Source organism: Nocardioides sp. NPDC023903 (genome assembly GCF_040639295.1).
GTDB lineage: Bacteria > Actinomycetota > Actinomycetes > Propionibacteriales > Nocardioidaceae > Nocardioides.
The window spans coordinates 51844-109514 of the sequence record NZ_JBEZZS010000014.1; the positions used below are offsets into that span (position 1 = coordinate 51844).

At 67.8% G+C, this 57671-nt stretch carries 51 protein-coding genes and 1 pseudogene (2 of these 52 only partly in view); 22 read left to right on the forward strand and 30 right to left on the reverse strand.

The genetic code is table 11. The features are described 5' to 3' along the window. From AB0F44_RS16250 to AB0F44_RS16270, 5 genes are all read right to left on the reverse strand, one after another. Positions 1-575, reverse strand: partial view of a single-stranded DNA-binding protein gene (locus AB0F44_RS16250; protein WP_357357091.1) — the 5' portion only. 25 nt of this gene lie to the left of the window's left edge; only the first 575 of its 600 coding nucleotides appear in the window; the start codon lies at positions 573-575; its stop codon lies beyond the left edge, outside the window. A gap of 124 nt (positions 576-699) precedes the next feature. After that, on the reverse strand, positions 700-987 hold the full coding sequence (rpsF, locus tag AB0F44_RS16255; RefSeq protein WP_091044123.1) for a 30S ribosomal protein S6: 288 nt from the start codon (positions 985-987) through the stop codon (positions 700-702). A 103-nt stretch (positions 988-1090) separates the two neighbouring features. Beyond that, entirely contained in the window at positions 1091-4267 is a 3177-nt protein-coding gene (locus AB0F44_RS16260; RefSeq protein WP_357357092.1) for a heavy metal translocating P-type ATPase, read from the reverse strand. A 5-nt stretch (positions 4268-4272) separates the two neighbouring features. Beyond that, positions 4273-4476 (reverse strand): heavy-metal-associated domain-containing protein, encoded by a 204-nt coding sequence (locus AB0F44_RS16265; RefSeq protein WP_141801970.1) that lies wholly within the window; start codon positions 4474-4476, stop codon positions 4273-4275. Positions 4477-4509: 33 nt separating this feature from the next. Next, complete coding sequence (locus AB0F44_RS16270) at positions 4510-4830, reverse strand: metal-sensitive transcriptional regulator (RefSeq protein WP_008355454.1); 321 nt, start codon at positions 4828-4830, stop codon at positions 4510-4512. Between the two features lie 71 nt (positions 4831-4901). Between AB0F44_RS16270 and AB0F44_RS16275 the strand changes: the two genes are divergently transcribed. From AB0F44_RS16275 to AB0F44_RS16285, 3 genes are all read left to right on the forward strand, one after another. Further along, positions 4902-5696 carry a deoxyribonuclease IV gene (locus AB0F44_RS16275; RefSeq protein WP_355020408.1) on the forward strand — a complete coding sequence of 265 codons (795 nt, stop codon included), beginning with the start codon at positions 4902-4904 and terminating at the stop codon, positions 5694-5696. A gap of 203 nt (positions 5697-5899) precedes the next feature. Then, positions 5900-7957 carry an acyltransferase family protein gene (locus AB0F44_RS16280; protein ID WP_357357095.1) on the forward strand — a complete coding sequence of 686 codons (2058 nt, stop codon included), beginning with the start codon at positions 5900-5902 and terminating at the stop codon, positions 7955-7957. Between the two features lie 394 nt (positions 7958-8351). After that, positions 8352-8969: a DUF5317 family protein gene (locus AB0F44_RS16285; RefSeq protein WP_357357097.1), complete on the forward strand. Its 618-nt coding sequence runs from the start codon at positions 8352-8354 to the stop codon at positions 8967-8969. Between the two features lie 410 nt (positions 8970-9379). On the opposite strand, the gene AB0F44_RS16290 is transcribed toward AB0F44_RS16285, so the two are convergent. The 5 genes from AB0F44_RS16290 to AB0F44_RS16310 all read right to left on the reverse strand — a co-directional run bounded on the left by AB0F44_RS16290 (position 9380) and on the right by AB0F44_RS16310 (position 14464). Continuing rightward, positions 9380-11272: a CHAT domain-containing protein gene (locus AB0F44_RS16290; RefSeq protein WP_357357099.1), complete on the reverse strand. Its 1893-nt coding sequence runs from the start codon at positions 11270-11272 to the stop codon at positions 9380-9382. 5 nt (positions 11273-11277) lie between these two features. Next, positions 11278-11811, reverse strand: coding sequence for a tetratricopeptide repeat protein (locus tag AB0F44_RS16295; protein WP_357357101.1), 534 nt, complete (start codon positions 11809-11811; stop codon positions 11278-11280). Position 11812: 1 nt separating this feature from the next. Beyond that, positions 11813-13285 (reverse strand): S8/S53 family peptidase, encoded by a 1473-nt coding sequence (locus AB0F44_RS16300; protein ID WP_357357102.1) that lies wholly within the window; start codon positions 13283-13285, stop codon positions 11813-11815. 70 nt (positions 13286-13355) lie between these two features. Beyond that, the gene (locus AB0F44_RS16305) at positions 13356-13865 is read right to left on the reverse strand and encodes a hypothetical protein (RefSeq protein WP_160158716.1); all 510 of its coding nucleotides are present in this window, start codon (positions 13863-13865) and stop codon (positions 13356-13358) included. Continuing rightward, positions 13865-14464: a sigma-70 family RNA polymerase sigma factor gene (locus AB0F44_RS16310; protein ID WP_357357104.1), complete on the reverse strand. Its 600-nt coding sequence runs from the start codon at positions 14462-14464 to the stop codon at positions 13865-13867. The genes AB0F44_RS16305 and AB0F44_RS16310 overlap by 1 nt, the downstream gene beginning before the upstream one ends. 291 nt (positions 14465-14755) lie before the next feature. On the opposite strand from AB0F44_RS16310, the gene AB0F44_RS16315 reads away from it, so the two are divergent. Next, positions 14756-15919, forward strand: coding sequence for a peptidoglycan bridge formation glycyltransferase FemA/FemB family protein (locus tag AB0F44_RS16315; protein WP_357357106.1), 1164 nt, complete (start codon positions 14756-14758; stop codon positions 15917-15919). A gap of 7 nt (positions 15920-15926) precedes the next feature. Continuing rightward, the gene (locus tag AB0F44_RS16320; RefSeq protein WP_357357108.1) at positions 15927-16979 is read left to right on the forward strand and encodes an alanine racemase; all 1053 of its coding nucleotides are present in this window, start codon (positions 15927-15929) and stop codon (positions 16977-16979) included. Here the strand turns inward: AB0F44_RS16320 and AB0F44_RS16325 are convergent. Beyond that, positions 16937-18364 carry a glycosyltransferase 87 family protein gene (locus AB0F44_RS16325; protein ID WP_357357110.1) on the reverse strand — a complete coding sequence of 476 codons (1428 nt, stop codon included), beginning with the start codon at positions 18362-18364 and terminating at the stop codon, positions 16937-16939. The two genes, AB0F44_RS16320 and AB0F44_RS16325, sit on opposite strands and share 43 nt — an antisense overlap. An 11-nt stretch (positions 18365-18375) precedes the next feature. Then, on the reverse strand, positions 18376-20940 hold the full coding sequence (locus AB0F44_RS16330) for a transglycosylase domain-containing protein (protein ID WP_357357112.1): 2565 nt from the start codon (positions 20938-20940) through the stop codon (positions 18376-18378). A 560-nt stretch (positions 20941-21500) separates the two neighbouring features. Here AB0F44_RS16330 and AB0F44_RS16335 point away from each other — a divergent pair. Together AB0F44_RS16335 and AB0F44_RS16340 are read left to right on the forward strand one after the other, a co-directional pair. Continuing rightward, the gene (locus tag AB0F44_RS16335; RefSeq protein WP_350665392.1) at positions 21501-22151 is read left to right on the forward strand and encodes a PadR family transcriptional regulator; all 651 of its coding nucleotides are present in this window, start codon (positions 21501-21503) and stop codon (positions 22149-22151) included. Positions 22152-22196: 45 nt separating this feature from the next. After that, on the forward strand, positions 22197-23279 hold the full coding sequence (locus tag AB0F44_RS16340; RefSeq protein ID WP_350665391.1) for an inositol-3-phosphate synthase: 1083 nt from the start codon (positions 22197-22199) through the stop codon (positions 23277-23279). A gap of 63 nt (positions 23280-23342) precedes the next feature. Here AB0F44_RS16340 and AB0F44_RS16345 read toward each other — a convergent pair whose 3' ends face one another. The 3 genes from AB0F44_RS16345 to AB0F44_RS16355 are packed head-to-tail and all read right to left on the reverse strand — an operon-like array spanning position 23343 to position 26388. After that, on the reverse strand, positions 23343-24566 hold the full coding sequence (locus AB0F44_RS16345) for an ABC transporter permease (protein ID WP_357357114.1): 1224 nt from the start codon (positions 24564-24566) through the stop codon (positions 23343-23345). Next, a complete protein-coding gene (locus AB0F44_RS16350; RefSeq protein WP_357357116.1) occupies positions 24563-25270 on the reverse strand; it encodes an ABC transporter ATP-binding protein in 708 nt (235 codons plus the stop codon). Before AB0F44_RS16350 ends, AB0F44_RS16345 begins: the two co-directional genes overlap by 4 nt. Beyond that, positions 25267-26388, reverse strand: a complete 1122-nt coding sequence (locus AB0F44_RS16355; RefSeq protein WP_357357118.1) for a hypothetical protein — start codon at positions 26386-26388, stop codon at positions 25267-25269. The genes AB0F44_RS16350 and AB0F44_RS16355 overlap by 4 nt, the downstream gene beginning before the upstream one ends. Positions 26389-26540: 152 nt before the next feature. Here AB0F44_RS16355 and AB0F44_RS16360 point away from each other — a divergent pair, with 152 nt between their 5' ends. Then, on the forward strand, positions 26541-27806 hold the full coding sequence (locus AB0F44_RS16360; protein ID WP_357357120.1) for a hypothetical protein: 1266 nt from the start codon (positions 26541-26543) through the stop codon (positions 27804-27806). A gap of 39 nt (positions 27807-27845) precedes the next feature. Here AB0F44_RS16360 and AB0F44_RS16365 read toward each other — a convergent pair whose 3' ends face one another. From AB0F44_RS16365 to AB0F44_RS16380, 4 genes and pseudogenes are all read right to left on the reverse strand, one after another. Beyond that, on the reverse strand, positions 27846-28301 hold the full coding sequence (locus AB0F44_RS16365) for an SRPBCC family protein (RefSeq protein ID WP_357357122.1): 456 nt from the start codon (positions 28299-28301) through the stop codon (positions 27846-27848). A 74-nt stretch (positions 28302-28375) separates the two neighbouring features. Further along, complete coding sequence (locus AB0F44_RS16370) at positions 28376-30382, reverse strand: calcium-binding protein (RefSeq protein WP_357357189.1); 2007 nt, start codon at positions 30380-30382, stop codon at positions 28376-28378. A 288-nt stretch (positions 30383-30670) separates the two neighbouring features. After that, positions 30671-31039, reverse strand: a pseudogene (locus tag AB0F44_RS16375) (hypothetical protein); the annotation flags it as partial. 110 nt (positions 31040-31149) lie between these two features. Continuing rightward, complete coding sequence (locus AB0F44_RS16380; RefSeq protein WP_357357191.1) at positions 31150-32577, reverse strand: CCA tRNA nucleotidyltransferase; 1428 nt, start codon at positions 32575-32577, stop codon at positions 31150-31152. 74 nt (positions 32578-32651) lie between these two features. Between AB0F44_RS16380 and AB0F44_RS16385 the strand changes: the two genes are divergently transcribed. The 5 genes from AB0F44_RS16385 to trxA all read left to right on the forward strand — a co-directional run bounded on the left by AB0F44_RS16385 (position 32652) and on the right by trxA (position 39808). After that, positions 32652-34841 (forward strand): DUF6049 family protein, encoded by a 2190-nt coding sequence (locus AB0F44_RS16385; protein ID WP_357357124.1) that lies wholly within the window; start codon positions 32652-32654, stop codon positions 34839-34841. Then, positions 34838-36475 carry a murein biosynthesis integral membrane protein MurJ gene (gene murJ, locus AB0F44_RS16390; RefSeq protein ID WP_357357126.1) on the forward strand — a complete coding sequence of 546 codons (1638 nt, stop codon included), beginning with the start codon at positions 34838-34840 and terminating at the stop codon, positions 36473-36475. The genes AB0F44_RS16385 and murJ overlap by 4 nt, the downstream gene beginning before the upstream one ends. 69 nt (positions 36476-36544) lie before the next feature. Next, positions 36545-38284: a protein kinase family protein gene (locus AB0F44_RS16395; RefSeq protein WP_357357128.1), complete on the forward strand. Its 1740-nt coding sequence runs from the start codon at positions 36545-36547 to the stop codon at positions 38282-38284. 94 nt (positions 38285-38378) lie between these two features. Next, the gene (trxB, locus tag AB0F44_RS16400) at positions 38379-39353 is read left to right on the forward strand and encodes a thioredoxin-disulfide reductase (protein WP_350665375.1); all 975 of its coding nucleotides are present in this window, start codon (positions 38379-38381) and stop codon (positions 39351-39353) included. 137 nt (positions 39354-39490) lie between these two features. Beyond that, entirely contained in the window at positions 39491-39808 is a 318-nt protein-coding gene (gene trxA, locus AB0F44_RS16405; protein ID WP_176883721.1) for a thioredoxin, read from the forward strand. Positions 39809-40024: 216 nt separating this feature from the next. Here trxA and AB0F44_RS16410 read toward each other — a convergent pair whose 3' ends face one another. Then, positions 40025-40681, reverse strand: coding sequence for a GNAT family N-acetyltransferase (locus tag AB0F44_RS16410; protein ID WP_350665373.1), 657 nt, complete (start codon positions 40679-40681; stop codon positions 40025-40027). A 67-nt stretch (positions 40682-40748) separates the two neighbouring features. Between AB0F44_RS16410 and AB0F44_RS16415 the strand changes: the two genes are divergently transcribed. Continuing rightward, the gene (locus tag AB0F44_RS16415) at positions 40749-42065 is read left to right on the forward strand and encodes a PLP-dependent aminotransferase family protein (RefSeq protein ID WP_357357130.1); all 1317 of its coding nucleotides are present in this window, start codon (positions 40749-40751) and stop codon (positions 42063-42065) included. 349 nt (positions 42066-42414) lie between these two features. Here AB0F44_RS16415 and AB0F44_RS16420 read toward each other — a convergent pair whose 3' ends face one another. The 3 genes from AB0F44_RS16420 to rsmG all read right to left on the reverse strand — a co-directional run bounded on the left by AB0F44_RS16420 (position 42415) and on the right by rsmG (position 45340). Next, positions 42415-43455 (reverse strand): ParB/RepB/Spo0J family partition protein, encoded by a 1041-nt coding sequence (locus AB0F44_RS16420; RefSeq protein ID WP_357357132.1) that lies wholly within the window; start codon positions 43453-43455, stop codon positions 42415-42417. A gap of 62 nt (positions 43456-43517) precedes the next feature. Then, complete coding sequence (locus AB0F44_RS16425) at positions 43518-44510, reverse strand: ParA family protein (RefSeq protein WP_357357134.1); 993 nt, start codon at positions 44508-44510, stop codon at positions 43518-43520. Between the two features lie 89 nt (positions 44511-44599). Continuing rightward, positions 44600-45340, reverse strand: a complete 741-nt coding sequence (gene rsmG, locus AB0F44_RS16430) for a 16S rRNA (guanine(527)-N(7))-methyltransferase RsmG (protein ID WP_357357136.1) — start codon at positions 45338-45340, stop codon at positions 44600-44602. Between the two features lie 256 nt (positions 45341-45596). On the opposite strand from rsmG, the gene AB0F44_RS16435 reads away from it, so the two are divergent. Then, positions 45597-45887 carry a GIY-YIG nuclease family protein gene (locus AB0F44_RS16435; RefSeq protein WP_357357138.1) on the forward strand — a complete coding sequence of 97 codons (291 nt, stop codon included), beginning with the start codon at positions 45597-45599 and terminating at the stop codon, positions 45885-45887. A gap of 534 nt (positions 45888-46421) precedes the next feature. Further along, complete coding sequence (locus AB0F44_RS16440; RefSeq protein WP_357357140.1) at positions 46422-47177, forward strand: L,D-transpeptidase family protein; 756 nt, start codon at positions 46422-46424, stop codon at positions 47175-47177. 82 nt (positions 47178-47259) lie between these two features. Here the strand turns inward: AB0F44_RS16440 and AB0F44_RS16445 are convergent, their stop codons facing one another. From AB0F44_RS16445 to rpmH, 5 genes are read right to left on the reverse strand one after another with little or no spacing between them, the layout of a single operon-like run. Then, complete coding sequence (locus AB0F44_RS16445) at positions 47260-47766, reverse strand: R3H domain-containing nucleic acid-binding protein (protein ID WP_357357193.1); 507 nt, start codon at positions 47764-47766, stop codon at positions 47260-47262. 11 nt (positions 47767-47777) lie between these two features. Beyond that, on the reverse strand, positions 47778-48767 hold the full coding sequence (yidC, locus tag AB0F44_RS16450; RefSeq protein WP_357357141.1) for a membrane protein insertase YidC: 990 nt from the start codon (positions 48765-48767) through the stop codon (positions 47778-47780). Between the two features lie 4 nt (positions 48768-48771). Then, positions 48772-49092 carry a membrane protein insertion efficiency factor YidD gene (gene yidD, locus AB0F44_RS16455; RefSeq protein WP_350665353.1) on the reverse strand — a complete coding sequence of 107 codons (321 nt, stop codon included), beginning with the start codon at positions 49090-49092 and terminating at the stop codon, positions 48772-48774. Next, positions 49089-49442, reverse strand: a complete 354-nt coding sequence (rnpA, locus tag AB0F44_RS16460; RefSeq protein ID WP_350665350.1) for a ribonuclease P protein component — start codon at positions 49440-49442, stop codon at positions 49089-49091. Before rnpA ends, yidD begins: the two co-directional genes overlap by 4 nt. Positions 49443-49467: 25 nt before the next feature. Beyond that, the gene (gene rpmH / locus AB0F44_RS16465) at positions 49468-49605 is read right to left on the reverse strand and encodes a 50S ribosomal protein L34 (RefSeq protein ID WP_091044043.1); all 138 of its coding nucleotides are present in this window, start codon (positions 49603-49605) and stop codon (positions 49468-49470) included. A 547-nt stretch (positions 49606-50152) separates the two neighbouring features. Between rpmH and dnaA the strand changes: the two genes are divergently transcribed. The 3 genes from dnaA to gnd all read left to right on the forward strand — a co-directional run bounded on the left by dnaA (position 50153) and on the right by gnd (position 54609). Beyond that, entirely contained in the window at positions 50153-51883 is a 1731-nt protein-coding gene (gene dnaA / locus AB0F44_RS16470; RefSeq protein WP_357357144.1) for a chromosomal replication initiator protein DnaA, read from the forward strand. Between the two features lie 624 nt (positions 51884-52507). Then, positions 52508-53647: a DNA polymerase III subunit beta gene (dnaN, locus tag AB0F44_RS16475; RefSeq protein WP_357357146.1), complete on the forward strand. Its 1140-nt coding sequence runs from the start codon at positions 52508-52510 to the stop codon at positions 53645-53647. A gap of 29 nt (positions 53648-53676) precedes the next feature. Continuing rightward, positions 53677-54609, forward strand: a complete 933-nt coding sequence (gene gnd / locus AB0F44_RS16480; RefSeq protein WP_350665344.1) for a phosphogluconate dehydrogenase (NAD(+)-dependent, decarboxylating) — start codon at positions 53677-53679, stop codon at positions 54607-54609. A gap of 43 nt (positions 54610-54652) precedes the next feature. On the opposite strand, the gene AB0F44_RS16485 is transcribed toward gnd, so the two are convergent. Both AB0F44_RS16485 and AB0F44_RS16490 read right to left on the reverse strand, forming a co-directional pair. After that, positions 54653-55051 (reverse strand): DUF2752 domain-containing protein, encoded by a 399-nt coding sequence (locus tag AB0F44_RS16485; protein ID WP_357357148.1) that lies wholly within the window; start codon positions 55049-55051, stop codon positions 54653-54655. Between the two features lie 22 nt (positions 55052-55073). After that, positions 55074-55496 (reverse strand): NINE protein, encoded by a 423-nt coding sequence (locus tag AB0F44_RS16490; RefSeq protein ID WP_350665339.1) that lies wholly within the window; start codon positions 55494-55496, stop codon positions 55074-55076. A gap of 29 nt (positions 55497-55525) precedes the next feature. On the opposite strand from AB0F44_RS16490, the gene recF reads away from it, so the two are divergent. From recF to gyrB, 3 genes are all read left to right on the forward strand, one after another. Then, positions 55526-56689, forward strand: a complete 1164-nt coding sequence (gene recF / locus AB0F44_RS16495) for a DNA replication/repair protein RecF (protein ID WP_357357150.1) — start codon at positions 55526-55528, stop codon at positions 56687-56689. Beyond that, a complete protein-coding gene (locus AB0F44_RS16500; RefSeq protein ID WP_357357152.1) occupies positions 56682-57257 on the forward strand; it encodes a DciA family protein in 576 nt (191 codons plus the stop codon). The genes recF and AB0F44_RS16500 overlap by 8 nt, the downstream gene beginning before the upstream one ends. Positions 57258-57613: 356 nt before the next feature. After that, positions 57614-57671 carry the beginning of a DNA topoisomerase (ATP-hydrolyzing) subunit B gene (gene gyrB, locus AB0F44_RS16505; RefSeq protein ID WP_357357195.1) on the forward strand. 2006 nt of this gene lie beyond the right edge of the window, so 58 of the gene's 2064 nt are visible here — the first part of the coding sequence; the start codon lies at positions 57614-57616; its stop codon lies beyond the right edge, outside the window.

Genomic DNA, 57671 nt, shown 5'->3' on the forward strand with positions numbered 1-57671 from the left:
ACGCCCGGGGTCGCCCACGGGTCGTTGGCCGGCGCGCCGCCGCCCGCGTTGGCGGGCTGCTGCGGAGCCGGCGAGGCCCACGGGTCGTTGCCACCGGCCGGAGCCTGCTGGCCACCGCCCTGGGGACCGCCGTAGCCGCCGCCCTGGTTGTAGCCACCGCTGCCGCCACCTTGGTTGTAACCGCCGCCACCACCCTGGCCGCCGGACTGGCGGCTGGCCTTGGTGACCTTGGCGGTCGCGTAGCGGAGCGAGGGACCGATCTCGTCGCACTCGAGCTCGAAGACAGTGCGCTTCTCGCCCTCACGCGTCTCGTAGGACCTCGACTTCAGGCGACCTTGAGCGACGACACGCATGCCGCGCTGCAGGGACTCGGCGACGTTCTCAGCAGCCTGGCGCCAGATCGAGCAGCGCAGGAAGAGGGTCTCCCCGTCCTCCCACGCGTTGGTCTGCCGGTTGAAGCTGCTGGGCGTCGAAGCAATCGTGAAGTTGGCAACGGCTGCACCGGACGGTGTGAAGCGAAGCTCCGGGTCGTCGGTGAGGTTGCCGATCACGGTGATGACGGTGTCGCCTGCCATGAGATCTCCCTTGAGTCTGATCTGGGTGTCGGTGTCGGTTCAGGAGTTCCAAATAAATGTGAACTGGCCGTGTGGGTCCAAACATAGGACCCGGCACCGACAATTACCGACGGTGACATCCGCGTCACTTGGACGGACGGATGACCTTCGTACGCAGGATCTGCTCGTTGAGGCCAAGCTGGCGGTCGAGCTCCAGAACGGTCTTGGGCTCGGCGGTCAGGTTGACGACGGCGTAGATGCCCTCGGCGTTCTTGTTGACCTCATAGGCCAGACGACGGCGTCCCCAGACGTCAACGTTCTCGACGGTGCCACCATCAGTGGTGACGACCTTCAGGAACTTGTCAAGGGTCGGGGCGACGGTGCGCTCATCGAGGCTGGGCTCGAGGATCACCATTACTTCATAGGCGCGCATAGCGTTCTCCACCTCCTACGGACTCGGCGGCCATGGTCTCTCCATGGCAGGAGGGCTGATGCGATGTCCCATCTCCATCTGTGGAGAGGGACGAGTCAGGGTATCAACCAGCGGTTTGCGTGGCCGAATCCACGGCCTCGACCGTGAACGGCACCGTGATCACCTCGCCGTTGCCGAGCCGGAACTGGGCCCAGAGGCGGTAGAGACCAGCCTTCGGTACGTCCAGGTGCAACCCGAGCTCGGGCCCGAACGAGGCGCCGGGGACCGCCAGCTCGTCGCCTTCGGCGTGACCGTGCACGAACGTCTCGCCGTCCGCGCTCATGACCACGACGTGGCCGGCCGCGCCGAGGTAGGGCTGTAGATCGTCGACGACCTTCCCGGTGCTGTCCTCGAACCTGAGGTGCAGGTCGCTCTGCTGGTCGGCGACCGGCGTGCCCTCGAGCGTGACGGTGAGATTGTCGACAGTCGACGATCTCGGGCTCGCCTCCAGCGGAACAGCCGGGGGCTGCGTACCTGCGATGGTGAGCTGCTGCCGGTCGAGCACGTCGGCCATGTCGGCCCGGCGCCGGAACTCGGTGTCGACGCGGTAGGTGCCTCCGGCAGGGAAGGTCACGTCGGTCTCGAGCTCGCCCGGACGTCCGGTCGGCTCGGCGTGGAGGTGGCGGAACCAGGAGAGGTCCTGGCTGGTCACGATGACGTGCATCCAGGCCTGGTGGGTGCGACCGAGGTCGGTCACCGGGTCGCCGGTCGTCGCGTCCGTGACGAGGAACCGGAGCCCACCCTCACGCTGGGTGATCGCGACGTCGATGCCCGACTCGTCGGAGGCGACTGGGGCGATGTCGACCTCGTGCATCTCCGTCATCGACGGCCGCATCGGGCTCATCCCCTGCGCCCACTCCAGGATGCCGTTCATCCCGCGCTGCGCGGGCTCGGTGCGCGAGAGGTAGGTCAGACCGGCCCCGATCGAGATCGCGATCATGGCCGTGCCCAGGAGATATCCACCGTCGCGGACGCGGGTGACGAAGCCCCGGCCGGCGTACGCCTCGGGGGTCTCCGGGCGGCGGAAGCCGCGCAGACGCAGCGCGTTGGTGACCACGCTGACCGAGCTCATCGCCATCGCGGCGCCGGCGAGGACCGGGTCGAGAAGGGCGAGCGCGGCAACGGGGATGAGGAGCACGTTGTAGGCGAACGCCCAGAACAGGCCCTGCTTGATCGTCGCGACGGTGCGCCGGGAGAGCGCCAGCGCGGTGACCACACCGCGGAGGTCGCCGCCGACCAGGGTGATGTCGGAGGCCGCCAGGGCGACGTCGGTGCCGGTGCCGATCGCGATCCCGACGTCGGCCTGGGCCAGCGCCGGGGCGTCGTTGATCCCGTCGCCGACCATCGCGACGACCTTGCCCTCGTCCTGGAGCTGCTGGATCCGGGCGAGCTTCTGCTCGGGCAGCAGGCCGCCGGCGGCGTGGCGTACGCCGACCTCGTCGGCCACCTTCGCCACCGTCGCGGCAGCGTCGCCGCTGAGGATGTGCACCTCGACGCCCGACTCCTCGAGCAGGCGCACGGTCTCCTTGGCCTCGTCGCGGACCTGGTCCGCGACCCGGATCGAGCCGGCGTACGCACCGTCGACCGCGATCAGGACCGAGCCGTTGTCGGTGGCGTCGATGCCCTCATCGGCGAGCATCGCCGAGTTGCCGACGACGACCCGGCGCCCGTCGACGTCCGCGCTGATCCCACGGCCCGGGTGGGCCTCGAACGCCGAGACCGCCACGTCCACGGTGTCGGCCGATGCCTCGGCACGAGCCCGGAGGGCGGTGGCCAGGGGGTGGTCGCTGCCGGTCTCGGCGGCGGCGGCGATCCGGACCAGCTCGTCGCGCGTCCAGCCCGGAGCCGGGGTGATGTCGGAGACCTCGGGCTTGCCGTGGGTGATCGTGCCGGTCTTGTCGAAGACGATGGCGGTGACGGAGCGGGCGCGCTCCAGGGTCTCGCCCGAGCCGACGAGTACGCCGAGCTCGGCCGCCCGGCCGGCGCCGACCATGACGGCTGCCGGCGTGGCCAGGCCCAAGGCGCAGGGGCAGGCGATGATGAGGACCGCGATGGCCGCGGTGACGGCGCTGGTCAGACGCTCGGCGTCGGGGCCGAGGACCAGCCAGCCGATGAAGGTCAGCGCCGCGACGACGAGGACGGCGGGCACGAACACCGCCGAGACCCGGTCGGCCAGGCGCTGCAGCTTGGTGCCGGAGCCCTGGGCCGACTCGACCATCGCGATGATCTGCGCCAGCGTGGTCTCGGAGCCGACCGCGGTCGCCTCGAACTCGAACGAGCCGGTCTGGTTGATCGTCGCGCCGATGACGATGTCGCCCTCGGCCTTCCGCACCGGGTCGCTCTCGCCGGTGAGCATCGACTCGTCGACGTAGGACGCACCGGCGACGATGCGGCCGTCGACCGGGACCTTCTCCCCGGCGCGTACGCGGATCCTGTCGTTGACCTGCAGGTTCGCGACCGGGACCGTGACGTCACGACCGTTGCGGATGACCGTGGCCGTCTCCGGCATCAGGCCGACGAGAGCCTTGACCGCGTCGGCCGTACGCGACTTGGCCCGTGCCTCGAGCCAGCGGCCCATCAGCACCAGCGCGACGATGACCAGGGCGGTCTCGAAGTAGAGGTGGAGCGGCAGGCCCCATGCCTCGGCCTGCCCCATCCACAGGGTCACGAAGGCGCTGTAGGCGAAGGCGATGCCGGTACCGAGCGTGACCAGGGTGTTCATGTCGACCGATCCGTGGCGTGCGCCTCGAACCGCCGCGACGTAGATGTCACGACCCGCCCACCACTGGGTGACCGCGGCGACCACGAGCACGATCGACATCACCGGCTCCATGGCGTCGACAGGAAGCGGGATGTACATCAAGGCCATCAGGCCGAGCCCCACCGCCAGGGCCGTGACCCACCGCCGCTTGAGCTGGACGAGCTCTTCCGCGCGGCGTACGTCACGACCCGACTCAGACGTCGCAGTCTCGTCTGCCTGAGGCTCCTGCGGATTGTCGACAGTCGACGATCGCAGGACGGCCTGATAGCCCGCCTTCTCGATGGCGGCGCTGATCTCGGCGAGGTCGGTGCGGGCGGGGTCGAAGTGCACGAGGGCGGACTCGGTGGCGAGGTTGACGTTGGCGTCCTCGACACCCTCGACACGGCTGATGGCCTTGGTGACACGGCGTACGCAGCTCGCGCAGGTCATGCCCTCGATCTCGAGCTGTTGCTCGGTCGGATTCGCGGCGGTGGGGGTCATCATGATCAGGCCAGCGAGTAGCCGGCCTCCTCGACGGCCGCGCGAATGGCGTCGTCCGAGATCGGCTCAGCGGCGGTGACGGTGACGTTGCCGGAGGCCAGGTCGACGTCGACGTTGCTCACGCCAGCGATCTCGGTGACCTCTTCGGTGACGGAGGAGGCGCAGTGTCCGCAGGTCATACCGACGACAGTGAAGTTCTGGGTGCTCATGAGAATCTCTCTAGGTTGTTGGATTGTTGACAATCAGGACCGGACGAGGCGAGCGATCGCGGCAGAAGCCTCGGCGAGCTTCTCGTCGGCCTCGGCGCCACCGTTCTGGACCGCGCCGGCGACGCAGTGACCAAGGTGCTCGTCGAGCAGCCCGAGAGCGACCGCCTGGAGCGCCTTGGTCGAAGCGGAGACCTGGGTGAGGATGTCGATGCAGTAGGCCTCGTCCTCGACCATCCGCTGCAGCCCGCGCACCTGACCTTCGATGCGCTTGAGGCGCTTGAGATAGGCCTCTTTGTTCTTGTTGTGGAGGTATCCGTGATCCGCGTGGCCTTCGGGCCCGGTGTGCTCGTCCATGCCGCCTACCATACCCCCGTAAGGTATGAAGTCAAGCCGCGGATGTCGGTGCCGCGTCCTAGACTGGGCCCATGGCTGTTGCGATCGGTGCCCACGTAGACCAGACCGACCCCGTCGCCGAGGCGACCGCGCGCGGCGCGAGCCTGGTGCAGTTCTTCCTGGGTGATCCGCAGTCCTACAAGGGCCCGGTGGTGACGTACGCCGACGGCGCAGCCGCACTCAAGGCCCGCGCGGAGGAGCAGGGTGTCGATCTCTACGTCCACGCGCCCTACATCATCAACGTCGCCACGACGAACAACCGGATCCGGATCCCGAGCCGCAAGCTCCTCCAGCAGCACATGGACACCGCGGCCGAGGTCGGCGCCAAGGGCCTGATCGTCCACGGCGGTCACGTCAACAAGGACGACGACCCGGCGAAGGGCTTCGACAACTGGCGCAAGGCGATCGAGGCGACCGACATCAAGGTCCCGCTCCTGATCGAGAACACCGCTGGCGGCGACAACGCGATGGCGCGCTACCTCGACCGGATCGCCGGCGTCTGGGAAGCCATCTCCACCGCCGAAGGCGCCGAGAACGTCGGCTTCTGCCTCGACACCTGCCACGCGCACGCCGGCGGCAACCCGCTCGAGACGGTGGTCGAGGACGTACGCAAGATCACCGGCCGCATCGATCTGGTCCACTGCAACGACTCCCGCGACGAGTTCGACTCGGGCGCCGACCGCCATGCCAACTTCGGTGCCGGCCGCATCGACCCTGACCTCCTCGCCGGCGTGGTTCGCGACGCCGGCGCCCCGGTGATCTGCGAGACCCCGGGCGGTGCCGCCGAGCACGCCAGCGACTTCGCCTGGCTCCGCGACCGACTCTGACCGATTCTCACCGAATCTTCACTTCTGTCAGCCGAGTCTTGAGTTCTGACGGACGAAATCGCACATGGGTCCGCCACGACCGAAGATTCGTTCGCCACAGCTGCGGTCTCGCCCACCAGAGGTGAAGATTCGGCTGAGAATCGGACCGCCCAGCGGGACTGTCGACTATGACCCAACAGGGCCATTGACATATCGTCCTCCGAATGAGTTCGAACTGGCGCGCCGATATTCAAGGTCTCCGTGCCGTCGCTGTCGGTCTGGTGATCGCAGGACATGCGGGGCTCTCCGGGTTCGAGGGTGGATTCGTCGGAGTCGACGTCTTCTTCGTCCTCTCCGGGTTCCTGATCACCACCCTGCTGCTGCGTGAGACCGACCGCAGCGGCACGGTCAGCATCAGCCAGTTCTACGCCCGCCGCGCCCGCCGGATCCTGCCGGCGGCGACCGCGACGATGCTGGTCGTACTCACCTACAGCGCGATCGTCCTGCCCCAGACCCGCACCGACCAGATCGCGGGAGACGCAGGCTGGGCGGCGGTCTTCCTGGCCAACGTGCACTTCGCCAAGGAAGCCGTCGACTACTTCAACAACGCCGCGCCGTCGCCGTTCCAGCACTACTGGTCGCTCTCGGTCGAGGAGCAGTTCTACGTCGTCTGGCCGCTGCTGGTGCTCGCCGTCGCCCTCTGGATCCCGAAGCACCACCGCCGCCGGGCGATCACCGCGCTCGCCGCGCTCGTGGCGGTGGTCAGCTTCGCCTGGTCGCTGCACGCCACCGCCGCAGACCCGACAACGGCCTACTTCTCCACGCCCGCCCGGGCTTTCGAGCTCGCCGCCGGCGCCCTGCTCGCCTGCCTCGCGGGACGTCTGCAGGTCGCCACGAGCGCGACGCGGACCGGTCGTCTCGCCGCGACAGCCCTCGGCATCGTCGGCGTCGGCACCCTCGTCTACGCCACCGCCAACTTCAGCGAAGCGACCCACTTCCCGGGCTGGCACGCCCTGGTACCGGTGCTCGCCACGGTCGCGCTCCTGGTCGCCGGCCCCGCCACCCCGACCGGCTGGCTGCTCTCGAAGCAGCCCTTCCGCTACCTCGGCGACATCTCGTTCAGCCTCTACCTGTGGCACTGGCCGATCCTGATCCTCGCCCCCGAGGCGATCCCCGGCGGCGGCATCCGCCAGTTGCTGATCATGCTGGCGCTCATCCTGGCCGCCTCCGCAGCGAGCTACCACTGGATCGAGATGCCGTTCCAGCGCCACAAGATCCCGCATCTCACCAAGGGCCGCCGCGCGCTCGCCCTCTGGCCCGCTGCCGCCGCCCTCGCCCTGGTCGCGGGCACGAGCTCGCAGGCGTACGCGGGCTATCAGGTCAACGTCGCCAAGGCCAACGCCGAGGAATGGTTCCAGGAGAACCCGGACGTCCTCGAGACCGACGACAAGCCGGTCACCGGCGTGCTGAAGAAGACGATCAAGGCCGCCGAGGAAGGTGCACCGCTGCCCCCGGAGGTCGAGTTCGACGCCACCGACTCGTGGGCCGAGCGCGGCGGCTACTGCTACGCGGGCTACGGCGAGACCAAGCTCGACGGCGACTGCGTCTACGGCGACGGCAAGGCGGACCGCACCGTGGCCGTCGTCGGCGACTCCCACATCGGGATGTGGCTGCCGGCGCTCGACACCCTCGCCGAGCGCCAGAACGTGAAGCTGGTCCCGTTCGTGAAGCTCGGTTGCGCCGCGTACGGGGTGAAGCAGAAGTCCTCGAAGATGACCGTCGCCGAGTGCGAGGACTTCCGGAAGTGGACCAACGAGCAGATCGCCGAGCTCGCCCCGGACACGATCGTCGTCGGCGCCCGCGGCATGCTCGACATGGAGGAGCGCGACGGCGTCTCGACCGAGGAGCAGTGGCGCGAGGGCGTACGCGACGGCGTCGCCGACTTCGAGAAGATCACCCCGGACGTACGCGTCTTCGCCGATGTCCCCTCCGTCGACAACGACCCCGGCGAGTGCCTCTCCGACGCCCGCAACCTCCTCGAGGACTGCGTCGTGAAGGCCGACGGCACCGAGGTCGACTCCAACGAGGTGACCCAGGACGCGCTCAAGGGGACCGAGGCGGCGTACGTCGACATCGTCGACCTCGTCTGCACCGAGCGCTGCCCGCTCGTCGTCGGCGACGTCGTCACCTACTACGACGACTCCCACATCACCGCGACCTGGGTCGACCGGGTCACCCCGGCGCTCGGGCATCGGCTCGGACGCCTGGACCGTTCCGCCTAGAACACATTTCAGTTCTGGACCGGCGGAGCCATTGCCGTAGCGGTTCCGGAGCGGGAGAATCGAAAGTTGCCGGGCGGGGCAGTCAGTCCCCTCACCGCCCCGCCCGGCCCACGTCTCGGACCGACGCAGGTTGGGCATCCCCCTCTTGCCCAACCCACGCTGCGGCCCCGAAACCGCCTGCCTCCCCCAAGGCGGCGGCGCCAGCGTCCGAACCGAATTCCCCCGAATCTCGGTCCGGACAGTCCCAAGGAGTACGCGGCAGACCCGCTGATACAAGGTCTTCAAGAATTTTCTTCCCGCCGTGCTCAAGCCGCCCGTCAGCACCTCCAGCGGCCCAACGCGAGTTGCCTCGTTCCCCTCCCGGGTGCTGCACGACGCCACTAGCCTGCTACGCATGCCCGGCCCAGGAATGCTCACGCTGATGGTGCTGCCAGCAGTCATCGGCCTCATCATCGTCGCCCGCCCCAACGTCGCAGCGTCGCTGACGAACCTCCGAGGCAAATGGCTGATTGTTCTGGCCGCAGCCCTCCAGTTCGTACAAGTCGAGGGATGGTGGCCCGAGCAGGTTCCAGCGGCCCTTGAGCGGCGTGCATACGCCGTCTTCGTCGTGCTCATCGCAGTTGGATTCTGCTGGCTGAATCGCTCACTTTGGTCCCGGCGCTCTGGCCGATGGGCGCTCTCGCTTATCCCGCTCGGAACCGCATCCAACTCCATACCCATCGCTGCCCTTGGAGCGATGCCTTACAGCCTCCCAGGCGCACGGGTCGCGGGCTACTCCGACGCGGAGTTGGTGACTGATGCACCTGGATACATACGGTTGGATGACGTGTCCCAGCTCTGGATCCCGCTGGCTGACATCATCCCAGTTCCGGTGCTGATGAAGGTTCTCAGCGTCGGCGATCTTCTCCTCATCGCCGGACTGGTTCTGCTGATCGTCGCTTGCTATAGATCCGACACCTCGGTATCCGAACCCGTCGCTGCCCCGGAGGCGCCCACCGAATCGTCGGTGTAATCGCACCGATTCGCCTCTACCCAAGAGAGGAGGAAACCGCTGATGTCGATGAACGGCCTCAAGTCCCGCGCTTACCTCGCGGCCACCACCGCCGTCACGACGGCCCTGGCCGTCTACGCCCTCGCCGCCCCGCATAACAAGCCGAACTAGGCCCGAACTTCGCCGCCTCGACTACATCCGACGCGATGTGCTCTTCAGTTGGCCACCGCGTCGAGAAGCCGACGCTCGAGAGGAGGAGCAGATGAGCACGAACGAACTCAAGGCACGCGCATACCTTGCGGCAACGACCGCCGTCACTACGGCACTGGCGATCTACGCTTTCGCGGCGCCACACAACAGGCCTACCTAAGCCCCGATTGGATGGGTGAGGGCCGGGCCGGTCCTCACCCATCTACGTTGATCGCGGCGTCCTACGAGAAGCAGACGAACGGGGCAGGCGCGGAGTCAGCGTCTGCTGCTGGAACGGCACCAGCGAGTGCCTCCGCAGGGACCAGGCCCTTGGCGAGCCCAGCGTGGAGGTCACTGAAGACCTTGTGTGCGACCTCGTCCGCCACAACCGCCGGTGAGGCGATCACCACCCGAGTGCCCGCGTGGAGCCAGGCACCGACGAGGCCAATCAGTTCCTCGCCCCACCGGACGTTCGACCGCCCGACCTCGCACGCCGACAGCAGTACGACGTCAGGAACTGCGGCAAGAAGATCGATGTCGTAACCGTGCCAAGCGCCGTCGGTCAGCTCGACGCCTGAGAAGAGCGGGTTCTCGGCCGAGTGACGCCCGTGGGCAGCGATGTGCAGTACGTCGACCTCCTGGGCGAGGCTCGCCACCGCGTCGGCTGAGGCCTCATCGCCGGTAAGGCACCGCGCACCGGGCCAGGAGGCAGCGCTCCCTGTGACTTCATCCGGCGCCCTCATCACGCGGGGTCCGGCAACGAATCCGGCTGAGTCCAGCCGTACTGGAGTGGCTCCGCGGGCCAACCAGGTTGTGGCGCTCTGTGCCACGGTGACCGGCCTGCCAACGAATCCCGTCAGCAGAGTCCAAGGGACGGGCGCCAAGACCGCAGACGGTGTGAGAACGACCGGCCTATCGCCGATGTAGTCGATCAGTGGAGCGACCAACATGTTCGAGAGCCGAACCATGCGGTCTACGAGGTCGCCGCGCACAGCAGCGCCAAGAGGACCCGGCAGGTGCGTAGCCGCTACGTCGAGATCGGGCAGAAGGCCGCCCAGCATTCCACGGAGGGACCCGCTGTCGCCGAGGTCGACACGCTTCACAGCATCGGCGGTCACCACGAGAGCGACGACGCGCTCCGCTGCGACGACATAAGCCACCAGGGCACACTCGTCGAGGCGCTCTTGCAGGTCGCTCAAGGAGATCGGATCAGCCACCTGACCCGAACCTTTGACCTGCCAAGCGCGCTCCCGAATCTCTTGCCTGAGTTGTGCTTCCCGTTCAGCAGCGACGCCGCCACGCAGCTCGGCAAGCATCTCGGCCAACGCCGGGTCTGACGGCGGGCGCACCGATTGGACCCTTGACGCCAACATCCGAGCACGCTCCGACCATTCGAAGAGCACATCCGCATCGCCTGAGTCGACGGCCAGCTCCAAACCCCGGCGAGCGAGGGTGCGGCCGTGTCCGGCAACGTTGGTCTGCAGGTCCAGGCTTCCGAACGAACTCTGCCACCGATGAAACTCGTCGAGCCCCGCCCGAATCTCGCGGAGCCCAGCCACAGCTCGGTCCGCGGCCACCGCCAGCTCGGCTCTGAGCTCTCGCTCCAGAAGACGGATGTCGATGGGCGCCTCGGGCGGGACCGGGCCGATGACCCTGCCGCTCGCTGGTCTCGTCGGCAGGCCGGCGTTCTCTGCCGAACGGATGCGCGCGAGCCGAGCCTGCAAGCGCACTCGGAGCGCCGGCCAGTTCAGGCCTTGTTCCTCGAGCGGACTGGCCAGCGACTCGCCGTCCTCGCTCGCACCTTGGCCCGCCGTCACGGCCGCCTCGAACGCCACCGCCCGCGCTCGCAACGCCAGTCCCGGCGCTCGCGCCTCCTCGAACCAGCCCAGCGCCGAGCGTGCCACCCGCTCCGCCTCGACCGGATCGGTCGCGACCAGATGAGATGCCAGCACCAACTCAGCCTCTCCCTGCCGCTGCCGCTGGCCCTTCGATCCGTAGGCCTCTGCCGCCTGCCGGAGCATCTCGCCACCCTGCCGCGTCAGCCCCGCCGCCATCAGCACCTCGGCCCGATCCGCGTCACACACTGCCTTCACCAGCGGCCCGGCTGCAGCCTGGAGGTCGTACGACGACTCCATCAGCGCTAGGGCGCCAACCAAGTCGCCGGAGAGGAAGAGCGCGTACGCGCGGTTATGGTCGGCCTTGGCAGCCGAAACGTCCTCTCCCGACTCACGAAGTAGGCAGCTGCGGTCTCGAAGTCCGCCGCGGCGGAAATGGTGGCGTGGCGGTCGAGATGAACAGTGCCGCGGTTAAGGTACGCCCTGGCTAGCTCCAACCGATCGTCGAGCGCATCGATCGACTGGTCGAATGCCTCAAGCGCTTCCTGTGCACGACCAGCGCGCCGGAGCAATGTCGCACGCTGTTGCAGCAGAGCGCCGCGCGTGGCTCGGGCCAGATCCTCAAAGCGCAGTGCTCGATCGCACAACGCAAGGGCGTGATCTAGATTTGAACGGTCGGCCGCGATGTACGCCAACGTTGACTCGACCCGCGCCACCAGGGCCGGGTCCGCGGCCGCCCTCAACGCCTCTTCAAGCAGATCCTTGGCATCATCGAGCCTGCCTGCGTTAACCGCAGACACGCCACGTTGATGCAGCTCGTCAGGGCTGGCCGTCCCCATGTCAGCGCGCTTCTGAGCCTTGTCTCAATGACGTCAGACCCTCCAGGGCTGCCCAAAGCCGCGCAGTGTCCTGCTTCAGGTCACCGGATGGCCCAGCGTCGAGGAGCCGTTGCGCGATACGTCCAGCAAGCAAGGGCGCTGCGAAGGACGTGCCGCTCCAGGTGCCGAAGCCCCCGCCGAAATCATCCGGATCAATCGATGCGCGAGGCCTTCCCTGGAACTCGGTGGCGATGGCCGCTTGGTAGCCCCCCTGGAAGGTCACCGGGAATGTGCTGACCAAGCCCGCTCCCCGGTCGTAGGCACGTACCCACGGCCCTGAGTTGCTGAACAGCGCATCGGTCGTGCCGTTAGGATTCAGGGCTCCGACCGAAACGATCGGAAGCATGTTTGGGCGAAGCTGGACGGGGCTGTTTCCGTCGCTCCACGGAGCGAAGGCTGCTGGAAACAGAGGGCGCGACGTGGCGTCGTTGCCGGCCGAGCAGACGACGAGTGTCCCGTTAGCCGACAGGTCTGCAAGGATGTCATAGAGCGTCCCGTCGAAGAGCTCATCCTCTGGCGTCTCGTGGTAATAACCCATCGACAGCGTCAACACGTCGATGCGCCGACCGTGCGGATCACCCTTCCGATAGAGATGCACCAACTCTGCGATCTGGGCGAGAGCAGTGATCCAGCCCGTTTCCGCGATCGGGCCGTCCGGCGGCACGATCCGCCAAGAGAGGATCTCAGCGTCGGGGCAGGCTTGGTGCACCAGGCCGGCGATGAATGTCCCGTGTCCCGCCAACGGGTCGATCAAGCCATCTAGGGGACCGACCTGATCGGCGTCCAGCTCCGAATTGGGGACGCTAGACGGCCACCCGATCGCCTGGCCGTCGAGTTGCACGTCACGCTCGACGAACTCCAACCACGGGTGTGGGCCACAGCCGGTGTCGAGAACGGCGACGACAGGTCGCTCGTCGATCTCGTCGTCTTTCCGCCTCCAGGGCCCCGCTCCGACGAAGGCAACGGGTTGACGTCCTCCCGTTCCCAGCGGGTCATATCCACTCTCGTTATTGGCCTCGTTATGCGGGTTCGACTCGTTATGCGGGTTCGACTCGTTATGCGGGTTGGACTCGTTGTGGGGATTCGACTCGTTGTGCGGAACTGGCACCAGCACATGTTCGAGGCTCACACCGCGAACGTTCTCGGGACCGTCCGCTCGCAGGTACTGGAGAACCGTCCACGCGTCAGGAGCCTGCGATGCCCGACCCGGCCGCACCGCCAGCCGCACACGTCGGACGCCGAAACGCAACTCCGTCGCACACTCCGGCTCATCCTCGGCGATCGCTCGCCAGCCCAGACCCTTGGCAGCCTTCTCAATCCGCTTGAAGGTGTCTTCGAAGTCGACCGACTTGGATACGAGCAGGACAGCCGAGGAGTAGATGGTCGAGCGGGCAGAGACGCCGTCGACGGCGACCGCGTTGGTCGGGTCGAGCACACGTGCCTCGGTCGATCCGTATGCCACTGACAACCGTGGCTCACGCTTGGAATGCACTGTTACTCCTGGGTCAGATCTCGAACGTGGGGGTGAGGAAGGCTGACGAACCGTCGGCGGGTTCGAAGCGGAGCCGGATGAGGCCGGCGGGCAACGAGGTGAGCTCGAAGCGACCCGAGGCTCCGAGGGTGACGGCGACGATCGGCGTACGGACGTCGTCGGCGCGGACGGCGCGGACAGTCATGGGTGAGCCGGGGACGACCCAGCCGTCGAGGCGGGCGGTGGTGTCGGTGTCGGAGGCGACGCGCACGAGTACGTCGACGCCGGACTGCGCGAAGCGCAGGGTGTAGGCAGAGCGGGCGGAGGCAGGGGCGGCGGAGCGTACTCCGGCCGCCTCGGCACCCGAGGACTCCACCAGGAGCATCAGCTCGAGGTCGAGCCCGAGTCCGGACTCCTCGGCGGCGCCGGCGGCGGCCGCCTGCATCCGGGAGATCAGGCCTCCGGGGACGGGGTCACCAGCAACATAAGCCTGTCGAACCAGCCCCAACAGCTCTTCGCGAGTGGGCTCCTCCGAGCGACCCATCACGACACCCCCTCTTCGCGCAGTGCGTCCCGCAGCTTCCCGAGACAGCGGCCGCGGGTGGGGCCGATGCTGCCGATGGGCATCTGGAGCTCTTCGGCCAGGCCGGCGTAGTCGGGCCGGTCGGAGAAGGCGACCACGCGCAGCAGCCGTCGGCACCGCTCCGGCAACGACTCAACAGCCGCCCAGATGAGCGAGTTGCGGTCGCCCTCGACGACCAGGGACTCCGCCGAGCGCTGTGTCGGGACGCGCGACTCGAGCGCCTCGTCCTCCACAGGTACGTCCCGCCCGGACCGCTTCGCGACCCGCCACGCCTCGCGGCGCGTGGTCAGAGTGAGCCAGGCGCCGACGGCCGCGGTGTCGAGGATCGAGGAGTGCTTGCGTACGAAGGTGAGCCAGGTGGTCTGGACGACGTCCTCGGCCTGCTCCTGGGTGAGCCGGTAGGAGCGCGCGACCTGCCACAGGACCGGGGTCATCGTCGCGACCAGCTCGTCGAGGGCGGCGGAGTCGCCGCTGAGCCAACGGTCGAAGTCGGCCGTGGCCCGGGACCATACGGTCACGGGTGCGTCGGCATGACCGATCCCCCGTGGTACCCGTGTCACAGTCCCCTCCTCGACCGGCGGCCTCCGGATCGGCGGCGAGCCGTTGGGGGGCCAGATGGCGCGCGGGCGCGCCATCGTGGTGGTCATAGTTGCTGTCACGACTATAAGGAGGCCCAGGCCCCAGCCGTGATACATCTGGTCGCAGACAATAGCGTCTCAGCGGCCCTGACTCACTAGGGAGCGGCGCAATTGTCCCCACATTGGGGGCGGTGGGACGCTTACGGACGGTGATCTCGACCGGCTCGACGACCGGGATTCGGCCCTACCGCCTGAGCGGGTAGCCTTCTGCGGGTGAGTCTCACCGTGCGCCCCATCACCGCTGCGGAGCATCTCGCCTTCATCGAGAAGCAACGCAGCGTGAGCTTCCTCCAGACCCCCTCGTGGGCACGGGTCAAGACCGAGTGGCGCTCGGAGTCGATCGGGTGGTTCGACAGCCTCCAGGGTGGTGCCCTCGTCGGCGCCGCGCTGGTGCTGCACCGGCCGGTCCCGAAGCTGGAGCGGTTCACCCTCGCCTACCTGCCGGAAGGCCCGAGCATCGACTGGTCGGGCGATCTCGCTCCGTGGCTGGAGCCCCTGGCGACGTACCTGAAGAAGAACCACGCCTTCGGCATCCGGATCGGCCCGCCGGTCACGACGGCGACCTGGAGCGCGGCGCAGGTCAAGGACGGCATCGCCGACGACACCGTCCAGCGGCTCAACCAGCTCACCCCGACCCACCGCGACGCCACCGGCGCGCGCGTGGTCTCGCAGCTCAGGGCAGCCGGCTGGAAGCTCCAGTCCCCCGAGGACGGCTTCGGCGCGGGACAGCCGCAGTACAACTTCGTCATCCCGCTGGCCCACGAGGACGGCACCCCGAAGACCGAGGACGAGGTCCTCAAGGGGATGAACCAGCTCTGGCGCCGCAACATCAAGAAGGCCGCCAAGATGGGCGTCGAGGTCACCGTCAGCTCGCCCGTCAAGCCGGCCGACGGAGACTTCGAGGGCGACCTGAGCGCGTTCCACGACCTCTACGTCCACACCGCCGAGCGCGACCACTTCACCCCGCGCCGCCGTGACTACTTCAAGACGATGTTCGCGGCGATGTCGGCGGAGGACCCGGAGCGGATCAAGCTCTTCATCGCCCGTCACGAGGGCGACGTGGTGGCGTCCACGATCATGGTCCGCGTCGGGCAGTACGCCTGGTACTCCTACGGTGCCTCCTCGACCGAGAAGCGAGACGTACGTGGCTCAAACGCCCTCCAGTGGGCGATGATCCAGGACGCCATGGCCGCCGGCGCGACCAGCTACGACCTGCGCGGCATCACTCCGACGCTCTCCACCGACGACTCCCACGTGGGGCTGATCCAGTTCAAGGTCGGCACCGGTGGCCAGGCGGTGGAGTACGCCGGGGAGTGGGACCTGCCGCTGAACAAGCCGATCTACACGGCCTTCGATGTCTACATGAAGAGGCGCTGATCTCCGTATGCCGCTGAAACTGACCGTTGACGCCGATCGCTGGCGCAAGCACGTCCAGACCTTCGCCGAGGCGACCCCTGGCCTGGTCCCGGTGGCGAAGGGCAACGGCTACGGCCTCACCCTGCGCAAGCTCGCCCACCAGACCGAGTGGCTCAACAGCCTCGGCACCGGCGTCGACACGCTCGCGGTGGGCACCTACAACGAGGTGTGGGAGGTAGCGACCCGGTTCAGCGGATCGATCTACGTCCTCACCCCGTGGCGGCCCTACTCGCCCGAGATCAACCCGGAGATCGCCGACCGGATCATCCACACGATCAGCCGCCCCGAGGACCTGCCGCTGCTCCTTGAGCGCCAGCCCGGCGCGCGGGTCATCCTCGAGCTGGTCACCTCGATGCGCCGCCACGGGATGACCCCGAGCGATCTGTGGCCGACCGCCGCCGTCGCCCGCGAGCACGCCCGCTTCGAGGGCATTACCATGCACTTCGGCCTCGACGGCGGTTCGCTGGCCGAGGTACGCGCCCAGATGGACGCCGTCGTCGGCGCCGAGGCGAAGACGGTGTGGGTCTCGCACCTGAGCGCCAACGAGCTGGCCCAGCTTCGCGCCGCCTACGGCGACATCACCTTCCGGCCCCGCGTCGGCACCGCGCTCTGGCTCGGTGACCGCGGCGCGCTCACCGTGACCGCCACCGTCGAGGACGTACACCCGCTCGAGCGGGGCTACTCCTACGGCTACCGCGGTCGCACCGCGATGCGCGCCGGTCACCTGGTCGTCGCCTCCGGCGGCACCGCCCACGGGATCGGGCTCGAGGCGCCGCTGGGCGACACCCATCTGCGCTCCCGTGCCCTCGCGGTCGCACGTGGTGGGCTCGACGCCATGGGGCAGTCGCGCTCGCCGTACACGCTCGATGGCAAGGCGCTCTGGTTCTCCGAGCCGCCACACATGCAGGAGTCGATGCTCACGCTTCCCGCGGGCGCGCGCGTGCCCGAGGTCGGCGAGGAGCTCGAGGTGCGGGTGCGTTACACCGCGACCTCGTTCGACGAGATCATCCTGGATTCCTGAGCCTCGGCCTCCACGGTCGCCTCGGTCCACCGGACCGGGTCGCGCCACGGCTCGTAGATCTCCCGGACCACGACGACGATCAGATAGATCTCGGCGGCTACCCGGGCGATGATCGCGAACCAGTACACCGGCTGGTCACCGCCGCTGCCGGCCAGCAGATCCGCGAGATACCACCAGACCGCGACGAAGTAGAAGAGCTCACCGGCCTGCCAGATCAGCTGGTCACGCCAGCGCGGCACGGCGAGGACGGCCAGCGGCAGCAGCCACAGGACGTACTGCGGTGAATACACCTTGTTGACCAGCAGGAACCCGGCGACGATCAGGAAGCCGAGCTGCGCCAGCCGCGGTGTCTCCCGGGCCGTCAGACCGATGATGAGTACGCCGCTGCACCAGGCGATGAAGAAGGCCCAGGAGACGAGGTTGACCGTGTGCGCCGAGATCGCCGCGTCGCTGGTCTGCTGGAACACGAGCCACAGCGAGCCGAGGTCGGGACCGCGCTCGGAGTTGAAGCTCCAGAAGACCTTCCACTCCTCGAGCCCGGTGGCCATCGCGGGGAGGTTGGCGAGCACCCAGGCGAGGACCGTCGCCAGGGCGGCGACCGCCAGGTCGTAGTAGCGGCGGCGCCGGATGCAGATCACCACTAGTCCGCCGAGCAGGAAGAGCGGATAGAGCTTGGTCGCGCAGCCGAGCCCGATCAGGATGCCCGTCAGCAGCGGCCGATCGCGCGACCACGCCCACAGCGCACCGGCGACGAAGACCACCGCCAGCATGTCCCAGTTGATGATCCCCGTCGCCGCCAGCACCGGGGCGAGCGCGAAGGCGGCCGCGTCCCAGGGCCGTCGGCGATGCGTACGCGCCAGGAACCAGGCGGAGAGCAGCGCCGCGACCGCGAAGCCGATCACATTGACGATGATGAAGACCCGGATCTCATGGTGCATGCCGGGCAGACCCCAGAAGCTCGAGGTCTCAACGAGATGGCGCTCGTCCTCGTCGGGGGTGTCGGTCAGCCAGTCGGTGACGTGGGACGTCGCCCAGGCGTAGTAGGAGATGCCGACCGGATACTCCATCACCTGCTGGTAGCGCGCCCGGACCTCAGGATCGGCGGAGTAGGGCCACTCGTGCTCGGCCAGGCCGCGGTCGACGTAGAGGTAGGGCAGGTCGGAGTAGCAGAAGTGGGTGTATCTGGTGTCGCCGTTGGTCCAGGTGGCGTTGTAGCAGGTCTGCTTGGAGACCATCCCGATCGCGAAGGTGAGCGCGGTCAGGAGCAGCACCAGGCCGACCGCGCTGAACCAGCGCCGTCGGCCGTGTGCGAGCCCGCCGAGAGGACCGCCCACCGCGGTGGAGGCGGTCCTGACGACCGGATCCTCCGCCGCCGGGGCGGTCACTGGACCATCTGTCACTGAGTAGTGCCCTCTTCGGTGCCTGAGCCATTGCCTCCGCCATTATTGCCGTCGGCGGGCGGCGAGGACGACTCACAGTCGCCGAACCAGTCACATGCTGTCTCGGTGACCTCCGGTTCGGTCGACTCCGACTCGTCGGGGGTCGTGCCCTCGCCGGGCAAGCCGTCGGTTGCGCCGTCCGAGGGACTCTGGCTCTCCTCCGGCTCCTCGATCGGGATGCAGAGACCCTTGCGCTCGTCCTTCCTGGAGCAGTCCTCAGACGGCGTCGGAGTCGGCTTCGGGGTGGCGATCAGCGACGGGTCGTGACCGTCCTCCGGGGCCTCGCCGTCCATCCATGCGGGCTCGGGGAACTCCTCGAGATCCATGTCATCGGTCAGTTCGCCCATGATGGCTGCCCAAGTCTCGGCCGGGTAGCTGGCGCCATAGTAGGAGTCGAGCCAACCGTCCAACCGGCCGTTGCCGGTGCCGCGGACGTACATCACAGCGGTGGAGAGCTGCGGCGTGTAACCGGCGAACCATGCCGAGGAGACGTACGACTCGTCGCCAGAACCCATGGTTGCAGTACCAGTCTTACCGGCAGCCGGCTGGGCGATGACGCCTGCCGACTGGCCGGTGCCGTCCTTGACCACTTGCTGGAGAGCGTAGGACGTGTCGTCGGCGGCATCCTCGGACATCGCCCGCTCTTCGCCGTCGCGTTGGTTCCACTCGTATTTGACGTTGCCCTCCGCGTCGACGACCTTCGAGACGATGTGCACCGTGTTTCGCACGCCTCCGTTGGCGATGGTCGCGAAGGAGTTGGCCATGTTGATCGGGCTGACCTGCGCCTTACCGAGCGTGACAAGGTAGTCGGTCGGATCCATGTCGGGTGAGAACGCCGGCATCGAGCGGTAATCCGCAGGTGCGTCCTTCGCCGATTGCTCCATCGGCGGGATGCCCGCCTTGACGGCCTGCTCCCAGACGTCGCGGTGGTTGTTGGGCAAGGCCTGCGACATCTCGACAAAGGAGGTGTTAATCGACTCCTCCATGGCCTTGATCCCGGTCACGTACTTTCCATACGAGTGACCGGTCGGGTCGGCATCAGACTGACCAGAGTTTCGGACGACCAGGTCGGTCCCGGGAATCTCCATACCGCCCTCGCCGGTCCAGGTGTCCTTCAACGAGTAGCCCGCGTCGAGCGCGGCCGCCAAAGTGAACGGCTTCATCGTCGAGCCCGCCATGCCACCGTTCGCCGCCCAGTTGATCTGGGACTGAAGGTAGTCCTGGCCACCGTAGAAGCCCTTCAAGGCTCCAGTCTTCACATCAACGGTCGCGGCCCCAACGTGAAGGGCGTTCTTCTCGTTCTTCTCGTTGTACGCCTTCTTGTCCTCCGGACGTACGTCGTTGACAGCGTCCTCCGCCGTCTTCATCGCCTTCGCGCTGAGCGTGGTGGTGACCTTCAGCCCCTTGCTGTCGATCTCCTCCTCGGTGAAGAGGGGCTCGCCGTTCTCGTTCTTGAGGGACTTCAGCTCGTTCTTCACCAGAGTGAGCGCGTGACCCTTCTGGCCACCGAGACGGCTGTCGGCCTTCGGCTTGGGGAACTTGGGCAGGGCAGCCTTCGACTTCTCGAGAGTGGCCTCGTCGTAGTCGCTGAGCGCCTTGCCCTGGGCCTTGAGCTCGGCCATGCCGTTGAGGACGTACTGATAGCGGCCGAGCAGCTCGGTGCCGCCGGCGTCGGCGCCGGACTTCTCCGGGTCGAACCCGTTCGGGTTGTTGAGGATCGCGGTGAGGGCCGCGGCCTCCTTGATGTCGAGGTCCTGGGCCGACTTGCGGAAGTAGGTCTTCGCCGCGGCCTGGACGCCGTAGGCGCCGCGGCCGAAGTAGACGGTGTTGAGGTAGCCGGTGAGGATCTGGTCCTTCGACTTCTGCCGGCTGATCTTCAGCGAGATGACCGCTTCCTTGACTTTGCGGGAGTAGGTGCGCTCCTGGGTCAGGTAGAGGTTCTTGACGTACTGCTGGGTGATCGTCGAGGCGCCGCCCTGGCTGCCGGTGGTGGCGTTGGAGAAGAGCGTGCGCGCGATGCCCTTGAGGTCGATGCCGTTGTTCTCGTAGAAGCTGCGGTCCTCGGCTGCCACGGCCGCGTCCTTCACGAGCGCCGGCATCTCGTCCTCGCTCAGCGCGTCACGGTTCTGGTCGCCCGCCTGGAAGCGGCCGACTTCCTTCTTGCCGCCGGCGTAGTAGACGAAGCTCGACTCGGCCTCGAACGCCGCGTTGGCGCTGGGGATCGAGATCATGTTGTAGGAGATGATCACCGCGCCGCTGCCGATCAGCGCCATCACCAGCGCGCAGATCGCCGCGATCTTGCCGATCCGGGCCGCCAGGGCCTTCTTGTCGAGCCCCTCGTCATCGAAGCGGCCGTTCGGCGCGCCGGCTACGGAATTGGGGTCACGCGGCCCGCGACCGCCGCCGCCACGCTCGGGACGCGCGGGCCGCTGACCGAGACGGTCGACCGGCGGCTCGCCGGGACGACGGGGTCCCGGCGGATAGGGCTGCCGCTGACCGGGGCGGGGAGCGCCGGGAGGCATCGGCCGCTGGCCGCGGGGCTGGGGGCGACCGCCTGAGGACGGCCCTTGCGGAGAACCCTGCGGACCGCCCTGGGGACGGCGCGGTGCCGGCGGACGACCGCCCGGACCACCCTGCGGAGGGCGCGGTCCGCCCTGGGGTCGTCCTTGCTGCCCGCCGGGGTTGGACCTGCGGGGACTGGCGCTACGAGGGCTGGGCCTTTGAGAAAAGCCGCCGGATGGGTCGCTCACGGGTGTTGCACTGCTCCTGTGACTGCCCGGCACGTGACCGGACGGGCTGACACTGACAATCCCCCGACGTCGCTGAATCCCCCCGAGGGAATCCCATCAACCTGACGCGCGACGCTTGCCGAACCTTGCCCGGGTGGATCCTCAGGTAGGTGAACGGCAGCCATCAGCGTACGCAATCGACGCTAGCGCTCCCGCATCCACGCCCAGCGCGCCTCAAGTCACCCGACGTCAACAGTTCGGTGACGGTTGCATCGAAGTGGTCTCTTCAGACGTATTCAGACAAGACTTAGGTCTCTATTTGCCATTGCGGATATATCGGTACGATAGGTCGTATGGCACGTCGCGCAGAGACGATCGAGTTGGCAGTCCTTGGGCTGCTGCACGAGTCGCCTATGCATGGCTACGAGCTGCGCAAGCGGCTCAACCTGATGCTGGGCTGGGGGCGAGTGCTGTCGTACGGCTCGCTCTACCCGGCTCTGAAGAAGATGCTGCGCAAGCACCTCATCGAAGAGGAGGCGCAGTCCGTCACGCCGGTGACCCGGCGGCCGCGGATCGTCTACCAGCTGACGCCTGCCGGAGAGCGTGAGTTCACCCAGCTCATGTCCGAGGTCGGTCCGATGGCTTGGGAGGACGACAACTTCGACATCAGGTTCGCGTTCTTCGGTCGCACCGACATGGAGATCAGGCTTCGCGTCCTCGAAGGACGTCGCAGCCGGCTCCAGGAGCGGCTCGACCGGGTGCAACGCGAGCTTGCCATGACCCAGAAAGAGGTCGACTCCTACGCCCGCGAGCTTCAGCGTCACGGCGTCGAGTCGGTCGAGCGGGAGGTCCGATGGCTCTCCTCTCTGATCGACGCCGAACGCAACCCCAGGCCTGCGAACGATGAGCAGGCGGCGGGTCGGGGGGATCTGGGGGATGACGATGGCGTACGCGACGAAGCGGACGTCTCGCGCACAGCGCAGAGCAGCCAAGAGAACGAGTGATGACCTCCTGGCCGGTGACGGTCAGGAGTATTGGAAGGAGCCCCGATGGGTTCGGTTCGTGTAGCAATCGCGGGAGTCGGCAACTGCGCCAGCTCCCTGGTCCAGGGTGTGGAGTACTACAGGGACGCCGACCCGGCGGCCAGCGTCCCGGGCCTCATGCACGTCACATTCGGCGACTACCACGTCTCTGACGTCGAGTTCGTCGCTGCCTTCGACGTCGACGACAAGAAGGTCGGCAAGGACCTCTCCGAGGCGATCAACGCCTCCGAGAACAACACCATCAAGATCGCCGACGTCCCGTTCAAGGGCGTCGAGGTCCAGCGTGGTCCCACGCTCGACGGTCTGGGCAAGTACTACCGCCAGACCATCTCCGAGTCGGGACTCGACCCGGTGGACGTGGTATCGGTCCTTCGCGAGAAGGAGGTCGACGTCCTCGTCTCCTACCTTCCGGTCGGCTCGGAGGAGGCGGACAAGTTCTACGCGCAGTGCGCGATCGACGCGGGCGTCGCCTTCGTCAACGCGCTGCCGGTCTTCATCGCCTCCGACCCCGAGTGGGCCGCGAAGTTCGAGGCCGCCGGCGTCCCGATCGTCGGTGACGACATCAAGTCGCAGGTCGGTGCCACCATCACCCACCGCGTCATGGCCAAGCTGTTCGAGGACCGCGGCGTCGCGCTTGACCGTACGTACCAGCTCAACGTCGGCGGCAACATGGACTTCAAGAACATGCTCGAGCGCGAGCGCCTGGAGTCCAAGAAGGTCTCCAAGACCCAGGCCGTGACGTCGAACCTGACCGGCGAGCTGGCCGACAAGATCGACAGCCGGAACGTGCACATCGGCCCGTCCGACTACGTGCAGTGGCTCGATGATCGCAAGTGGGCGTACGTCCGGCTCGAGGGTCGTGCGTTCGGTGATGTCCCGCTCAACCTTGAGTACAAGCTCGAGGTCTGGGACTCCCCCAACTCCGCGGGCATCATCATCGACGCCGTCCGTGCGGCGAAGATCGCCAAGGACCGCGGCATCGGCGGCCCGATCATCCCGGCCTCGGCCTACCTCATGAAGAGCCCGCCGGTTCAGATCGAGGACACCGAGGGTCGCGTTCAGCTGGAGGCGTTCATCCGCGGCGAGTGACCCTCTGCTGTTGAGCTGCCCCGGGTGCCTGGCACCCGGGGCAGTCGCATTTCCGTCGCAGGTTCAGAAGCGGATCGCGTCGATGATCTTGACCCGCGCGGCGATCATCGCCGGGAGGATGCCCGCGATCGCGCCGACCGCGAGGGCGACGGCGAGGCCCAGGAACGCCGCCGAGAGCGGGAAGGGCGGGATGTCGTCGATGCCCTGGAGGACGTACTTCTCCACCAGCGGGTTCTTGACCGCGGCCACGGCCAGGAGCACGCCGACCACGCCCGCCACGACGGTGGCCACGACGCTCTCCATCAGCACTGAGAAGAACACCCGCCCCGTGGTCGCCCCGAAGCTGCGCCGGATCCCGATCTCCCGGATTCGCTGCTGGATGGTGACCAGCGCGATGTTGAGGAGGCTCAGGGCGCCGAGCAGCAGGATGATCCCGGCGATCCCGATGATCACCCACTTGATCGGGCCGATCGGGTCCTCACCGCCCCACGCCATGTAGTCGTCGCGCTGGGCATCGACCTGGAGGCCCGGCAGTTCGGCGCGCATCGCCATGCCGATCTCGCCGGCGAGCTCGTTGGCGCCGTCGATCGGCACCCACATCTCGTAGCTGGCGTCCGTGGGGGCTCCGGTCTGCCAGTGCTCCAGCGAGTCGGCCAGCATGAACGCGCGCGGTGATCCGTAGCCCCGCAGGCTCGTCACGCCGATGATCGTGGCGGTCACCGACATCCCCTGGCCCTTCAGGTCCACGGAGGTCGGCAGCTGCGTGCCCCGGAGACCGAGCTTCTTCAGGAAGGTCTCGTCGACCACCAGCGCCGGGGAGAGGCGCTCCTCGTCAGAAGCCTGCAGCCAGCGGCCCTGCGGCACCACGACCCGGTGGATGGCTGCGTACGCAGGGTCGACCCCCATCAGCTCGACCCGCTTGCTGGTGCTCGCGGTGGTCGCCTTGATGTCGTAGGCGGAGATCCTCGCCGACGCGTACTTCACGTCGAACCGCTCCGCGACCGTCTGGAACGCCGGCCGGACCCGCTCGACGGAGAGCGGCATGCCGCTGCGCTCGTCGTAGGCCATGACCGAGATGTGCGCCGGCCGCCCGTCGATCTCGTAGGACTCGGTGAACATCTGCTTCGCGATCTGCCCGGCCGCGACGGTCGCGGTGATCGAGGCGACGGCCACCGCCACGCCCACCAGCGACAACAGCACCCGGAGCCGGTGGATGCGCAGCTCCTGCCACGCCTCGACGGTCGAGGCGGCCAGGCCGGTGACGAGACGCGCCAGGTTGCTTCTCATGCCGCTGCCTCCTCGGTCAGCGGGTGCAGCCGTCCCTCGGCGAGCCGGAACCGCCGCCGGGCCAGGGCGGCGACGTTCTGGTCGTGGGTGATCGTGATCAGCGCCGCGCCGGAGTCGTACGTCGCCTGGTCGAGCAGCTTCATCACCATCGCGCCGGTCTCGACGTCGAGCGCCCCGGTCGGCTCGTCGGCCAGCACCACCGACGGCGTCCGGACCAGGGCGCGGGCGATGGCGATGCGCTGCTGCTCGCCGCCGGAGAGGAACTGCGGCATCGCGTCGAGCCGGTCGCCGAGACCGACCTTGTCGAGCATCGTCGCCGCGATCCGGCGCCGCTGCCAGAACTCCTTGCCCGAGGCGTACAGGAGCGGGGCCATCACGTTCTCCAGGGCCGTACGCCCCGGCAGCAGGTTGAACTGCTGGAAGACGAACCCGACGTCGCGGCCGCGGATCCGGGCGGCCTGGTGGTTGCTGATGTCGGTGACGTTGCGGCCTGCCCATTCCAGGGTGCCGCCGGTGGGCCGGTCGAGCAGGCCGAGGAGGTTCAGCAGTGTCGACTTGCCGGTGCCGGACCGGCCGACGATGCCGACATGGTCACCGCGGCTTACGTCTAGGTCGACGGCGGTCAGGATGTGCAGGTCCTCGCCGTCGGGCAGCTCGACCGTGCGGGCGACGCCGGTGAGCCTCAGCAGCTCCTCCGCGCTCACATCTCCCCCGCCGGCATTTCCTCGATCATCTCGTCGCCCATCCCACCGGACGTCTCCTTCGAGCCCGGGACGTACCGCAGGACCGAGTCGCCGGCCTTCAGCCCGCTGGTGACCTCGACGAGCTTGCCGTCGGTGACCCCGAGCTTGACCGGCTGCTCGGCCGGGGTTCCGTCCTCACCGACGACCCAGACGGTGCCGTCGCCGACCAGGCCGGTGACCGCCGCGACGGGGATGGTGACGACGTCGCCCTCGCTCTTGCCCGCGTCGATGGCCATGGTCATTGTCAGACCGTCGAAGACGGTCACCTTCTCCGGCACCAGGCAGCTGATCCGGGCCCCCGCTCCCGAGTCGCCCTCGGCCCCCGGCTCCCCTTCCATCATCTCGCCCTCGGGCGCGTCGTCGGTGATCGTCTCGGTCGCCGCGTCGCCGATGCTCAGGTCGGTGCAGGTGAACGGCTTCGGACCGCTCTCGATGGTCACCGTCGCCCGATCGGGGTTGGCGGCCAGCCGGTAGCGGTCCAGCGGCGAGATCGCCCCGACCGCGTGGAAGGTCGTGGGACGGATCGAGACGACGACCCCGTCCTCGGTCACCTCGCCCATCAGGTCGGCGGCGTAGTTGCCGACGATGCCGGTGGCCGGCGCGACGACGGTGTACCAGTGATAGACCGGCTTGGGCGTCGGCGGCTCGACCGGTGCGTCGTCGCGGTCGCCGTCGCCGGTGGCGTCATCGACGTTTCCGGGTTCCTCTTCGACCGGCTCTTCGACCGGCTCGGCCTCGGCAGGCTCCTCCTCCGCGCGCACCTGGAAGAGTTTGTCGCCCTTCTTCACCTTGGTGCCGGTCTCAGCGAACTTGTGCGCGAGCACCCCGGTGACCGAACTGGTGGCGGAGACCGGCTTGTCGATCACGATCGTCCCGTCGACCGTGAGCGCGTTGGAGATGGTGCCCTTCTCGGCGACGACCTCCTCCGCAGGGATCTTCCCGGTCGGCGTCAGCGGCGCCCCGTCGGCATCCTGCGTCGACCCGGTGAAGGCCAGCTTGAAGAGGCTGATCGCGATGGCCAGGCCGATCACGACCCAGAACGACTTGAAAAGTACGCGGCGCACCGCCGTCTTCGACATGAGCGGACTGTAGCCCCGCCCCATGGGTCGCGACCGCCGAATTTCCACCGGGTTTGTCAACACTCCATCCACGTACGTCTCGAACACGTGTTTGATCCCCTAGACTCCGGGACCCGAACGATCGACCGCCTCAGGCCCGGGAGACCCCCACGATGCGTCCCGACAACGACACGAACCGCGAACGGACGACCCCGACCGGCAGGAGTTCGGCAGGAGGGGGCCGCGGCCTCATCCTCTTCGGCGCCGTCTCGGTCGCGCTGATCTCGACGGCCGCCGCGTACGTCGCCATGGTCGGTTTCGGGCGGGACGTGCTCGCCATGGGCGCGATCAACGCCTACGCCTTCGCCGGCGTCTTCGAGCTCTCGCTGGTGACCGTGGCGCTGATGGCCCGCGAGGCGGCCCAGCAGGACCGGCCGGCGCAGACCCTGCTGACCCTGACCTGGCTGCTCTCTGCCGCGTCCGGGTTCTTCGCCGGCTGGCACGAGATCCACCTCGGTCACGCCGCCACCGCCGCCGCGTTCCGGTTCATCGTGCCGCTCCTGGCCGCCCTGATGTGGCACCTGGCGCTCGTCGGTGACCGCCACCTCGCCATGGAACGCTCCTGGTCCGACCTGCGGATGGGAGCCCGGATGCACTCCCTCCTGGCCACCCGCGTCGAGTGGCGCCGGGCCCGCGACACGGCGGTGCGGAAGCGTACGGCCTCCTCCCGCCGGAAGCTGGAGCGTGCGCAGAAGCGCTACTGGCGCGCCGAGGCAGTGGCGCTGCGGTCGGTCGCGCCGGGCGCGATGCGCGACCAGATCACCCAGTGGGTCGACGCCTTCGCCGCGGTCGCCGAGGGCACCCGCCAGGCCGACCGGCTGCCGATCACTCTGCCCGACGTCCACGAGGCGCTCAGCGTGCCGGTCATCGAGCGGGTCTCTGCCCAGCAGATCACCGACCAGATCACCGAGCAGAACGACGAGCCGGTGCCGAACGACCTCGCCGACATTCCCCGTGAGGTGCAGCCGCCGCGCGAGATCCGGACCCGCGAGATGGCGTCAGCCCTCGCCACCACCGATACGCGTCCCCGAGTCTCGAGCCGGGTGACCGATGCCGCCCGCACCGCCGCCGAGGTCGCCCCGGGCGCTGGGATGACCCCGGAGTTCAGCAACAGCCGCACCGCCACCAAGCCCGCTGAGGCCGACGGCACCCTCCTCGACCGGATCCCGTTCCCGGAGAACATCCCCGACCCCGAGCCGGCGATGGACTACCCCGACATCTTCCCCGACGAGATCGCAGAGCTGCTGGCGAATCTCCCCGACGACAAGGCTGAGGCCTCTCGGGTCCTTGTCGGCGCCGGCGCCCGGGTCCCCGATGTGGCCGCGCAGCTCGGCGTCTCGACCAGCAGCGTCTACCGCTGGACCCGGGCAAACGCCTGACGCTTCGGCGGACCGGAGCGACGCCTCGGCGTGGGAGGGTCAGCCCTCGAGGTCGGCCTTGAGCTTGGCGAGCGTCGTGGCCATGCCCGTACGCAGCTCCTCGGTGAACTTCTCCTGGCCGCCGAGCACGGCATTCGTCAGCGAGCGGGAGAGCGCGGAGATGCCGTCCGGGGTCTCGCGGCGGTGAGTGACCAGCGACCCCTCGGGGGTCTCGTCGATCTGGAAGGACCAGATCGTCGTGTTCTCGGCGACCCGGAACGCGAAGTCGGAGTGGGGCGTGAAGCGTACGACCTTCGCGTTGGTCGGCCAGTACTTCCAGCCCTGGCGGTTGATGTTGAAGAAGCGGGTGCCCTCCCTGACCTGCCCGAACACCACGGTCTTCACCACCTGCGGGCTCCATGAAGCCATCCGCGGCAGGTCCGTGACCGCGGCCCACACCTGAGCCGGCGTCGCGTTGATGGCGGTCGTTGCCTCGAGATCTGTGATCGTCGTCATACGCGGAACCGTACCGTCAGTATGGCTCGATGGACAGTAGGCGACCAGATGTCAACCGGGCCGGAACCGTTCGGTCAGGGGATGTTCCGTCGGCGTTCGATCGAGTACGCGACATCGCGTCCGGTACCGCCGTCGCCGTAGTCGCGGCCGGTGCCGCCATACAGACGGTCGTCGCTCCCGTTGCCGTAGAGCCTGTCGGCGCCGCCGGCGCCGTACAGATAGTCGGCACCCCCGCCACCCTGGATCACGTTCGCGGCGCCGCCACCGGTCAACCGGTCGGCGTACGCACCGCCAGTGACGTTCTCGATCGCGGACATCCTGTCCGAGCCGGCCCCGCCGGATGCCGAAGTCATGGTCGCCGTGACACGCCCGGTCGCAGTGGTGAAGCTTGCTCTGTCAGTACCCGACCCGCCATCCACCGTGTCGTTGCCCGAGTCGCCGCGCAGGACATCGCTTCCGCTACCGCCGATCAACCTGTCGTTGCCCCCGGCACCGACCAGCGTGTCGTTGCCACCGCCGCCGACGATCGCGTTGGCAGCGCCGTTGCCCGTCAGATTGTCCGCGTACCCGCCACCGGTGATGTTCTCGACGCCTGCCACCGTGTCGCTGCCGACGCCGGCGCCAGTGGCGCGGCTCATCGAAGCCGTGACGCGGCCCGTCGCATAGTCGTAGAAGGCAGTATCGGTTCCGCTGCCGCCGTCGACCGCGTCGTTGTCGGCGTTGCCACGAAGGTTGTCGTTGCCCGTCCCACCGAGAACCCGATCGCTACCGGTGCTGCCGTAGAGAGTGTCGTTGCCCTCGCCGCCGGAGACGACGTCATGGCCGCCCCCGCCGTTGATGGTGTCGTGGCCACCACCGCCGCTGAGCGTGTTGGCCCCACTGGTGCCGGTGATGGTGTCTCCATACGGCGAACCCGTCACGTTCTCGCAGGCGTAGACCCGATCCCTTCCGGCACCACCGGAGACGTTGGTCCCATAGTGCGGGTCCGCCGTGGTGAACCTGATCGCCGATCCAGCAGTGGCGAAAGAGACCGTGTCTGTCCCCGAGTCACAGGTCAAGCCCTCATCCCCAGGTCCACTGACGACGGTGTCGTTGCCGGCACCCGCCGTGATCCAGTTCGACCCCGAGCCACCGGAAATGAGGTCATCACCGTCGCGCCCGTCCAGCCGGTTCGCCGCACTGTCACCGCTCAAGCTGTCCCGATGACGGCTGCCCGTCAGGTTCTCGATCTGTGCCAAGGTGTCACTCCCGCCACCGCCAGTTGCGTTGGCCATCGTGGCGGTGACGCCCGCAGGTGCCGCCTCGTACGTCACGGTGTCAACGCCACCGCCGCCACGGATCACGTCGTTGCCGAGACCGCCGTCGATCGTGTTGTCCGCGTCGTCGCCACCGAGGACGTCGTCGAACCGGGTGCCGACCAGCCTGAGCCCTGAGACCGTTGGCATGGGGATCGTCTTCGTCGGCGTGGTGAGCGCCGGGTCGTCGAGGGCGTACGTCGCAGGCTCGTTCAATGCATCGAGTGTCAGGATTCCGTCCTTGTAGCTTCCCCGATCGCCCACCGCACAGTCTGGGGCCACCGTGTCATCGATGATGAACACGTCATTCTCGCCGCCTTGGATTCTGCACAGACGCCCCGGGTGGATGACATCGTTGCCACCAGATCCCCAGGCCAACACTCCGGGGGCGACAGTGAACGAGTCCCCGCTGCTGAAGGTCCCGTCGATGCCATTGATGGTGACTGCAGACGTTGCCCCAGAGATGATCCTGGCTGTTGGATCCACAAACGTGTCCGCGGCAGGGCCACCGTTCAGCCAGTCGTTTCCGGGACCACCGTCGAGAACCGCGGGCTCAGGTCCGGCATAAAGACTGTCGGCCGCTGAGGATCCGACGAGGTTCTCGATGTCGCTGACGTTCAGGTGCCCCACGCCCGCGTCATAGCGCACCACCTCCGAACTCGGCTGAGCAGTCAACGATACCGAGTGCTCGACACGGCTGAAGTCCAGAGTGTCGGTACCCGCGCCACCCATGTACGAGTCGTTGTTGATCTCCATCTCCACGCCCATGCCGCTGCCGTAGAGCACGTCGTCACCGCCACCGCCACCGAGATACTCGCTGCGTCCATCGCGCCCGGACAGCCGGTCGTTCTGAGGGCTCCCACTCACCTGGTGGAGAGCACACGGGACGCTGTCCATCCCAGCGCCGGTGTCCTGACGGGTCGCTGGAGACTCGATCTGGGCACCACAAAGGCTGGTGTCGACGGTCACGCCGACCGGCACGTCGGAGTAGAGCAATCGTCCGGTAACAGTCCCCTCGGCGACGATGATGTCATCGTCGCCCATCCCCGGAAAGTAGTAGTCCTGACCACCGTTGCCCCGGAACACGTCGTTGCCGTCGCCGCCGCGCATGTAGTCGGTGCCGCCCGCCCCGATGATCAGGTCGTCTCCACCCTCGCCGTAGACCTGGTCGATGTCACCCACGCCGCTGCCGCCGCCCAGTCCACAGATCACGTCATGCCCGCCCAGAGCGTGGATGACGTCCACGCCTGACGTACCGAGGATGACGTCGTCGCCTTCGGTCGCCACCGCACCCTCGCGGTTGAGGTCGACGGTCACCGGTTGTCCGGCACACGTCGTCGGGAGGGGTTCGTCGGCGCTCGCCGGAGCTATCGACGCCGTTCCGGCGGCAAGAGCAGCAAGTGGCAGGAGCGAAGCGAGCGTGGACAGTCGAGCACGAGACACCGGGCCTCCAGATCGGGGATCAACGAGAACAGCACGCGATCTGGGGACCCACGACGGCGTGACAGCTCAAGATAGGGGTCGGATACCCATCCGGACATAGTCCGATCGGGTCATTCCGAACGCTCGGACCACCAGTCCAGGAGCCGCTTGGCGGCCTCGTCCTCGGAGAGGATTCCCTCGTCGAGGCGCAGGTCCATGAGGAACTTGTACGCAGCCCCGACATCGCGCCCGGGAGGGATGTCGAGGAGCGACATGATCTGGTTGCCGTCGAGCGCGGGGCGGAGGGCGGCGAGCTCCTCCTCCTCGGAGATCCGCTCGATGCGGGCCTCGAGGGCGTCGTAGGTGCGGGCGAGGCGGTCGGCCTTGCGGCGGTTGCGAGTGGTGCAGTCGGCGCGGGTGAGCACGTGGAGCCGCTGGAGCTGGTCGCCGGCATCCCTCACATAACGACGTACCGCGGAGTCGGTCCACTCACCGTCGCCGTAGCCGTGGAAGCGCAAGTGGAGCTCGACGAGCGAGGAGACCGCCTCGATCTCGTCGTTGGAGAAGCGCAGCGCCTTCATCCGCTTGCGGGTCATCTTGGCGCCGACGACGTCGTGGTGGTGGAACGAGACGGTGCCGTCGTCATGGAACTTCCGGGTGCGCGGCTTGCCGACGTCGTGCATCAGCGCCGCGAACCGGGACACGAAGTCGGGCCCGCCACCGAGGCGCGCCTCCTGGTCGATCGACTGCTCGAGCACGGTCAGAGTGTGCTCGTAGACGTCCTTGTGGCGGTTGTGCTCGTCCCGCTCCATCCGCAGCGCGGTCAGCTCGGGCAGCACCAGCTCGGCCAGCCCGGTCTCGACCAGCAGCGAGAGGCCGCGTCGCGGGTAGGGCGCGCAGATCAGCTTCACCAGCTCGTCGCGGACCCGCTCGGCGGAGATGATCGAGATCCGCGACGCCATGTCCTTCATCGCAGCGACGACCTCGGGGGCGACCGTGAAACCGAGCTGGGCGGCGAACCGCGCCGCCCGCATCATCCGCAGCGGGTCGTCGGAGAACGACGCCTCCGGCGTCCCCGGCGTACGCAGCACCCGGGTCGCCAGGTCGACGACACCGCCGTAGAGGTCGACGACCTCACGGCCGGGAAGCCGCACCGCCATCGCGTTGACGGTGAAGTCGCGGCGTACGAGATCGTCGGCCAGCGATGTCCCGTAGGCCACCGAAGGCTTGCGGGAGTCGGACTCGTAGGCCTCGGAGCGGTAAGTGGTGACCTCGACCTGCCACGGGCCCTTGCGGGTGCCGATGGTGCCGAAGTCGCGGCCCATGTCCCACAGCGCCTCACCCCACGTACGCAGGATCTTCTCGGTCTCCTCGGGGCGGGCCGAGGTGGTGAAGTCGAGGTCGTTGTGCGGACGTCCGAGCATCGCGTCGCGGACGGGGCCGCCGACCAGCGCCAGCTCGAACCCCGAGCGAGCGAAGACCTCACCTAGGGAGTCGATGACAGGTGCGATACGGTCCAGTTCAGCAGTCACCGATCGCTGAACATCGGCGACGCTGATCGGGGGAAGCTGGCTGTCGGACACAACGCCGCAGTCTACGAGGACCGCACCCCCTGAAAGATATTCTCGAAGTCATGCCAGTCCGCCAGCATCAGGCGAGGCCGCCACGGCCACGTGGGCGAGTCACCGCCGCACTCGTCCTGGTGCTGCTGGCACCCCTTCTGCTGATGCTCTCCGCGACCACGCTGGCCGCTCCGGCCCGGGCCGCGGAGGAGCCCGATGAGCCTGACCCGCTGGCGATGAGCATCGACCAGCTCGACACGGTCAGCCTCGACGGCCGCACCAAGGGCCGGATCACCGTGGGCGGCAAGATCACCAACACCACTCAGGAGGAGTGGCACGGCGTCAAGGTCTACCCGTTCGTCGGCGACACGCCGATGACCACCTCCGCGGAGCTGGCCGAGGCCGCCAAGATGCCCGCGGACTCCCTGGTCGGCGAGCGGATCGTGACCGAGGGGACGTACGCAGCGATCCCCGATCTCGCGCCCGGTGAGACCTACTCGTGGTCGCTCTCGGTGCCGCGCAAGCTGCTGCAGGTCACCGAGGCCGGGGTCTACTGGTTCGGGGTCCACGCGCTGGGCGCCACGACGCCGAACACCGCCGACGGCCGGGCACGCACCTTCCTTCCGCTGGTCAAGGAGCCCAACAAGAAGGCCAAGGCTGAGAAGGTCTCGCTGGTCATGCCGCTGCGGCGCAGCGTGGTCTACAACGGCGACGGCAGCGTGAACTACCTTCCGGGCTGGACCCGCGACCTGGGCGCCGGCGGACGCCTCTTCCGGATGCTCGAGACCGGCGCCGAGATGCCCGACCTGACCTGGGCCATCGACCCCGCGCTGATCGATGCCGTACGCAACCTCGCCGAGGGCAACCCCGCCCGCAACCTGGCGCCGACCGACGAGGGCGAGGAGGAGCCGGAGGAGAGCGGGAGCCAGAGTGCGTCGCCCTCGGCCTCGGCGCTGGTGCCGAGCCCCTCGCCCAGCACCGACACCGACGCCGAGAAGGCGATCGACGAGGAGGCCGAGGCCGCGCAGAAGGCCGCGACGGTCTGGCTGGGTCGCCTCGAGGACGCTCTCGCCGGCCACAACCTGCTCGCCCTCCCGTACGCCGACCCGGACCTGTCCGCGCTCGCCACCACCGACCCCGACCTGCTGGCCACGGCTCGTGAGCACACCGCCCAGTCGCTCGCCGAGCTCGGCATCAAGGCGACCTCGGCAGTCGCCCCGCCGACCGGCTACCTCGACCGCGCCGCGGTCAACCTGCTCGAGCCGGGGGCGGTCAACCTGGTCAGCGACAGGATGTTCCGTGGCACCAAGCCGGTCGTTGCCGACCTCGACGGCCACCAGATGATCGTGACCTCCTCCGGCGCCGCGGCGGGCGGGCCCGGACCCAACGACCCCATCGACGCGATCTCGGTACGCCAGCGTCTCGCCTCCGAGGCGGCCCTGCTCCGCGGCTCCGGCAAGCCGCTCGTCGCGGTCATCCCCGACGGCTGGCACCCTCCGCAGACCGCGGCCTCGTTCGTCACCCCGTGGAACAACGCCGCCTGGATCGCGTCCTCGACGCTGGACGAGGCCGTAGCCGGGCACAAGCCGACGTCGATCACCGCCGACAAGCTCCGCTACCCACGCCGCGAGATGAAGGCCGAGATCTCCACCGACCGGATCGACACGGCCAACGAGCTCATCGGCGCAGGCGAGATGCTGCAGCGGATCCTGACCCACAACGACGAGGTCGCCTCCGACATCGTCAACGAGGCCCTGACCACGACCTCCTACTCCGCCCGCAAGGACGACGCCGACCCGGCTGCCGACGCGCTGAGCCAGGTCAGCTCCGAGCTGAGCTCGGTCACCGTGGACGTACCGCCGAAGGTGATCCTCTCCAGCATGAAGGGCGGCGAGTTCCAGGTCACCCTGAGCAACGAGCTCGACGAGCCCGTCACGGTGCGGCTGGACGCGATGACCGACGAGTCGCTGCGGGTCGCGACCTCCGAGCCCGTCCAGCTCGACGCCAACTCCAAGGCCAGCTTCAACCTCGCCGCGAGCATGCGCGACACCGGCACCCACACCGCCCTGATCGTCGTCACCGACACCAAGGGCAACCCGCTGGGCGCCCACGCCTCCGTCCCGATCCGCCCCTCGCAGGTGAGCGGAGTGATCTGGTGGTTCGTCGGGACCGGCTGCGCGCTACTCTTCGCGGCGATCGCCGTGCGTCTCACCCGGCGCATCATGAAGGCCAAGAAAGCACGTACGTCAGGAGTGTTGTGACAGCCACCGAGCAGAAGTCCGGCGGAGGCTCGGTCCTGGCCAACAGCGCGGTGATGGCCGCGGGGACGCTCTTCTCCCGGGCCAGCGGGTTCATCCGCTCAGCGCTCCTCGTCGCCGCCCTCGGTTCCGGGCTGCACGCCGATGTCTTCAACATCGCCAACACCGTGCCCAACATGCTCTACATCCTGTTGGCGGGCGGTGTCTTCAACGCGGTGCTCGTGCCGCAGCTGGTGAAGGCGCAGAAGAACGACGAGGACGGCGGGACCGCCTACACCGACCGGATCATCACGCTCGCCGGGCTCTTCCTCGGTGTCGTCACGATCCTCCTGGTGATCGGCGCGCCGCTGCTGATGCGCCTCTACCTCGGCGCCGACTGGTACAACGCCGATCACGAGGCCCAGCTCGAGTCGGCCATCGACTTCGCCCGCTGGTGCCTACCGCAGGTCTTCTTCTACGGGATGTTCGTGCTGGTCGGACAGGTGCTCAACGCCCGCGGCAGCTTCGGCCCGATGATGTGGGCCCCGATCGCCAACAACATCATCGCGATCTCGACCCTGGTGATCTACCTCGTCGTCTTCGGTCCCTCCGACGTCGGTGGCTTCACCACCGGCCAGGAGATCCTCCTGGGTCTGGGCTCGACCCTCGGCATCGTTCTCCAGTTCCTGCTGCTCCTGCCGGTGCTGCACAAGGTGGGCGTACGCTTCCGCCCCCGCTTCGACTTCCGCGGCGCCGGGCTCTCGCAGACCGCGAAGCTGGGCATGTGGACGGTGCTCTTCGTGGTCGTGAACCAGGTCGCGTACACGATCGTGACGCGGCTGGCCTCGACCGGTTCGGCCGCGGGCGGCACCGGTTACACCGTCTACTCCAACAGCTTCCTGGTCACCCAGGTGCCCCACTCGATCATCACCGTCTCCCTGGCGACGGCGATCCTGCCGCTCCTGTCGCGCTACGGCGCCGCCGGCGAGCTGCCCGAGCTGGGACGTACGCTGTCTCACCAACTGCGCAACGCGCTCGCCATCGTCATCCCGATCGCCGCGCTGCTCCCGGTGCTCTCCGAGGACATCGCGCACATCCTGTTCGGCTACGGCGCCGGCGCCGACGCGTTCCAGGAGTACGCCCCGACGCTGTCGATCTTCGCCGCCGGGCTGGTGTTCTTCACGATCCACTACCTGCTGCTGCGCGGCTTCTACTCGCTGGAGAAGAACCGCACCGTCTTCTTCATCCAGTGCTCGGTCGCCACCACCAACATCGTCGCCGCGGTGCTGCTGACCAGGGCCGTCTCCGCTGAGTACACCGCGCCCGCGCTCGCCGGCGCCTACACGCTGTCCTACCTGGTCGGCTCCGTCGTCTCGTACGTCGTGCTCAAGCGCACGCTCGGAGACCTGGACGGTCGCGGGCTGCTCGGGTTCCTCGCCCGCCTGGTCATGGTGACTGCGGTCGCCGCTGCTGCCGCATGGCTGCTCCGCACGGCGCTGGGCATGATCAACGACGAGCCGACGATGGTGCTGGCCTTGATCGGGGCCGCTATCGTCGGGGCGCTGCATCTCGGCATGCTGCTCCTCGGGGCGCAGGCTGCCCAGGTCAAGGAGCTGACCACGATGGTGCAACAGGTCGCCCGACGGCTGCGTCGTTGAGCACCAGTCCTTGACCACCATCGGACAGCCGCCTCACTGTCTGGCACGGTCTGAAAGAATGGGTCCGATATGGAGTTCACGCAATCAGGCGACGTCCTCGCCGGCAGATACCAGCTGACGGATCTGCTCAGCGAGTCCCGCGAGGGACGCTTCTGGCGCGCCCAGGACGCGGTGCTCGGGCGCCCGGTTGCAGTGCACGTCCTCGACGCCCGCGACGAGCGCGCGCCGCGCCTGATGGCCGCGGCCCGCAACTCCGCTGCCGTCGGTGACCCCCGGATGCTGCGCGTCCTCGACGCCGCCCAGACCGACCAGGTGGCGTACGTCGTCAACGAGTGGGGCGAGGGCTCGTCGCTGGAGAACGCGCTGGCCGCCGGTGGCCCGCTGCCACCGCAGCAGGCCGCCTGGATCGCCTCCGAGGTCGCCGACCTGCTGGTCCTGGCCCACGATCAGGGCCACGCCCACGGCCGGCTCAACCCCGAGGCCGTGCTGCTCGACGACCTCGGCGCGGTGCGTGTCATCGGCTTCGGTGTCGACGCCGCGCTGCACGGGATCGACCCCGACACGCGTGACTCCCAGCGGCGCGACCGGGTCGACGCCGTCGGTGTCCTCTACGCCGCCCTGACCGGCAAGTGGGCCGGCGAGACCCTGTCCTCGATGCCTCCCGCGCCCCGCGACCACGGCCGCGTGCTCCGTCCCCGGCAGGTACGCGCCGGTGTCCCGCGTCCGCTCGACGACCTGTGCGACCGGGTGCTGGGCAGCGGCGCCGACATGCCGCCGCTGACCGCGGCCGAGCTGCACTCCGCGCTCGCCGGCTTCTCCGGTGAGCCCACCGCGCCGCTCAACCGGCCCGCCGCCATCGACGAGGAAACCCAGGCGATGGCCCCGCCGACGCTCGAGCCGGCCGAGGCACAGGCCGCGTCGAACGCCATTGGCGTGGCCCCCGATGCCGTACGCCCCCAGCGGCAGCGTCCGTCCTCCCCGCCGCCGATGCAGGATCCGACCCCGTCGAAGCCGCTGTTCGCCGACGAGACCCCGGGCTACGTACCGCCGCAGCGCCCACAGCAGGCTCCCCCCGCCGCCGCCCGGCGGCCGGTGGCCCCGGATGCCTCCTACAACGGCTGGCAGGGCTCGTGGACCGGCGCCAACGTACCGATCGCCGAGGAGCCGGACTACAACGACAAGCCCGGCGCCAGCTGGCTCCGCATCGCCATGGGCGTCGCCCTCGTGGTGCTGGTCCTCATCGCCGGCTCGATCGCCTGGAACATCATCGGCGACGACCCCGACACGACCGCCGAGAACCCCGGCACCGGCAACAACGGCGGCGACACCACGGCTGAGGCCAAGCCGACCCCCATCAAGGGCATCACCGCCAAGGACCTCGACCCCCACGGCGACCCGCCCACCGAGACGCCGGACCTCGTCGACCTGGTGGTCGACGGTGACACGAACGGGCTGGCGTGGCGTACGGCCCGATACAACGACCAGATCGGCGACGGTCCGCGCTCGCTCAAGCCCGGTGTCGGGCTGGTGCTCAACCTCAAGGGCGAGTACGCAATCGACTCCCTGAAGTTCAACATGATCGGTGAGCCCACCGACATCGAGATCTTCGTCGGCGACTCCCCGTGGACAGACGACCCCAGCGGCGCTCCCGCCGCCAAGGGCAGCGTCGGCACCGAGGGTGAGATCAAGGTCGAGGACGCCCCCGAGGGCAGCTACGTACTCGTGTGGATGACTGGTCTGCCTCAGGTCGACGGCGGCTACCGCACCGAGGTCAAGGAAGTCCAGGTCCTCGGCACCTCCGTCTCCTGACCCGAGCCGGGATCTCTCGGCGTTCAGGGCCCTGGAATGTACGTGGCCTACGATCTGTTGTGCAGTTCGCCAGCCACACCTGAGGAGCCTCAAGATGCCGACCCCGTCGTCCCTGACCGACCCCCGCAACGTGATCGTCGTGGGTTCCGGCCCGTCGGGCTACACCGCAGCGGTCTACAGCGCCCGCGCCGGACTGCAGCCGCTCGTCTTCGAGGGGTCGGTGACCGCCGGCGGTGCCCTGATGAACACCACCGACGTGGAGAACTTCCCCGGTTTCCGTGACGGCATCATGGGTCCGGAGCTGATGGACAACATGCGTGCCCAGGCGGAGCGCTTCGGTGCCGAGCTCGAGCCCGACGACGTGATCGAGATGGACCTGACCGGCCCGGTGAAGGTCATCAAGACCGCGACCGACACCCACTACGCGAAGTCCGTCATCCTCGCGACCGGCTCGGGCTACAAGAAGCTCGGCCTGCCCCGCGAGGACGAGCTCTCCGGCAAGGGCGTCTCCTGGTGTGCCACCTGCGACGGCTTCTTCTTCCGCCAGAAGCCCATCGTGGTCGTCGGCGGCGGCGACTCCGCCCTGGAGGAGGCCCTCTTCCTGACCCGCTTCGGCTCCTCGGTCACCCTGCTCGTACGCCGCGACGAGCTGCGCGCCTCCAAGATCATGCAGGAGCGCGCCTTCGCAGACCCGAAGCTCGAGATCGCCTGGAACTCGGTGGTCGAGTCCATCAACGGCGAGCTCTCCGTGGAGAGCATCACCGTCAAGGACACCAAGACCGGTGAGCTGCGCGACCTCGAGTGCGCCGGCCTGTTCATCGCGATCGGCCACATTCCGCGGTCCGAGCTGCTCACCGGGCAGGTCGACCTCGACGACGACGGCTACGTCCTCACCAAGGACGGCACCACCGCCACCAACATCGAGGGCGTCTTCGCCGCCGGTGACCTGGTCGACCACGTCTACCGTCAGGCGATCACCGCTGCCGGCACCGGTTGCCAGGCCGCGCTCGACGCGGAGAAGTTCCTCGCCCACCAGGCCCACGCCGAGGCGGCTGCCGTCTCGGCCTGAGCCGTGCCTTTACGGTGGTGGTCTCGACAAGCTCGACCACCGTGGCGCCGGGAATGTGCAACACCTGCCCAGCGTTCTGACCACAGACCTCCCCAAACACGTCCCTACCGAAGAAGGAACCCATCGTGGCTGACAACATGACCGCCGTGACCGACGCCGAGTTCGACTCGACCGTTCTGAAGTCCGACAAGCCCGTCCTGGTCGACTTCTGGGCCGAGTGGTGCGGCCCGTGCCGTCAGGTCTCCCCGATCCTCGAGGAGCTCGCCGGCGAGCACGGTGACAAGGTCACCTTCACCAAGATGAACGTCGACGAGAACCCGGTCACCCCCTCCACCTACCGCGTGACCGGCATCCCGACCATCAACGTCTACCAGGGCGGCGAGGTCGTGAAGTCCATCGTCGGCGCCAAGCCGAAGGCCGCGCTCCTCAAGGAGCTGCAGGAGTTCATCGGCTGACACCAACTGTCACACGATGGCCCGCCACCCGTTGGGGTGGCGGGCCATCGTCATTTCGCCGAGACGTCACTTGCGTCGGCCGAGACGTCAGTTGTGGCGGGCGAGTTGGCACTAGTGGTGGCCGAGATTGCAGTTCTGGTGGTCTCGACAGGCTCGACCACCGGGTGGGTTCGTGGTCTCGACAGGCTCGACCACCGCACGTTTCACGGGAAACATTCACTCGCCGTCGCGGTGCAGCTCGGTGGAGGCCGGGGACGGGTGGCTGCGTGGACGTACGACCTCCCGCAGCCGCTCCCAGGCCGACTCGAAGTCGTCGATCCAGGTGACGGTCTGCTTCAGGTCCATCCGCATCCGCGGCACGGTGGGGTGGTCTCGGTGGGTCTTGAACCCGACCCGGCCCAGGAAGTCGGCCGGGGCAGCACAGCGCCGACCGTGGATCCCGCTCAGCGGCCCCACGTCGCCGAAGGCCTCGATCGCCCGGAACTGACCGCGTTGGACCAGGTCACGGGCCATTCCCTGCACCAGCATGCGGCCGATCCCGCCACCGGCGCGACGCGGGTCGATCCACACCGTGGTCATCAGGACGGCATCGGCGGAGACCGGTCCGGACGGGAACGAGGCGACCCGTGGGACGAAGACCGGCGGCGCGTAGAGCACGAATCCTGCCGGCGTACCGTCCACCACGGCCACGCGTCCGCACGAGCCCCATTCGCGGAGCACCTCGGAGATCCACGCCTCCTTGACCCCGATCGTCTCCGAGGAGTCGACGCGGCGATGACCGACGGGGTCGCGCTCCCAGAACAGGCAGGCGCGGCACGGCGCCGGGACCTCGGCGAAGAGATCCAGCGTCAGGGGCAGGATGCGGCGTGCCATGTCTCACCATTGATCCTGGGTTAAGGGTCTGTCACCAGCGTATGCGATCCTTCATGATGGTGACACCATGACTGATCTTCCCCAGCGCGCAACATCATCCCGCCTCGACCCGTACGCGGACCGGTACGCCGCGCGCACGGCAGGCATGACGGTCTCGGAGGTCCGGGCCCTCTTCGCCGTGGCAGCCAGGCCCGAGGTGGTCTCGCTCGCAGGCGGCATGCCCAACATCTCCAGCCTCCCGCTGGACGTGGTCGGCGACTCGATCAAGGACCTCATCCTGACCCAGGGGCCGACCGCGCTGCAGTACGGCGGTGGCCAGGGCGATCCCGTCCTGCGTGAGCAGATCTGCGAGGTCATGCGCCTGGAGGGCATCGAGGCCCACCCCGACGACGTCGTCGTCACCGTCGGCTCCCAGCAGGCCGTCGACCTGGTCACCCGCGTCTTCTGCGACCCCGGCGACGTGGTGATCTGCGAGGCCCCCTCGTACGTCGGGGCACTTGGTGTCTTCAAGGGCTACCAGTGCGACATCGTGCACGCCGAGGTCGACGCCAGCGGCCTGATCCCGAGCGCGCTCGAGCAGGCGATCGTCGCCACCAAGGCTTCCGGCCGCAAGGTGAAGTTCCTCTACACGATCCCGAACTTCCAGAACCCGACCGGCGTCACCATGACGCCCGAGCGCCGCACCGAGATCCTCGAGATCTGCCGGCGCCACGACATCCTGGTCCTCGAGGACAATCCGTACGGCCTCCTGGGCTTCGACGACGAGCCCCGCCCGGCAATGCGCGCCCAGGACCCGGGTGTCATCTACCTCGGCTCCTTCTCCAAGACGTTCTCCCCCGGCCTTCGAGTCGGCTGGGCACTGGCGCCCTCCGCGATCCGCGAGAAGCTGGTCCTCGCCCAGGAGTCCGCGACGCTCTGTCCGCCGCCGTTCAACCAGATGGCCGTCTCCGCCTACCTCTCGAACCACGACTGGCAGGGCCAGATCAAGCAGATGCGGGAGATGTACCGCGAGCGCCGCGACGCCATGCTCGACGCGCTCGAGGCCTACATGCCCGCGGCCTGCACGTGGACCAAGCCCGACGGCGGCTTCTTCGTCTGGCTGACGCTCCCCTCCGGCATCGACAGCAAGGCGATGCTGCCGCGCGCGGTCACCTCGCGAGTGGCATTCGTCCCCGGCACCGGCTTCTTCGCTGACGGCTTCGGAGCCTCCTCGATGCGGATCTCCTACTGCTATCCCACCCCGGAGCGGATCCGAGAAGGCGTACGTCGCCTGGCGGGTGTCATCGAGGCCGAGATGGAACTCCTGGAGACGTTCGGTGCCACCGGCCCCATCCCCGGCCTCCCCATCCGCGGCGCCGAGCACCCCTCGACGAACACGCAGTAGTTCAGTCGCCGGTGGTCGAGCCTGTCGAGACCACCCGTCTGCTCACAGGGTCATCTCGACAGGCTCGATGACCGGACGTCACCGGTGGTCGAGCCTGTCGAGACCACCCGTCTCGCTACCGCCGTCATCTCGACAAGCTCGATGACCGGACGTCACCGGTGGTCGAGCCTGTCGAGACCACCCGTCTCGCTACCGCCGTCATCTCGACAAGCTCGATGACCGGGCACTCCCGGTGGTCGAGCTTGTCGAGACCACCGTGTCCTGGCGCAAGGTCATCTCGACAGGCTCGATGACCCCGATGAACCGGCTAGAAATCTATTTGTCGACAAAGCGCTTTAGCGCTTAATGCCTAAATGGATTCGTCGGGGGCGGGCGACATCAGCTCGACGATCCGGCGAAGGTCGTCCAGCGTGGCGAACTCGACGGTGATCTTTCCCTTGGAGCGCCCCAGATCGACCTTGACCCGGGTGTCGAAGCGGTCCGAGAGCTTGTCGGAGATCTCCTTGAGCCCAGGAGCAGTCGGCTTGGCTCGCCGCACGCGCGGCGTGGCGAAGGCGTCGCCCTCAGGATCGCCCAGGGCGACGATCTCCTCGAGGCCGCGTACGGAGATGCCCTCCGCGACCACCTTCTGAGCGAGCTTGTCCTGCTGCGCCTCGCCGTCGACCGCGAGCAGCGCTCGGGCGTGACCGGCCGAGAGCACGCCGGCGGCGACCCGGCGCTGGACCGACGGGGACAGCTTCAGGAGCCGGATCGTGTTGGAGATCTGCGGCCGCGACCGACCGATCCGCTGGGCCAGCTCGTCGTGGGTGCACTCGAAGTCGTTGAGCAGCTGCTGGTAGGCGGCCGCCTCTTCGAGGGGGTTCAGCTGGGAGCGGTGCAGGTTCTCCAGGAGCGCGTCCCGGAGCATGTCGGTGTCGTCGGTCTCGCGGACGATCGCGGGGATGACATCGAGGCCGGCCTGCTGGGTGGCGCGCCACCGGCGCTCGCCCATGACCAGCTCGTAGGAGTCGGCCGCCACTTTCCGGACGACGATCGGCTGCAGAAGGCCGATTTCGTTGATCGAATGGACCAGTTCGGCCATCGCATCCTCGTCGAAGACCTGACGAGGCTGCACATGGTTGGGGTGGATCTGAGTGACCGGCAGCTCGGCGAAATATGCGCCGTCGACGGGCGCCAGATCCGAATTCTCGATCTGGCGGCCTTCCGCCGAGTCGGTGGACCTGGGGTCCACGGATGGGCCAGAAGTCGCTCCAGCGGAAAGGTCCGAATGCCGGACGTCCAGCTGGACAGAAGTGCTGTCCGCCGACCCGTTTCCGCCAGCTGGCGGAGCGGTCGGGATCAGCGAGCCCAGACCTCGTCCGAGGCCACGCTTCGGCGGCTGCTTACTCATTTCTGTGTCCCCCATTGTCAGTTCCGTGCTGCATGATGGTGATCTCGACAAGCTCGATCACCTCAGTGCTCGCTCTGTTTGGCGAGCTCCTTAGCCGCCTCGAGATAGCTCAGCGCACCCGGCGAGCCGGGGTCGTACGTCATCACCGTCTGCCCGAACGACGGCGCCTCGGACACGCGCACGGCGCGGGGGATGAACGTGCGCATGACCGTGTCGCCGAAGTGCTCGCGCACCTCCTCGGCGACCTGCGACGCGAGGCGGGTGCGGGCGTCGTACATCGTGATCAGCATCGAGGAGACCTTGAGCGTCGGGTTCAATGCGGCACGCACCATCTCGACGGTCTTGAGGAGCTGACCCAGACCCTCCAGCGCGTAGTACTCCGCCTGGATCGGGATCATCACCTCGGTGCTCGCGACGAGCGCGTTGACCGTGAGCAGGCCCAGCGACGGCGGGCAGTCGATGAGGACGTAGTCCCATCGGTCCTCCGAGTTCCCCACACGGGGAGACCTCGCCAGCGCCTCCTTCAGACGCTGCTCACGTCCGCCCTCCTCGACGAGCTCGACCTCGGCGCCGGCCAGGTCGATGGTCGCCGGCACCAGCTCGAGGCCCTCGAGCTTCGGGACCGGCACCACGACGTTCTCGAGCGGGGCCCCCTCGACCAGGACCTCGTACGTCCCCGGGGTGCCCTGGAAGTGGTCCACGTCGAACGCCGTGCAGGCGTTGCCCTGCGGGTCGAGGTCGATGACCAGAACCTTCTGGCCGAGCTGGGCCAGAGCCGCGGCGATGTTCACCGTCGAGGTGGTCTTGCCGACGCCGCCCTTCTGGTTGGCGGAGACGATCACGCGCGTGCTCGCCGGGCGCGGCAGCGGCGGCCGGTTGCCCGCCGCGCCACGCGCCAGGAGCGTGTGCTCGGCAGCGGCTGCCAGCGGCGTCGCCTCTGTGGCGTAGTCGTTCTCGAAGGACGCGATGTCCCCGGCCGTACGGAGCCTGATCGACACCGGTTCGTCGGTTTCACGTGAAACGGCGTTCTGAGCGCTCTCGTCGTCGTACGGCATGTTTCCTCATCCTCATCGTTCGGTCATCGAGCTTGTCGAGATGACGTCTCGCGCCCGAAATCTCGTGGTCTCGACAAGCTCGACCACCTTCAGCGGCGGCGCTTCTTCTTTCGAGACCCGCCCTTGGGCCCCTTCTGGCCGCCCTTCGGGACCGGCGGCCAATCTACCCGTGCGGGATCCGACCAAACCACCCGAACCGCGACAGTTGTCGTCTCCAAAACGCCTACACCGAGCTCGGAGACCGTCGGCGGCGCGCATCCCCACTTCTTCAGCGCCGGATCGGCCTCGTCGATCTCCGCCTCGATGCTCGACCCCTTCATCGCGACGAGCGCTCCGGTGGGGACGACCAACGGCATCGACCAGTCGAGCAACTTCCCCAGGCCGGCGACGGCTCGCGAGGTCACCACATCGAACCCGAGCTCGCCATGGAAGGCATCCGCCCTCCCCCGCAGCACCGACACGTTCTCGAGCCCGAGATCCTCGGCGACCTCCTCGAGAAAGGTCGTACGCCGCAGCAACGGCTCGATCAGCGTGATCTGCAGATCCGGGCGGGCGATCGCGAGGACCAAGCCGGGGAGTCCAGCACCAGACCCGATGTCCGCCACCGCGACGCCCTCAGGGATCACCTCCCCCAGCACGGCGCAGTTGAGGATGTGCCGATCCCACAGCCGCGGAACCTCCCGCGGCCCGATCAGACCCCGCACGACCCCCGCGTCAGCCAGCCAGGCGGCGTACCTCTCGGCGAGCTCGAGCCGATCAGCCGGAAACACCTTCTCCGCCCGAGGGTCGACCTCCCCCAGACCACCCAAGTCCCCACGTTCCTCGCTCACACACAAACTGTTTCACGTGAAACGCACAACCAAGAACTCCCGGTGGTCGAGCCTCGCGAGACGTCATCTCGACAAGCTCGATGACCTACACCGGTGGTCGAGCCTGTCGAGACCACCACCCCACCGGTGGTCGAGCCTGTCGAGACCACGACGCCGTTGAACAGCGAGGTCTCGACAAGCTCGACCTCCAGAACGAACCGAGGTCTCGACAAGCTCTAGTTCCGGGACTGTCGGTGGTCGCGCTCATGATGAGGACATGGCTTACACATACATGCTTCTCTGCTCCGACCGAACTCTCTACGTCGGCAGCACGACAGACCTCGAACGCCGCCTCACCGAGCACCGCGTCGGCCTCGGTTCGGAGTACACCCGACATCGCCTCCCCGTGGAGTTGGTCTGGTACGAGCAGTACGACAACGTCGAGCATGCGTTCATGCGGGAGAAGCAGATCCAGAACTGGGGTCGAGCGAAGCGTCTCGCGCTCATCAGAGGGCAGCTCGGCGAACTTCCACGCCTCGCCAACACATCGACGACTCCACACCCCTGACCCACTCAGCAGGAAAGGTCATCTCGACAAGCTCGATGACCGGACTCCGATGGTCGAGCTTGTCGAGACCACCGCATGTACGTCCGTGCGACGTAGGCGACCCGGTGGTCGAGCCTGTCGAGACCACCAAGCCCCTCCCCACACGAGGTCATCTCGACAAGCTCGATGACCGGGACACGGTGGTCGAGCTTGTCGAGACCACCGAACCTCGTCCACACCACGTCATCTCGACGGGCTCGATGACCGACCGAATCTGCTCGCCGGGACGGCGTGATCTCGACAGGATCGACCACCCGTTTCACGTGAAACACACCCCGTTGAAGGCGCCCAGAAGAACGTCAGCCCAACGAATCCGCGGAAGGGTTCGTAAAGGCGTCGTACGGGCGTGGGGTGCGCTAAAGTCCGCGGGCAGCCTCGTGAATCTGATGCAACCGCGCACGCTGCTCGAACGTCTTAGTCGTAGAACGTCGCACTCGGGGTGCGACTCCAGCGGCCCGTGCGACCGGGCCACCATCCATGACCCACGGAGCTGATGTGAACGTCCGTAGAACCCCGGTGGCGATCTTCCTCACCACCATCCTCGCCTTGGGATTCTCCCTGGGCTCGATCGCGGCGCCGAGCAGCGCCCAGGCCACTGCACCGTCGACCTCCGTCGGGCAGATCGGACTGCACACGGCGTACACCGTCCTCTACCAGCAGGGCTCGACCGGCCTCGGGGTGCGCAAGATCCAGGCGCGCCTCAAGGAGCGGAGCATCTACAGCGGCCGGGTCACTGGCAACTACGGCTCGAAGACGACAGGCGCCGTGAAGGTCTTCCAGCGCAACCAGCGTCTGGCGATCACCGGCAAGGTCAACCAGCGCACGCTCGACCGGCTCCGCTCGCTGACGAGCACGCCGACCGACGCGGCGCTCTACAACCTCGACCGTCGTTGCCTCACCGGCCGTGTGCTCTGCGTCGACAAGACCGACCGCCGGATGCGTTATGTACGCGGCGGCAACATCGTCCGGGCGATGGACGCCCGCTTCGGCTGCTCGGACACGAAGACCCGCGAAGGCGCGTTCAAGGTCTACCGGAAGAGCCGCAACCACGTCTCCTCGATCTACCACACGCCGATGCCGTACGCGATGTTCTTCAACGGCGGCCAGGCGGTGCACTACTCGTCGGACTTCGCCGCCCGCGGCTACAACGGCTGCTCCCACGGCTGCGTGAACGTCCGCAACAAGTCGTCCATCGCGTGGGTCTTCGACCAGATCCGCATCGGTGACCGGGTCGTCGTCTACTGGTCCTAGGCTCACCGCCTGTTCCACGTGAAACACAAAGAGATCGCCCCTCGTGCCACACGGCACGAGGGGCGATCTCTTTGTCTCAGCGTCACTCAGGCAGGACAACCACGTAACGCCGCGGCTCAACACCCGAGGACTCCGAGGTGAGCCCGGCGGCGGCGACGGCGTCGTGGACGACCTTCCGCTCGAAGGGCGACATCGGCTTGAGCGAGACCGGAGCACCGGACTCCTGGACCTTCGCGACGGTCTCCTCGGCGAGCGCCATGAGCGTCGAGCGACGGTCGGCACGGTAGCCACCGACGTCGAGCATCAGGCGGGACCGCTCGCCGGTCTCGCGGTAGACCGCGAGCCGGGTCAGCTCCTGGAGCGCGTCCAGGACCTCGCCGTGGCGGCCGACCAGCTGCTGCAGGTCGCCACCGACGATCGAGACGGCCGCACGGTCGCCCTCGACGTCCATGTCGAGGTCTCCATCGAGGTCGGCGATGTCGAGGAGCTCCTCGAGGTAGTCAGCCGCGATGTCACCTTCCTGCTCGAGCTGCTTGAGGCGCGTCTCTTCGCTGACCTCCTCCACAGGCTCGGTCTCGGTCTCGCTCACATCCTGAGTCGTCACTTGGTTCCCCCATCCTTCTGGGTCGTGGAGCGACCGGCGCTCGTGCCGGCCTTCTTCCGCTGGCTCCTGGTCTGGCTCTTGGGCTGGGTGCGCTTCGCAGGCCGCTTCTCGGCCGCCGCCTCGTTGGCCTCGGCGATGTCGATCTCCGCGTCGGGCAGACCCTTCTTGCGGCGCTTCTCCCGCTCGCGCTCCTGCTTGGCGTCGAACGCCGGCGTCCCCGGTGCGGGGTTGTTGCGGATCACGTAGAACTGCTGGCCCATCGTCCACAGGTTGGAGGAGGTCCAGTAGAGGATCGTTCCGACCGGGAAGGCGATACCACCGACGGCGAACACGACGGGCAGCACGTAGAGCAGCAGCTTCTGCTGCTGGGCGTACTGACCGGTCATGGCGTCGGCCGGCATGTTCTTCGACATCAGCTGGCGCTGGGTCAGGAAGGTGGTCGCGATCATCGCCACGACCAGGAACCCGGTGAGGAAGTACGTGCTCATGTGGTCGGCCGTCGTGAACTGGTCCGAGAGCAGCGAGCCGAGCCAGGTCGACGTCGCGAACTCGTGCGCGGCGGCGTCGCTCAGGAAGCCCTTGCCGACACCGTCCGAGGCGTGCTCGAGCATGCGGAACAGCACGAAGAAGATCGGCATCTGCAGCAACAGCGGCAGGCAGGACGCGAACGGGTTGGTGCCCGAGTCCTTGTAGAGCTTCATCGTCTCGTTGGCGAGCTTCTCGCGGTCGTGACCGTACTTCTTCTGCAGCTCCTTGACCTTCGGCTGCAGCAGCTGCATGTTGCGGCTGGAGTTGATCTGCTTCACGAACAGCGGGATCAGCAGCGCGCGGATGGTCACGGTCAGGCCGACGATGGCCAGGGCCCACTGCCAACCTTCAGACGGAATGACGTACGAGAACGCCTTCTGCCAGACGAGCAGGATGCCCGAGATGGCGTAATACAGCGGTGTTGCGATCCATCCGAACAGATCGCCTATGGCTCCCACGGAATCAGGCTCCTCGGTTTGGGGAGTCCGCGCTTACACGGACCAGGTCAGGGGTTTTGGTCGGTACGGGATCGAAGCCCCGGGTCTTGGCCCAGGGGACGCAACGGGCCAGACGGCGCGCCGTCAGCCAGCTCCCGCGCCAGGGGCCGTGAGTCTTGACGGCCTCGAGCCCGTACGCCGAGCACGACGGGTAGTAGCGGCACACATCGCCGTAGAGCGGACTGATCAGAGTCCGCCACACGTGAAGCAGTCCGATCAGGACGGACGCGACCAGGAGGTTGATCTTGTCGAGACCGCCACGTACGACGCGGACCGCAGTACTCATCGGAGCACTCGCTCCAGGCAGCGCCGCAGATCGGCGCCCAGGGCGTCGTAGTCTGCCTCGGCTGCAGCAGGAAGCGCACGGACCACAAGCACAGCAGAGCCCGGGAGTCCGCTCAGGGACTCCCGGGCCTGGTGACGCAGTCTGCGCTTCACGCGATTCCGGACGACGGCCGGACCGACGGCCTTGCTCACCACGAAGCCCACCTGCGGCTCGCTCTCCCGGTCGGCAGCTGAGCCCGTTCCGGGGACGAGCAGGTGGACCACCAGGCTCTTCGAGCCCGCGCGCTTGCCCCGTCGTACTGCTTCTTTGAAGCCCGACGAATCGACCAGTCGGTGGCGACGTGGCAACACGCGCGTGGTGGCTGAGGCCGCGGCCTCAGACGGTCAGGCTCTTGCGACCCTTGCCGCGGCGCGCAGCGAGGATCGCGCGGCCGGCACGGGTGCGCATGCGCAGGCGGAAACCGTGCGTCTTGTGACGGCGGCGGTTGTTCGGCTGGTAAGTACGCTTGCTCACGGGTGCTTCCTTAGTTGTGTGGTGGCCGACATCGCTCTGCCGGCTGGTCTGATGGGGTCGCCCTCGGTGGTTCCAGGCGGGCCGTTTCAACAAACACCGCCCGTCCGCGCCCCGGCGACCGAGGCGTGGACATGCGGCGCCCGTAGATTCGACGGACCTAGTAACGGTACGTGGACGGCGAAACCAGGGTCAAACTCGCGCCCTATCACACAGCTGTGATTCGGCCTCCACCTGTGGAGGACGGGTTGCCCGTGACCCTCGCCAACCGGTAGTTTCGTCCTCTACCGAGGTTTCCCTGCACATCGTCAGGAGCATCGGCCGCATTCGGGGGGATGCCACGCAGGGAACTTGTTTTCCCGCCTGACCTGCCGAAACGGTCGGATTCTCGAGGACGGCGAAGTGTCTCGGTTGGTCTCCGATGCCTACATTCGGGGATGCTCCACAGCTTGTGGAAAAGTCTGTGGAGGATGTAGACCGGACCGCTGCATGAATCCAGGCTGCATCAATAAAGACCACCCACCCGAGCCATCAGGGAAGGCAGGAACCTGTGGAGCACTCCGGCCTCGCGCCAGAACCACAGCCAGATCTCCAGTCCGCATGGACGAAGGTGGTCGCCGAGCTTCCGCCGAACCAGCGCGCCTGGCTCCGGGACAGTGAGCCTCTCACTCTGCACGGGTCGACCGCGATCGTCGAGGTCCCCAACGACTTCACCCGCAACCAGATCGAAGGCCGCCTGCGCGGCTCCCTCGAGAGGTCGCTGGGCGAGATCTTCAATCGCGAGATCCGCATCGCGGTCACCGTGAACCCCGATCTCGACGTCACGCCGGATCCCGACACCCAGGCGATCATGATCTCCGAGCGCGAGATCGCCGCCGCGGACGCGGCCGCCGCAGCTGCCCTGCAGCAGCAGTCGCCCTTCCCGAACCAGTCGGCGTTCCCGCATCAGTCGGTCTACCCGCCCAACTCGCCCGGCCTGATCCCCGGCATCCCGCCGGCGACCGCGCCGCACGAGGATCCGGGCGCGCCCGCGGCCTACTCGGCGCCGCAGGCTCCCATCGCGCCGCCGCCCACTCAGCAGCCGGCTCCGCCCGCGGCTCGCGACGACGTACGTCCTGGATATGGCGACATGTCGACAAATGCCCCGGCGCCTCCGGTGGCCCCCGTCGAGGAGCCGGTTCCGCCGCGTCCGCTCGTCCCGGGTCCGCCCACGCGGGCGAGCGAGCCGAGCCACAACGTCCTCGAGACCCGGCTGAACCCGAAGTACACCTTCGAGACGTTCGTCATCGGCTCCTCCAACCGGTTCCCGCACGCGGCCGCGGTCGCGGTCAGCGAAGCGCCGGGCAAGGCTTACAACCCGCTGCTCGTCTACGGGGAGTCGGGTCTGGGCAAGACCCACCTGCTGCACGCGATCGGCCACTACGTGCGGAGTCTCTACTCCGGCGCGAAGGTGCGCTACGTCAGCTCGGAGGAGTTCACCAACGAGTTCATCAACGCGATCCGCGACGACCGGCAGGACCGGTTCAAACGGCGATACCGCGATGTCGACGTCCTGCTGATCGACGACATCCAGTTCTTGGAGGGGAAGACCCAGACTCAGGAGGAGTTCTTCCACACCTTCAACACGCTCCACAACGCCAACAAGCAGATCGTGCTCACCTCCGACCGCCCACCCAAGCGGCTCGAGGCGCTCGAGGACCGGCTGCGCAACCGGTTCGAGTGGGGTCTGATCACCGACGTCCAGCCGCCTGACATCGAGACCCGCATCGCGATCCTTCGGAAGAAGGCCGCCATGGAGCGCCTCACCGCGCCGCCGGACGTGCTCGAGTTCATCGCGAGCAAGATCCAGACCAACATCCGTGAGCTCGAGGGGGCGCTGATCCGAGTTACGGCGTTCGCCAACCTCAACCGGCAGGACGTCGATCTGACCCTGGCCGAGATCGTGCTCAAGGACCTGATCCCCGAGGGCGGCGAGCCCGAGATCACCGCCGGCCTGATCATCGCCCAGACTGCGGCGTACTTCGGACTGTCGATCGACGAGCTCACCGGGCCCTCGCGTGGGCGTCACCTCGTCATGGCCCGCCAGATCGCCATGTATCTGTGTCGCGAGCTCACCGAGGACTCCCTGCCCAAGATCGGCAAGCACTTCGGCGGCCGCGACCACACCACCGTCATGTACGCCGAGCGCAAGATCAACCAGCTCCTCGCCGAGCGTCGGGCCGTCTTCAACCAGGTCTCCGAGCTCACCAACCGCGTCAAGATGCAGGCCCGCCAGGCCTGACCGAACCAGCAGTCGTACGCGGCCGCCGCCCCTTCCGGGCCGGCGGCCGTTTCGCGTTTTGGGCTGTTCCGCGTTCTGAGATGGCGAAAACCCACAGGACGAGATTTCCCAAGTTGTCCACAGCCCACAGGCTGGGTGGAACCTGTGGAGAACCGGCCGTTCAAATGGGATGGAAAAGGGGATGGCCTGTGCACAAAACACTCGAACGGGCCCACAACTCTCCACAGCCCACAGTGACGTGCGTCATTTCAGCATGGCGTCCACACCCCCTGTGGAATCACATTTCCGGGCATGACCTGGGAAGACGCCAGTCATCCACATTTCCCACAGATGCTCTTACGACGTACGAAACTATTTACATCCAGGGATCCTCGGTGAAATTCCACGAACGCCCTTCCCTGGGGACAACCCACTCGGCGAGCTGAGTCCACAAGGACGCCTGTGCAGACCCGACACTGCTGAGCGCTTACCGGTTGTCGGCGGTCCGTGGCAGGATGCGTACTCCAGGTCATGTCAACGCGGGGGCGTTCCGGAACCGGTGTCGTCTCCCCAAAGGGTGGAGCACAGCCCGGACCGCATGTCCTCAAACGCCCCGATGTCGAGTTAGAAGAAGGACAGGTCATCGTGAAGTTCCGCGTCGACCGCGACGTGTTCGCGGATGCCGTCGCCTGGGCTGCCCGCAGCCTTCCGGTCCGCCCCAGCACCCCGGTGCTCTCAGGTCTGCTGATCGAGGCGGGTCACGAGGGCCTGGTGCTCTCGACATTCGACTACGAGACCTCCGCACGGGCGACGCTGTCGGCCGAGGTCGCCGACGAGGGCAAGGCACTGGTCTCGGGCAAGCTGCTCGCCGACATCTGCCGCAGCCTTCCGGCCAAGCCGGTCGAGATGGTCACCGACGGCGCCCGCGTCTCGCTCACCTGCGGGAGCGCGCGGTTCAGCCTCCAGACGATGCCGGTCGAGGACTACCCGACCCTGCCGGAGATGCCGACCGCGGCCGGCACGGTGAAGTCGGAGCTGTTCGCGCACGCCGTCGCCCAGGCCGTGACCGCAGCCGGTCGCGACGACATGCTTCCGGTGCTGACCGGAGTACGGCTCGAGATCGAGGGCTCCACGATCTCGCTGCTCGCCACCGACCGCTTCCGGCTCTCCCACCGCGAGCTCGAGTGGAACCCGGCGACACCCGACGAGAGCCTGGCCGCCCTGGTGCCGGCGAAGGTGCTCGGTGACACCGCCAAGTCGCTGACCAGCGGCAGCGAGGTCACCCTCGCGCTGTCCACCACCGGCACCGGCGAGGGCATCATCGGTTTCGAGGGCGCGGCCGCGGGTGGCGTACGCCGCACCACGACGCGCCTCCTCGACGGCGAGTTCCCGAAGGTGCGCAGCCTGTTCCCGGCCGAGCACCTCACCACCGCGCTGGTCGACAAGGCCTCCCTGATCGAGTCGGTCAAGCGCGTCGCCCTGGTCGCCGAGCGCAACACCGCGGTCCAGATGGTCTTCGAGGACGGCGTGCTCACCCTCGACGCCGGCTCCGGCGACGAGGCCCAGGCGTCCGAGTCGATCGAGGCGACCATGGAGGGCGAGGGACTGACCACCGGGTTCAACCCGCAGTTCCTCCTCGACGGGCTGCAGGCCATCGACCAGCAGGTCGTCGAGCTCGCCTTCACGCAGGCTCCGAAGCCCGTGGTGATCAGCGGCAAGCCGGCCGAGGGCGGCGAGGAGCCGGGGTTCCGCTACCTGCTGATGCCGCGGCGCCTGCTCTCCTGACCTTCTCCCCCTCACACCTCGCTCGTAGGGTGGTCTCGACAAGCTCGACCACCGGATCTGAAGGAACTCGCATGCACATCGGACTCGTCGGCCTCGGCAAGATGGGTGGCAACATGCGCACCCGGCTGCGGGAGGCAGGTCACACCGTCGTCGGATACGACCGCAACCCCGATCTCGCTGACGTGGCGAGCCTCGCGGAGCTGGTCGAGGCGCTGCCCAGCCCCAAGGTGGTCTGGGTGATGGTGCCGGCCGGTGACCCGACGCGTTCCACGATCGCCGAGCTCAAGGAGCTCCTCGGCGAGGGCGACCTGGTGGTCGACGGCGGCAACTCGAAGTACACCGACGACGCCAAGAACGCGGCCAGCCTGGCCGAGAACGGCATCGGCTTCGTCGACTGCGGTGTCTCCGGCGGCGTCTGGGGTCTGCAGAACGGCTACGCGCTGATGTACGGCGGCTCCGACGAGGACGCCGCCAAGGTGATGCCCGCCTTCGAGGCGCTCAAGCCGACCGGCACCGAGGACGGCCTGGTTCACTGCGGTGTCACGCCCGGCGCCGGCCACTTCTCCAAGATGGTTCACAACGGCATCGAGTACGCGATGATGCAGGCCTACGCCGAGGGCTGGGAGCTCCTCGACAAGGTCGACATCGTCGACAACGTCCCCGAGATCTTCGCCTCGTGGCGCACGGGCACCGTCGTACGTTCCTGGCTTCTCGATCTTCTCGTCGACCAGCTGCGTGCCGACGAGCACCTCGACAAGATCAAAGGCTACGCCGACGACTCGGGCGAGGGTCGCTGGACCGTCGAGGCAGCCATCGAGAACGCCGTCCCGATGCCGGCGATCTCGGCGTCGCTGTTCGCGCGGTTCGTCTCGCGCCAGGAGGACGACCACGCCATGAAGGCGATCGCTGCGATGCGCAACGGGTTCGGTGGGCACGCGGTGATCTCTGAGTCGGAGGCCTGAGTCCTCGGCTCGGGGCGGTGGTCTCGACAGGCTCGACCACCGGTTAGATGGCGGGGATGGCTCCGGTCATGGTGAGGATCAGGCGTACGGCGCCGTAGGCGACGAAGAGCGCGAAGGAGCCGAGAATGAACCGGCTTCGCACGAGCTTGTCGAGGTCGGCAGGGCGTCTCCGCGTCAGCCGGGCGCGGACTGAGACCACGGCCAGGACGATGATCGCCAGGATGAGCACCGGTCCGAACCAGTTGCTCGCCAGCGACGAGCCGATGTCGCCGTGCATCAGGTAGACCCACGACCGGGTCAGACCGCAGCCGGGGCAGGGCAGCCCGGTGAGAGCACGGAACGGGCAGAGCACCGGGCCGTCCTCGATGCCGCCGGCCGGCAAGAGCGCCGCGATCACGATCCCGCCGACGCCGATGGCGGCGGTGACCTCCGTGGAGCTCACCGCCGCAATGCGCTGATGCAGGTCAGGCGAGGGGTTTGCCGTCGGCATCCGGGAACTTTCGCACGATGACGAGGATGATGTCGATGATCGTCCAGATCCCGAAGCCACCACAGGTGATCAGCTTGAGGACGCCGAGGCCGATCTGTCCGACGTAGAACCGGTCGACGCCGAGCGAACCAAGGAAGATCGAGAGCAGCAGGGTGACGAGCCACTCGCGGCTCGAGAAGACCCCCGGGATCTGTTTCACGGGAAACCACTGCTGGTCGGTGCCGAGGCTGGCCGGGGTGTCCGCCTTGATCTGGCCCGCGGCCGCCATCTGAGCGAGCTGCTGGACCGGGTACGGCCCGTGGACCTGGCCCATCACCGACAGATAGAAAGGTCCGGCCGGCTCGCTATAGGCGGGTTGCCCTGGAGGCGGGCCGTACGGGTTGGGAGACTGGGTCATGCAGGCACCTTAACGAGAGAGGAAACACGATGTACGTCTCACACCTCTCTCTTCATGACTTCCGTTCCTATTCGAGCGTCGAGGTCCCCCTCGACGCGGGCGTGACCGCCTTCGTCGGGCGCAACGGCCAGGGCAAGACCAATCTGGTCGAGGCGATCGACTACCTCTCCCGCCTGCAGTCCCACCGAGTCGCCACCGACGCACCGCTGGTCCGGGCCGGCGCCGAGCAGGCGGTCGTGCGCGCCGCCGTCGTACGTGACGGTCGCACCGCGACGCTCGAGGTCGAGATCAACGCCGGCCGCGCCAACAAGGCCCGGATCAACAAGAGCCCGCTCCCCCGCACCCGCGACCTTGTCGGCCTGGTCCGCACCGTCGTCTTCTCCCCCGAGGACCTGACCCTCGTCAAGGGCGACCCCTCCGACCGGCGGCGCTTCCTCGACGACCTGATGATCTTGCGCGCACCCCGCCTGGCAGGCGTACGCAGCGACTACGACCGCGTCCTCAAGCAGCGCAACTCGCTGCTGAAGACCGCCGGCCTCGCGCGCGGCTCCGCTCGCGAGGGTGCGCTCGCCACCTTGGCCGTCTGGGACGACCACCTCGCCGCCATCGGCGCCGAGATCCTCGCCCAGCGGCTCTCCCTGGTGGAGGCCTTGAAGCCGTACGTCGGCAAGGCCTACGAGACGGTCGCCCGCGGCGCGAGCCGCGACGACGCCGAGATCACCTACAAGTCGGTGGTCGAGGTGGTCGAGCCTGTCGAGACCACCACTCCCACCGTGGAGACCCTCCGCCAAGCGATCCTCTCCGAGCTCGCCCGACGCCAGAAGGACGAGCTCGACCGTGGGATCAGCCTGGTCGGCCCCCACCGTGACGATCTGCTGCTGTTCCTCGGCCACGGTGCCGGCGCCGAGCGCCTCCCGGTCAAGGGCTACGCCAGCCACGGCGAGTCCTGGTCCTTCGCGCTGGCGCTCCGGTTGGCGGCGTACGACCTGCTGCGCGCAGACGGCGACGACCCGATCCTGATCCTCGACGACGTCTTCGCCGAGCTCGACAGCCAGCGCCGGATCCAGCTGGCCGAGCTGGTCGCCGACGCCGAGCAGGTCCTGGTCACCGCGGCGGTCCCCGAGGACGTACCAGCCGCTCTCGCCGGTGCGCGCTACCACGTCAAGGCTGGCGAGGTGACCCGCGATGAGTGACGAGGACCCCCAGGTGGTCGAGCCTGTCGAGACCACCGCCGAAGGCGGTGAGGAAGAACCCGAAAAGCGCGCCGACGGCCTCGACCTGGCCCGTTCCCTGACCCGGGCAACAGCGAAGATGCCCGCGCCCAAGGCTGGGATGCGGAAGAAGCGGCGTACGCCGGACAACGCCACCCGCCGCGGCACGGTCTCCGGCGCCCGGCCCGATGACCGCGACCCTCAGATGATCGAATCGGTGGTGAGCCGGATGGTCAACGACCACGGCTGGGACACCTCGCTGCGCGTCCACGGCGTGATGGCCCGCTGGCCCGACATCGTCGGCGAGGAGATCGCCGACCACACCACCCCGGAGTCGTACGCCGACGGCAAGCTCTCCGTACGCACCGACTCCACCGCCTGGGCCACCCAGCTCAAGCTGCTGGCGCCCACCCTGGTGAAGCGTCTCAACGAGGAGCTGGGGCACGGCACCGTCCTTCTCATCGAGGTGCTCGGCCCTCATCTGCCCTCGTGGAAGAAGGGTCCCCGGGGCCTACGCGACGGCCGCGGGCCGCGCGACACCTACGGCTGAGAGCCCAGTCGAGAGCAGAGCGTGAACATGTGTTCGAGCCTCAGCGCGTGAGCCGCGATCTGCCGCTCTAAGCGCCCCGTGGACGTATAGGGACTCACCGAGCCCCCTGCTGGGGGCGCAGAGACACCGTCAGGAGACGTACAGACGCACATTTCGACGACAGTTCCCCCTCAGGAACGGCGGCATGCGTGGAATCCGGGGTTCTACGGGGTAATATAGGGATTGGGTCGATCGTCCTAGGTTTTAACCTCCCGGCGCTGGTCGGCCCGTTGCATGCCCGACCGACACCATGTCCGATTCCGGACCGAAATGACAGGTGGATCGCACCGGTGACCGCTGCCGACCAGACGACTCCTATGCCGGACGACAAGACCACAGACGGAGTCGAATACGACGCGTCTGCCATCCAGGTCC

Bases quoted from the DNA above. Each gene is read 5' to 3' on its own strand.
- rpsF (WP_091044123.1), bottom strand. From the start codon at position 987: ATGCGCGCCTATGAAGTAATGGTGATCCTCGAGCCCAGCCTCGATGAG.
- AB0F44_RS16260 (WP_357357092.1), bottom strand. From the start codon at position 4,267: ATGACCCCCACCGCCGCGAATCCGACCGAGCAACAGCTCGAGATCGAG.
- AB0F44_RS16265 (WP_141801970.1), bottom strand. From the start codon at position 4,476: ATGAGCACCCAGAACTTCACTGTCGTCGGTATGACCTGCGGACACTGC.
- AB0F44_RS16270 (WP_008355454.1), bottom strand. From the start codon at position 4,830: ATGGACGAGCACACCGGGCCCGAAGGCCACGCGGATCACGGATACCTC.
- AB0F44_RS16275 (WP_355020408.1), top strand. From the start codon at position 4,902: ATGGCTGTTGCGATCGGTGCCCACGTAGACCAGACCGACCCCGTCGCC.
- AB0F44_RS16280 (WP_357357095.1), top strand. From the start codon at position 5,900: ATGAGTTCGAACTGGCGCGCCGATATTCAAGGTCTCCGTGCCGTCGCT.
- AB0F44_RS16285 (WP_357357097.1), top strand. From the start codon at position 8,352: ATGCCCGGCCCAGGAATGCTCACGCTGATGGTGCTGCCAGCAGTCATC.
- AB0F44_RS16290 (WP_357357099.1), bottom strand. From the start codon at position 11,272: ATGGAGTCGTCGTACGACCTCCAGGCTGCAGCCGGGCCGCTGGTGAAG.
- AB0F44_RS16295 (WP_357357101.1), bottom strand. From the start codon at position 11,811: ATGGGGACGGCCAGCCCTGACGAGCTGCATCAACGTGGCGTGTCTGCG.
- AB0F44_RS16305 (WP_160158716.1), bottom strand. From the start codon at position 13,865: ATGGGTCGCTCGGAGGAGCCCACTCGCGAAGAGCTGTTGGGGCTGGTT.
- AB0F44_RS16320 (WP_357357108.1), top strand. From the start codon at position 15,927: ATGCCGCTGAAACTGACCGTTGACGCCGATCGCTGGCGCAAGCACGTC.
- AB0F44_RS16330 (WP_357357112.1), bottom strand. From the start codon at position 20,940: ATGCCTCCCGGCGCTCCCCGCCCCGGTCAGCGGCAGCCCTATCCGCCG.
- AB0F44_RS16335 (WP_350665392.1), top strand. From the start codon at position 21,501: ATGGCACGTCGCGCAGAGACGATCGAGTTGGCAGTCCTTGGGCTGCTG.
- AB0F44_RS16340 (WP_350665391.1), top strand. From the start codon at position 22,197: ATGGGTTCGGTTCGTGTAGCAATCGCGGGAGTCGGCAACTGCGCCAGC.
- AB0F44_RS16345 (WP_357357114.1), bottom strand. From the start codon at position 24,566: ATGAGAAGCAACCTGGCGCGTCTCGTCACCGGCCTGGCCGCCTCGACC.
- AB0F44_RS16355 (WP_357357118.1), bottom strand. From the start codon at position 26,388: ATGTCGAAGACGGCGGTGCGCCGCGTACTTTTCAAGTCGTTCTGGGTC.
- AB0F44_RS16360 (WP_357357120.1), top strand. From the start codon at position 26,541: ATGCGTCCCGACAACGACACGAACCGCGAACGGACGACCCCGACCGGC.
- AB0F44_RS16365 (WP_357357122.1), bottom strand. From the start codon at position 28,301: ATGACGACGATCACAGATCTCGAGGCAACGACCGCCATCAACGCGACG.
- AB0F44_RS16385 (WP_357357124.1), top strand. From the start codon at position 32,652: ATGCCAGTCCGCCAGCATCAGGCGAGGCCGCCACGGCCACGTGGGCGA.
- AB0F44_RS16395 (WP_357357128.1), top strand. From the start codon at position 36,545: ATGGAGTTCACGCAATCAGGCGACGTCCTCGCCGGCAGATACCAGCTG.
- trxB (WP_350665375.1), top strand. From the start codon at position 38,379: ATGCCGACCCCGTCGTCCCTGACCGACCCCCGCAACGTGATCGTCGTG.
- trxA (WP_176883721.1), top strand. From the start codon at position 39,491: ATGACCGCCGTGACCGACGCCGAGTTCGACTCGACCGTTCTGAAGTCC.
- AB0F44_RS16410 (WP_350665373.1), bottom strand. From the start codon at position 40,681: ATGGCACGCCGCATCCTGCCCCTGACGCTGGATCTCTTCGCCGAGGTC.
- AB0F44_RS16415 (WP_357357130.1), top strand. From the start codon at position 40,749: ATGACTGATCTTCCCCAGCGCGCAACATCATCCCGCCTCGACCCGTAC.
- AB0F44_RS16420 (WP_357357132.1), bottom strand. From the start codon at position 43,455: ATGAGTAAGCAGCCGCCGAAGCGTGGCCTCGGACGAGGTCTGGGCTCG.
- AB0F44_RS16425 (WP_357357134.1), bottom strand. From the start codon at position 44,510: ATGCCGTACGACGACGAGAGCGCTCAGAACGCCGTTTCACGTGAAACC.
- AB0F44_RS16435 (WP_357357138.1), top strand. From the start codon at position 45,597: ATGGCTTACACATACATGCTTCTCTGCTCCGACCGAACTCTCTACGTC.
- yidD (WP_350665353.1), bottom strand. From the start codon at position 49,092: ATGAGTACTGCGGTCCGCGTCGTACGTGGCGGTCTCGACAAGATCAAC.
- AB0F44_RS16490 (WP_350665339.1), bottom strand. From the start codon at position 55,496: ATGACCCAGTCTCCCAACCCGTACGGCCCGCCTCCAGGGCAACCCGCC.
- recF (WP_357357150.1), top strand. From the start codon at position 55,526: ATGTACGTCTCACACCTCTCTCTTCATGACTTCCGTTCCTATTCGAGC.
- AB0F44_RS16500 (WP_357357152.1), top strand. From the start codon at position 56,682: ATGAGTGACGAGGACCCCCAGGTGGTCGAGCCTGTCGAGACCACCGCC.